The following is a 57,671-nucleotide window of genomic DNA, read 5'->3' on the forward strand; positions in this document are numbered from 1 at the left end:
GAAACCTGGGCGCTGATCGTGTGGCTCAACTACGCGGCCTGGCTGCACATGCGCCTGATGAAGGGCCTGCGCGGCGCGGTTGCCGCTTGGTGGGCGCTCACCGGCCTGAGCGTGACGACATTCGCATTCCTCGGCGTCAACATGTTCCTGTCGGGGCTGCACAGCTACGGGCAACTCTGAAGCATGCTGGGCGTTTCCTACCGTGTTCTACCCATGCACTTCGGCGAGCATTACCCCTACCCGCCGCGGGCGTGCCGGACCAGAATGTCCGAACGAGCATCGCCGCATTCCGGATGCGACGCAGGAGGAGCTGCCATGAGACGCGTCTATTTTCTGTTGCCGACGGCGCAATGCGCGCGGTCGATCGTCGGCGAGCTGCTGTCGCTGCGAATCGAGTGGCGACATATCCATTGCCTCGCGAATCACGATGTCTGGCGCGACGACTTGCCGGAAGCCACGCTGGTGCAACGCAGCGACCTGCTGCCGTCGCTCGCGCGCGGCACCGCGGTCGGCTCCGCGACCGGCATGCTGATGGGGCTGATCCTGATGCTGGTCCAGCCCGCGGGTTTGCCGATCGGCGGCGGCATCGTCGTGGCGATCACGCTGTTCGGCGCGGCCTTCGGCGCATGGGTGGCGACGATGATCGGCATCGACATGCCGAGCACGCGCCTGAAGCGTTTCGAGGAGGGCATCGAGCATGGCGAGCTGCTGATGATGATCGACGTGCCGACCGACCGCGTTCGCGAGATCGAAGACGCGATCAGGCTTCACCATAGGGATGCGCATCTGCAGGGAGAGGATCCGACTGTCCCGGCATTTCCATGAGTGGCGGGGCGGGCCGAATGCCGGCCGCTACGGCGCTACCCGTTGCCGGACGCCATCGCTTCATGGCGCCCGGCAACGCGCCGTGCGCGCGATGCCGGCAGCATTGCCGCGCGCAGGCTGCCGCGGGTCGCGCGTGTTTCGCGTTTTTCCGCGTTTTTCAATTCGCGGCGAGCAGCCGCTTGTAGCGCGCGAGCACGCGCGGCACGTACTCGCGCGTCTGCGGCATCGCCGGGATGCGATACCCGGCCCGAATCACCGCATTCTCTCCGGCGTTGTACGCAGCGAGCGTGAGCTCGACGTTTTCCTTGAACAGGTTGAGCAGGAAGCGCAGATACCGTGCGCCGGTCAGCACGTTGGCGCGCGGATCGAACATGTCGCCGCCCGAGAAGCGCCGGGCCGTTTCCGGCATCAGTTGCATGAGCCCGAGCGCGCCCTTGTCCGATACCGCCTTCGGGTTGTATCCCGATTCGACGTCGATCACGGCGCGAAGGAGTTCGGGCGGAACGTTGAACGACCGGCTCGCTTCGGCGATCACGTCCTCGAACGACGACGCGACGACGTGTTTCGGCGCGACACGCTTCGTCGTGGAAGCGGCCGGCCTGGCGGCTGGCCTCGCGGCCGCGACGATCACTTTCAGATTGACCGTGGTGGGCACGTTGGTCAGGACGATGACCCCGTTCTTCGCCACCATGCCGAATATCTGCGCGTGAGCGGCGCACGACCATGCCGAGCCGATTCCCGCGCATGCGGCGACGACGATGGTCTTTCGTAATCCGGACGAAGGTTGGCAGTGCATCTTTCAGGTCTCCTGCATCTGCATTTTCGCGGTCGGTTGATCGCATCGACAATGGGGCATCCTCCTACAATTCGATGCCGGCGGAGACGCTGCCGCGGTGGCGGTGCAAAACTGTTACACAAGGAATCACCGGTAGGATCCGGTAATCCGGCGAAGTTGACGATCCTTACGCGGAACAGTTGTTTTCTGCTCGATGCAACCGTGGTTGCAGAAGAAATCATTTCTCGCGCGGCGAAAGCGATCGGATAGTCCCGCCATCCGTAGTCTTACTGATGCGACGCACCACCCCGAAACGATTCACGCCTGAAACATTCCCGTCGTCGCACGACGTTTCCGCAGATGCATGCCCGGCGCGGGCGCTCGCGCGCGGCGCGGTGGCGCGATCCTTGCTCGGACGAGGAGCGTGGCCAATCGCTCGCGAGGCGGGCCACCAGACCGGACCGAGGAAATCATCAGAAAGGGCGTCCGGCACCGTGCAACCGAGGCATCGATGTCCAACGGGGGTGCAAGCGCGGGAACACTTGGGGGAAGTCGTGAATACTAAATATCGCGTGATAATTGCAGAAGATCACGATCTGCTGAGAAACGGGCTCCGGTCGATGCTTTGCGCACAAGGCGATTACGAAGTCGTCGGCGAAGCGCGGGACGGCAAGGAGGCATGCCATCAGGCAATGACGCTCGCGCCGGACCTGATCCTGATGGATCTGTCGATGCGCGGGATGAACGGCATCGATGCGAGCGCGACGATCAAGCGTCGAACGCCGTCCGTCCGGATCGTCGCGCTCACGGTGCACCAGAGCGAAGAGTATGTGCGCGAGGCGCTGCGCGCGGGTGTCGACGGCTACGTGCTCAAGGACGTTTCGTTCGACGAATTGCTGCTCGCGATGCGCATGGTCATGCAGGGGAAGAAGCACCTGAGTGCCGACGTGTACGGCTACATGGTCGACTCGTTCGTCAGCGGTCGCGAAATGCCCGCGCCGAAAAAGGCGTGGGACATCCTGACCGCACGCGAACGCAGCGTGCTGAAACTGATCGCGGAAGGACGCACCAACCGGCAGGTCGGTCAGTACCTGAACCTGAGCCCGAAGACGATCGAGAAGTACCGGGCGAGCATGATGCACAAGCTCCATCTCGCGAATCTGACGGAGCTGGTGCTCGTCGCGATGAACATGGGTCTGTTGACGACACTCGCGGCGAAATGCGCGGAGCCGAACGTGGACGAGGTGTCGACGCACGCAGTCGCCGACGGCGTGCAGGCGGCAGGCGCCGTCGCGCGGCTGGACGACTATCCGGCGGGCGGCGTGAAGGGCTGAGCGCGGCTGCGCGTCAGAGCGGCCAGGTTGCCGAGACGCGCGTGCCCGTCGCGGCGGACGACTGGATCGCAAACGTGCCGCCGTGCGCCTCGATGCGGTGCTGCATGCCGATCAGGCCGAGCCCGGCCGTGCGCGCGTCGTCCGTCGAAAGCGGGCGACGTTCGTAGCCGACGCCGTCGTCGTCGATCGTCAGCATCAGGCGGCCGGCATCGTGTTGCAGGCTGAGCACGATCTCGGTGGCCTGTGCATGCTTGACGATGTTGTGGAGTGCCTCCTGCGCGACTCTGAACGCGTCGGCCTTCAGATGATCCGGTATGTCGTCGTCGTCGACGTCGCAATTGAACTCCACCGACAGCGGGTCCGCGTCGCGCTCGATGCGCCGGCACAGCGAAGCGAGCGCGGCCGGCAGTCCGAGCTTGTCGAGTATCGGCGGCCTCAGTTCGCCGCAGATCTGGCGGACTTCGCCGATCGTCTCGCGAATGCGCAGCACGGCGTCGTCGAGCAGCGTCGTCGCGTCGGCGATCTCGCCGCGGCGAATGCGCATGAGCGCGTCCTCGTTCATCAGCTTGATGAGCGTCAGCGCCTGGCCGAGCCCGTCGTGCAATTCCGCGGCAAGCCGATGCCGTTCCTTCTGCTGGCCCATCAGGAGATAGGTGTTGCAGGCATGCACGCCCGCATCGTTCGCCGCGGCGCCGCGCCGTTCGGGCTCGGGCGTCGACGGTTCCTCGAACAGCGTCAGCGACAGGTGCGTGTCGGGAAGTGACTGCTGATGTACGACGAATCGCGCGGGATGGCCGCTTCGCCCGCTGAGCATTGCAGTGAACGAATGCTGCTGAAGGGCGGCGCTCGTGGACAGCTCGCCCGCCAGCTCGGCGTGGGCGTCGTCGGGCGCCAGGTCGGACAGATGCCGGCCGACGAGTTCGGCGGCCGTGTAGCCGAACACCGCCGCGGCACTGCGATTGACCGATACGAAGGTGCCGTCGTCGGCGAGAATGGCGAGCGCCGCTCCACGCGCATCGGTGACGACAGCACTGCGGCGATCATCGGGACGCACCGCGCTGCGCAGCTTGCGCATCGCATCGATCAGATCGAGCAGCCTGATCCGTGGTCCTTCCGGCTGGCGTTCAGTCATGGTATCTCCCGAAGCGCAGTTTTCAGGAAACCGTAAGGTTTCGATCATTCTAGGACGTGACCGACTCGGCCCGCAACATGGGGATTTCGCGCGTAAGTCTTGGGGAAATACCTTCCGTATGCAACGGGAAATCCCGCCAAGCGGGCATGTCCTACCGGCCTTTGGGGGGCGTCATCCCATGACGCTCGCGACCGGATTCATGACACTTCAGTGGCGGGGCACGGAATTGTCCGCTGCCTGGGCGCGTCTCAGGGAGGCTGGTATGAACAGGATCGGAAGATCGACGATGGGCGCACTCGTGGTCGCGGGCGTTGCGCTTGCCGCGACGCCCGCGTGGTGTGCGCCCGATGGCAGCGCGATCGAGAACGCCGGCGGTGCGGCCGCGGAAAACGCTGCCGCGAGCACGAGCGTCACGGAGAATGGTGCGCCGGATGCCGTCGAGAGCATGACGGGAATGACCATGCAGAACGGTGGCGAAGATCCAGCCGGAAACACCGCCGACAGCGCGGCGACGCACGCCGCGGAGCACGCGATGGAGCCCGCCACCGAACCCGCGATGCAGCCCGCCGCAGGGCATGCGATGGAGCCGGCCAACGAGCCCGCGATGCAGCCCGCCGCGGAGCAGGCGACGGAGCCCGCTACCGAGCCCATGACGCAGCCCGCCGCGGCGCCCGCCAACGATAGCCCCGCCGCGCCCGCACCCGCCGCAAAACCGGCGGACAAGGCCGCCTCGCAGATGACCGACGGCGCGACCGGAGCCGCCGGCATGCACATGCATCATCACGCCGTGATGCCCGGCACCGTGCACACGATGGTCCAGTATGCCGAGCCGTCGGTCCAGCTCGTGCGCGACGACGGCCGGACCGTCTCGCTGGCCAAGGAACTGGACGACGGCCGGCCGGTGATCCTGACATTCATCTACACCAGTTGCACGACCATCTGCCCGATGATCAGCCAGACGCTCGAGCAGCTGCAGGGCGAACTCGGCGCCGACCGCGACAAGGTGCACATCATGTCGATCTCGATCGATCCGGAGGCGGACACGCCCGAGCGGCTCAGGACCTACGCGGCACGCTTCGAAGCCGGCCCCGAATGGCAGCACTACACCGGTACCGTCGATGCGAGCGTCGCCGCGCAACGCGCGTTCAACGTGTATCGCGGCGACAAGATGAACCACACGCCGGTGACGTTCGTGCGGGCCGCGCCGGGCCAGCCGTGGCTGCGTATCGACGGCTTCGCGACGCCGACCGAGCTGCTCGCGGCCTATCGCGACGTCGTCGCGTCCAACCAGGTATCGCGTCTCTGAAAGGAGCGTCGAAATTGGACAACAAGCACCGTGTGCTGATCGTCGAGGATCAGCATCTGTTGCGGGTCGGCCTGAGTCACCTGGTATCCGAGCTGGCCGACTACTGCATCGTCGGCGCGGCGAGCGGCGGGGTCGAGGCCTGCCGTCTCGCCGAGAAGACGCGGCCCGACCTGATCCTGATGGATCTGTCCATGCCGGGCGGCAGCGGCTTCGAAGCGATCGCGACGATCAAGCGCGACGTGCCGCATGCGCGGATCATCGTCCTCACGGTTCATCGCAGCGAAGACAACGTCAGGGAAGCGTTTGCCGCCGGCGCGGACGGCTACGTGGTCAAGGATTCGCCGTTCGCCGACCTGGTGCGCGAGATGCGCTTCGTGATGCAGGGCAAGTGCGTCGTCAGCCTCGACGCCTATCGCGCCCGCGCCGGCCTGCGCGGGCTGCACGACGCGAACGCGCACCGGGCGCGATTGTGGAATGCGCTGACGAATCGCGAGCGCACGGTGTTGCGCCTCGTCGTCGAGGGGCACACGAGCCGGCAGGTCGGCGAGTGCCTGAAGGTCAGTCCGAAAACGGTGGACAAGCACCGCGCCAATCTCATGCGCAAGCTCGGCGTCGTGAACCTGACCGGCCTCGTTCACTTCGCGATCGACGTCGGCGTGCTCGCGCTGAACGACGACGACCGTGTGTAAATCCCCTCCATTCGGGCAGGGCCCAACAGGGGGGGATTTACCCATGGGGATGGACGGCACTCCCTACTTCTGACCCGTACCGGCGTGAACAAGAATGCAATCAACGGCATCGGCGGCGCCGGTGCCGCGGGTCGATACAGGGAGGCAGCCGTGAGCCACGAATCGTTCTCGATCCCGGCCGACGGGCCGGGCCGGCGGCAGCGTGACGAGCGACGCGTGTGCCGCGCGTGTGCGAGTCGCGGCTTCACGCTGCTCGAGCTGCTCGTCGTGATGGTCATCATCGGATTGCTGGCAGGGCTCGTGGCGCCACGGTATTTCGAACAGGTCGGCAAGTCCAACGTCAAGATCGCGCGTGCGCAGATCGTGTCGCTCGGCCAGGCGCTGGATCAATACCGGCTCGACGTCGGTACCTATCCGACGACCGAGGAGGGGCTCGATGCGCTCGTGAACAAGCCGCAAAGCGCATCGCGGTGGAGCGGTCCCTATCTGCAGAAGGCCGTCCCGGTGGATCCGTGGGACCGGCCCTATCAGTATCGTTCACCGGGCGAACACGGCGACTACGACCTGTTCTCGCTCGGCAAGGACGGGCGCGGCGGCGGTACCGGCGAGAACGTGACGATCTCGTCGTGGTAGGGGCGCATGGCCGCGGTCGCGGCGCGCGTCGTGAGCAGCTCGCAAGGAGGCTCGACGTGAAATTCGTGCTGCATGTATTCGATACGAGCGGCTCGGTGCAGACGCTTCGCATCGACAGCGATTCGCCGGCGAACGCGGCCTCGCTCGCGCGTGCGCGCGGCCTTCGCGTCGTATCGGTCAGCACGGACGCCGGGCGGCAGCGGCGCGGCGCGAACCGGCTCGGCATGCCGCGTGCGCGGTTCGACGTCGACATGTTCGCGCGCGAGCTGGCGGCGCTGCTCGATGCGGGTGTCGGTCTCGTCGACGCGTTGCGCACGCTCGGTGGCAACGCGCGGCGCGAGGCGTCCGCGCAGGTGTGCCGCGACCTGCTGCGGCAGCTCGAGGAAGGGCAGTCGCTGTCGGCCGCGCTCGAGCATGCGAGCCCGATCTTTCCGCCGGTGCTGGTGGCCTGCGTGAAGGCGAGCGAGCAGACCGGCGGCCTGGCCGACAGCCTGACGCGCTATTCGCACAACAGCGCGACGCTGCGCGAGTTGCGCGCGCGGGTCGTGTCGGCGGCGATCTACCCGACGGTGCTGCTGTTCGTCGGTGCGGCCGTCGTGCTGTTCCTGCTCGGCTTCGTGGTGCCGCGCTTCGCGACGCTGCTCGAACACAGCGGACGCGAGCTGCCGCTGATGTCGCGGCTGCTGATGGCGTGGGGCGGCATGGTGCACGCGCACGGCACCGAGCTGGCCGGCGGCCTCGCGGTGCTGGCGGTGGCCGCCGGTGTCGCGCTGCGGCGGCCGGCGCTGCGCATCTGGCTCGCGGATCGGCTGCTGGCGCTGCCCGGCATCGGGCAACACTTCCGCGTGTTTCGCCAGTCGCAGTTCTATCGCACGACGGCGATGCTGGTCGACGGCGGCATTCCCGCCATTCGCGCGTTCGATCTCGCACGCGGCCTCGTCGGCCGCGCGGACCAGGCCGCGCTGGCGCGCGCGCTGCAGCAGGTCCGCAACGGCGCGAAGATGTCCGACGCGTTCCAGCAGGCCGGTCTCGCGAATGCGATCGGCTACCGGCTGCTGACGGTGGCCGAGAAGACCGGCGGGCTCGGGCCCGTCCTCGACCGGATCGCCGCGTTTCAGGAAGCGCAGGTGTCGCGCACGATCGACCTGATTTCGCGGCTGATCGAACCCATGATGATGATCGTGATCGGCGTGGTGATCGGCGGCATCGTCGTGTTGATGTACATGCCGATCTTCGAGATCGCGTCGAGCATTCAGTAGCCGCCCCGGAGACGCGCGTGGACACCCTCACATCCTCCCCCGACAACCCGCCCGACGCGGACGCCGAACTGCGCGACCTGCTGCGCACGCTCGGCGAGCGGCACGGTTCGGGCCTGCGCGCGCTCGAGGCCTTGACGGCGCAGACGGCGCTGGGCGCGGACGAGATGCGCGAGCGGCTCGCGTCGCAATTCCGGATGAAGCCGATCGGCATGCGCGAACTGAACCGCCTGGAGCCGGATTTCGAGCTGGTGCCGTTCGTCGAGGCAACCGCGCGGCTTTGCGTGTGCCTGCGCGATCCCGACTGCGGCGCGCTGCTGTTCGCGATCGCCGATCCGCTCGATGCCCGCACGCGCGGCTGGATCGAGCACCGGATGCGTGCGCACCCGGCGCTGCCGTACGGATGGGCGCTCGCGAGCGCGGGCGACCTGGGCGCCTATCTCGCCGTGCGGGAGAAGGACATCCGCGCGATGGATTCGCTCGCGTTCGACGATCCGATCCAGAGTGCGCCCGATCCGGCGTCGCTCGCGTTGACGCTGCAGGGCATCAGCAGCGACGACAGCCCGGTGGTGCGTCTGCTCAATTCGACGATCTACGACGCGCTCAAGATGCTGGCGAGCGACATCCACCTCGAATGCCGGGCGAACGGCTTGATGATCAAGTGCCGGGTCGATGGCGTGCTGACGGTGGTGGGGCGCGTCGAGGGCCGCGACGTCGCGGACCAGGTGCTGTCGCGCGTGAAGGTGATCTCCGAGCTCGATATCGCGGAGCGCCGCATTCCGCAGGACGGGCGCTTCAAGGCGATGTACGCTGGACGCGAGATCGATTTTCGCGTATCGATCATGCCGAACCAGTTCGGCGAGGACGCGGTGTTGCGGATTCTCGACCGCTACCAGCTGTCCCAGGCGTCGGGCGGCCTGACGCTCGAGGCGCTGGGGTTCCAGCCCGCCGACACGCGCTTCATGCGGTCGGTCGCGTCGATGCCGTACGGGATGCTGCTCGTCACGGGCCCGACCGGCAGCGGCAAGACCACGACGCTTTATGCAATCCTCACCGAAATCAACAACGGGCTCGAGAAGATCGTGACGATCGAGGATCCGGTCGAATACCAGCTCGGCGAGATCCTGCAGATACCGGTCAACGAGGCGAAGGGCCTGACGTTCGCGCGCGGCTTGCGGTCGATCCTGCGGCACGATCCGGACAAGATCATGGTCGGCGAAATCCGCGATCCCGAAACCGCGCAGATCGCCGTGCAGGCCGCGCTGACCGGTCACCAGGTGTTCACCACCGTGCATGCGAACAACGTGTTCGACGTGATCGGCCGTTTCACGAACATGGAGGTCGATCCGTACAGCTTCGTATCGGCGCTGAACGGCGTGATCGCGCAGCGGCTGCTGCGCCAGTGCTGTCCGGACTGCCTGGACGAGGACACGGTCGACGCGGACGTGCTCGCCCGCTCGGGCATCGACCCGGACACGGCCGGCAGCTACCTGTTTCGCCGCGGCACCGGGTGCGCGATGTGCCGCGGCAGCGGCTATCGCGGCCGGCGAGCGATCGCGGAAGCGCTGCGCATGAACGACGAATTGCGGCAACTGCTGTCGGAGCGCGCGCCGCTCGGGCACATCAAGGCGGCGGCGCTGCGCTACGGCATGACGACGTTGCGCGCATCGGCGATCGACCTGGTGAGGCGCGGCGAAACGACGCTCGAGGAGATCAATCGTGTCACCATGGTCGAATGATCGGCTCGCGATCGGCGTCGGCACGCGCGAGATCGTCGTCGGCGTCCGCCCGCGCGCACTGTGGCGGCCGGGCCGGCGCGGGTTCGCCGCCGATCCGCTCAGCGTCGTCATCCCCGACGAACGGTTCGGAAGCGAGACGGGGGTGCTCGACGCGCTGGCTGCCGCGCTGGCCGCGACGGCCACGACAGCCGGCAGCGACGGCAACGCGAAGCGGTCGCCCGCGCGCGGCGCGCACATCGTGCTCGACGATTTCTGGTGTTGCCATGCGATCCTGCGCGGCGACTTCCGCGCGCTGCACGCGCGCGAGCTCGAGGACATCGCGCTCGCGCATTTCTCCGACACCTACGGGGTCGCCGCCGAGTCGCTGGTCACGCGCTTCGACGTGCGGCGCGGTGGCCGTGTGCTCTTTGCCAGCGCGCTGCCGCGCACGCTGTACGACGGCATTCTCGGGACGGGCGCAGCCGGCGACGTCCGCATCCGCTGCCTGCGCGCGGGGCTTCCGGAGACGCTCGATCGGGTCGCGGTGAAGCCGGACGGCGACGCGATGCTGCTCGTCGTCGGCGAGGCGTTGCTGCAGGCGGTCATGATCGAGCGCGGCGAGTGGACCGCGTACGACGCGCAGCGCCTCTTTCCGGGCGAGTCCGGCGATGCGTCGAGGCTCGCCGAACTCGCCGAGCAGCTGTTCGAACGCTCGGCGACGCGCACGGGCCTGACGCGCGACGACTGCAAGGTCTATCTGTGCGGCGTCGACACGGATGCCGCGCCGTTCGAGGCGCGTTTTGCCGCGGCCGTGCTGCCGGGCCGCGCGGCGCTCGACGGTTCACCTGCGCGCCGGTTGCTGGAGTACGCATCATGAGCCGCACGCTCGACATCGATTTTTGCCGGCGCCGCGCCCGTATCGGCGTAAGCGGCGCGATCCTGCTCGGCGTCGCCGCGCTGCTGTGGGGCGCGTGCGCCGTCCGGCTCTGGCACGCGTATGCGGAGAACGATCGCATCCGGGATGCGCTGGCGGTCGTCCAGCATCGCACGTTCGCGCAGCAACACGTCGTGAAGCCGCCGCCGAGCGCGGCCGCGCGGCTCGCGGAAAAGCAGAGCCAGGCCGTGCTGCGCGAACTGACCGTGCCGTGGCAGACGCTCTTCTCGATCGTCGAAGACTATCCGGGCCATGACGTCGCACTGATCGGCATCGACCAGAACCCGGCACAGGGCCAGATTCGCATCACGGCCGAAGCGAAGGACCCGGACGCGATGATCGCGTACCTGAAGTACTTGCAGACGAGCGACGTGCTGCGCGAGGCGACGCTCAACGGCCACCTCGTCGAGGAGAACGTGGCGGGAAAGCCGGTGCGTTTCCAGATCACGGCCGTCTGGAGGAAATCATGAAAGCCGATCGTTTCGCGGACCGCCTGCTCACGCTTCGGTTCGCGTGGCGCCGTGCATTCGGCCTGCCGGGGCTCGCCGGGATCCTGATGCTCGGTGCCGCGGGCATCACGTATGCGGCGCTCGCCGGCGTGGAGGCCGACACGCGCGCGATGCAGGCGCCGGCGGGCGTCGTGCGCGCCGCACGCGGCCATCGTCCGGCCGACGTGCGCGGCACGGCGGCGGACGCGACGACGCTCGACACGTTGCCGGCGCTCTTTCCGCGCTTTTCGCAAAGCGCGGACGACATCGCGTCGATCTTCGAGCAGGCGCGCGACAGCCATCTGGCGCTCGGCTCCGCCGAGTACCAGATGACGACCGAGTCGGGGGCGCGCTTCACGCGCTACCAGGTGCTGCTGCCCGTGAAGGATCAGTACGGCGCGATCCGGCATTTTCTCGCGTCGGTGCTGAACCACGTGCCGAACGCGGCGCTGCAGGAAATCCACGTCGAGCGTCCGGCGGTGGGCAGCAGCATTCTCGACGCGCGGGTTCGTTTCGAACTCGTCTATCGGAGCGCCCAGCCATGATCTCTGCCGTCATGAAACCCGCGTCGCGCAATCGACTCGTGCTCGTGCTGGGCTGCCTCGTCGTCGCCGGTACCGGATATCGCGTGCTGGTGGCGGCGATGCAGCAGCCGGCTCCGGCCGCTGCAAGCGGCATCGTCCATCGCGACGGTGCGCGCGTGGCGCCGGCGCCGGCACGCGCACGCGCAGGCCTTGCGGCGGCTTCGCATGCCGCGGCGCCTGCGCCCGCGTCGTTGCCCGCGGCGCATGACGTACCCGCGCCGCATGACGCGGCGGCGGCCGCGCGGGAACAGCTCGCCGCATTGCGTGCGCCCGTGTCCGTCGAAGCTGCGCATGATCCCTTCACGGCGTCGTCATGGCTGCCGCCGCCGCCCGTCGAGCCGCCGCCGCCCGAAACGCGTCCGGCGCCGCCGACCGCGCCGCCGGTGCCGTTCATCTATCTCGGCCAGCAGGATGCCAAGTCGGCGAAGCCGCAAGTGTTTCTCGGCAACGGAGACCAGTTGCTGATCGTTTCGCCGGGCGATGTGATCGACAGCCAGTATCGCGTCGAGTCGGTGTCCGAGTCGAACGTGGTGCTCACCTATCTGCCGCTGAACCAGATCCAGATGGTGCCCATTTCAGTGGAAGGAAAGTAAATGGAAACCGTACTGACACGGGATGTGCGCCGCAACGGGGACGGCGGCCCGTCGACACGCCTTTGCGCCGTCACCCCGGCCGGTGCGCGACCCGCACCGGCGCCCCGCTGCGCGACGCAACGCGCGCTGGCGATCGCCGTGGCGCTGCTCGCATGCGGTGGTTGCGCGCATGTGCCGAACCTTCAGGACGATCCGACCAACGCGCAGGTGAAGATCGACGCCTTGCACGAGCGCAACGACGCGGTCGGCCAGCTGCTCGACAACGCGGACGCGTTTCGTCAGCAGAACGAATTCGACGACGCGGCGCGCTCCGTCTACATGGCGAAGCAGCTCGATCCGACCAGCGAGCGCGCGCGCCGGATCGGCGCGATGATCGACCAGGACCGCAAGCATCTCGCGATCCTGCAGGAAGCGGACCGCATGATGAAGCGCGGTTCGTACGCGCAGGCCGCCGAACGCGTGCATCGCGTGCTGGTCGAGGATCCGGCCAATGCGATGGCGATGCGGATGCAGGCGGAACTCGACGAAAAGCGCCGCCAGCAACACGCGGACCGCGACGACAAGCTCGCGGCGTCGTCGATCATGCGCACGCCGGTATCGCTGCAGTTCCGCGACGCGAACGTGCGGATGGTGTTCGAGGCCTTGTCGCGCACGTCCGGGCTGAACGTCATTTTCGATCGCGACGTGCGCGCCGACCTGAAGACGACGATCTTCGTGCAGAACGCGTCGCTGCAGGACACGGTCGACATGATCCTGTTGCAGAACCAGCTCGACAAGAAGCAGATGAATGCGAACACGCTGTTCATCTACCCGGCGACGCCGGCCAAGGAGCTCGAATACCAGGAGCTCAAGGTGCGCACGTTCCAGCTGTCGAACGTCGATGCGAAGCAGATCCAGTCGCTGCTGAAGAGCCTGCTGAAGGTGAAGGAGGCCGTGATCGACGAGCGCGCGAACTCGGTGACGATCCGCGGCACGCCGGACACGATCAAGGTCGCCGAGGAAATGATCACCGCCCAGGACTTGCCGGAGCCGGAGGTGATGCTCGAGGTCGAGGTGCTGGAGGTATCGCACGACCGGATATCGCAACTCGGCATCAACTGGCCCAACTCGTTTACGGTGTCGACGCCGAGCTCGGCCGATACCTGGGGCGTGCTGCATCATCTGCCGATCAATGCGCTGAACGTGAGCGGCCTGTCGGCCACCGCGGACTTCAAGCTGACCGATACCGACGCGAACCTGCTCGCGAGCCCGCGCATCCGTGCGCGCAACAAGGAGAAGGCGCGCATCATGATCGGCGACAAGGTGCCGGTGATTTCGAGCTCGAGCACGCCGAGCACCAGCGGCCCGTCATTTACGCAGATGATCCAGTACCTCGACGTGGGCATCAAGCTCGAGGTCGAGCCGCAGGTTTATCGCGACGGCGACGTCGGCATCAAGCTGAATCTCGAAGTCAGCAACATCACCAACACGATCTCGAGCGGCAACTCGCAGGGGCTGAGCTCGCTCGCGTATCAGATCGGCACGCGCAGCGCGTCGACCAGCCTGCGGCTTCGGGACGGCGAAACGCAGATCATGGGCGGCCTGATTTCGGACGAGGACCGCCGCAACGCGAACAAGGTGCCGGGTCTCGGCCAGTTGCCGGTGCTCGGTCGCCTGTTCTCGGATCACGGCGGCGATCACAAGAAGACCGAGATCGTGCTGCAGATCACGCCGCATATCGTCCGGCCGCAGGTTGCGGCGGATGCGGACACGCAGGAAGTGTGGTCGGGCACCGACGTCAACGTGCATGCCGACCAGCTGCGACTCGACCCGGTGGCGCTGAATGCGGAGGCGCCCGCGGCGACGGACGCGAAGGCGCCGGCGGCGCCAGAGGCGAAGGCACCCGCGGCGCCGGAGGCGAAGGTCGTTCCGGGCAGCGTGGGCGGCGGGACGTCGGGCGGCGCGGCGCCGTCGCCGCTGGAGGCCGCGGCGAACCGTGCGCAGCCATCGCCGCAGAGCGGCGCGTTCGGGCAGCTGCCGGCCGCACCGCGCACGACGCCGCCGCCCGACCCGTACGGCGGGCGGTTCGCGCGGCCACAGCCGGCGTTGCCCGCGCCGGCCGCCGGGACCGCCGCGGCGGAGCAGCCGGCTGGCGGCGCGGCGCAGGCGGCCGCGCCGGCGGGCAATGAAGTGGCGCCCGCGCCGGGCACCACCGTGACGCCGGTTGCGTCGCCGGCACCGGCCGAGCAGGCGGCCGCGGCGGCCAATGCGCCGGCCGCCGCGCCGGCGTCGCCCGCTCCGACGCTGCAGATGCCGGCGGGCGATATCCCGAACGAAAACCCGCTTCGCCCGATCGGGAAGTGAGCCGTGAACGCCCGCCGCGCAGCGCCTCGCATTGGCCGAGTCGGCCGGCGCGGCTTCACGTTGATCGAGATGGTCATCACCCTCGCGCTCGTGTCGATCCTCGCGCTCGCGATCATGCCGTTCTCCGAACTGATCGTGCAGCGTCAGAAGGAGCAGGAACTGAGTGCCGCGTTGCGCGAGATTCGCACGGCGCTCGATGCGTACAAGGATGCGAGCGATGCGGGGCAGATCGAAAAGGAGGCGGAAGCGTCCGGCTATCCGCCGTCGCTGGCCGTGCTCGTGACGGGCGTGAAGAACGTCCGCGACCCGAAGGGCGGCATGATGACGTTCCTGCGCCGCGTGCCGCGCGATCCGTTCTTCGCCGGCGATCCCGATACGCCGGCCGAGGACACCTGGGATGTGCGCGCGTACGGCACGCCGCCGGACCCGTCGGCCGACGCGGCTCCTGCCGCCATGGAGCCCGGCAAGGACGTGTTCGACGTGACCTCGAAATCCGCTCGTGTCGGCATCAACGGCATTCCGTACAAACAATGGTGACGGTTCATCATGAAACCCGCTCGCATGCGCAGGATCCGCGGCTTTACGCTGATCGAAATCGTGGTCGTGATGGCCATCATCGGGCTGCTTCTGACCTTGGCCGTGCCGCGCTACATGCACAGCATCGAGCGCGGGAAGGAACAGGTGCGGCGGCAGAACCTCGCGGTGATGCGCAATGCGATCGACCAGTATTACGGTGACAACGGGCAATACCCCGACACGCTCGACGAGCTGGTCGCGAAGCACTACTTGCGGGCGGTTCCGGTCGATCCGGTGAACGGCGACGACAAATGGGCGACGATCGCATCGCCGGACGAGACCAAGCCGGGCGTCTACGACGTGGGGCCCGCGAGCGGTGTGCAAGGCGCGCCGCCGGGCGTGGCGGCAACGGCGGCAACGGCGGGCGTGGCCGGGGCGGTGAAATGAGCCGGTCCGGCCGGGCCGCGCGCGCGCGTGCGATGCATGCCCGCCTGCGCGGCGGGCGGCAGCGCGGGCTCGTGCTGCTCGCGCTGCTGATCGCGCTGATGCTGATGTCGATCGCGCTGGCCGGCGCGCTGGACGTCTGGTCGCTGCAGCGGCGCCGCGAACAGGAGCGGCAACTGCTGTTCGTCGGCGACCAGTACCGCAGGGCCATCGTCGCGTACTACCGTGTCGGGCGCGTATATCCGCAAACGGTCGACGACCTGCTGGACGATACGCGCTTTGCCACGCCCATGCATCATCTGCGCCGCGCATATCCGGATCCGGTCAGCGGCAAGAACGACTGGTCGTTCCTGTGGCGGGCCGACCGGTTCTACGGCGTATCCAGCAGCTCGGATGGCGCGCCGATCAAGCGTGCCGGATTTCCGGATCGATACAGGGACTTCGAGGGCCTCGAAACCTATCGGCAATGGAAGTTTCTTTACCTCGCACCGGGTATGGCCGCATCGGCTGACGAAGCGTCGCCGGCGGCGCCGGCGCGGCCGGCCAGTGCGCCGAGCCTGTCCGGTTTTCCGGGCGGCTCGCTGCCCGGACAGGTGCCGACGGGCCTGCGTTGACGCGGATTCGGCACCACGCGATACAGGCCGCACGCAAAAAAGCGCGACGCCCGCAACGGGCATCGCGCGTAAAACGGCGTGGAGCGCCGACGAATGAAACGTGATGAAGAAAGAGGCGCCCGGCCAGGGGCGCCCGGCCAGGGACGCCCGGTTAGGTGGCTCAGGCCTTCGCGAGCTTGATGCTGGTCGGCTCGGCGGTCAGGTAGCCGACGCTGGCACCGAAGCGGTCCTTGTAGTTCGCGCGCACGAGCGGGTCGAGCGTCGCCTTGACCTTGTCGTGCAGCGGCGTCTCCCAGTCGCCCACGTGCTGGAAGTTGCTCATCACGTAGGTCCAGCCGTTGATCTCGTCGACCGCGTGCAGGCCCGTCGATTCGGCGCCGGCCGGGCACGACAGCACGCGCGCGAGCGATTTCGTGTCGACGTTGTACGCCCACAGGAAGTTGTTCACGTGCATGCCCGAGTCTTCGCCGATGAACAGCGTGCGCAGCTTTTCGGAGAACTTCAGGTTGTCGGGGTTCGCGATCTTGTCCGGGTTCGCGAGGTTGCCGAGCGCATCGGCCGCGGCGAGGTCCTCGCCGACGAGCGCGGCCGGCGCGCTCATGTCGACCGGCACCCACTCGCTGTCGATCGCGTTGCCCGACTTGTCGCGCTGGCCGGCCTTCAGGTTCAGCGCATAGACGGCGCCCGCGGCGATCTTCTTGTCCACCGCGACGTCGCGCGACACCGCATTGCCGCTGACCATCGACGTCTCGATCCGCGACATCGCCGTGTAGACGATCTTGTCCTTCGCGTTGACCGTCGTGCCTTCGAGCTTCGTGAACGCCATGCTGCCGCCGATCAGCGCCGCGTAGCGGTGCGTCTCGAGGAACGCGGCCGCCTTTTCCATCCCGGGCTTCACGCGCATCCAGTTGAACTTGCCGCCGAAGTGGATCTTCGTGTAGCTCGCGTCGTTCGGGTCGGTCGTCGTCAGGTCCATGATGTCCGACGCCTTCAGCGTGTTCGCGAGCGTCTCGATCTCGCTGCTCGTCGCGTGTCCGATTTTGATCCACGTGAGCGTCGCGCTGCCCGCGCCGGCGGACGACGTCTGCGTCCACTTCGCGACGTACAGCGTGCCGGCCGACAGGTCGGCCGCCTTGTCGGCGACGAACATGAACAGGCCGCCGTTGGTGGCGTCGTCACCCATCATCACGGTGCGCTGGTCCGGCATCACCTGGATCAGCTCGTGCGAGATGCGGCCGAGGCAGTAGTGCTTCTTCACGGTGCCGGTGCCGTCCGGATTCACCGTGATCTCGGGCAGGTGGCCGTAGTGGTAGGGGTTCGCCTTCGTCTCGTCGCCGAACGTGTTCCGGCTGAATGCCTTGAACTGCGCGTCGGTCGCGGCCTTCGTCGCGTCCGGCTCGTATTCCTCGCTCGACAGGTGCGTGCCCCACGGCGACAGGCTCGCGCCGCACGTGATCCACAGGCCGTGCGCCTTCGACGTGTCGACGTTGTGATACTTGACGACCTTCAGCGCGCCGTTGGACGGATCCTGGTCGAGCGTGATCACCGCGATCGGCGACGGCAGCTGGCCGTACTGTGACGCGCTTGCCTGGTCGCGCGTCGTGTATTCGAACTGCACGACCGCGAAGACCGTGTTGCCCTTCACGCCGGCGACGCTGGCGTTCTTCAGCGTCAGCAGCGAGCTGCCGTCCGGGCAGTCCGAGTAGAACTGGCGCTCCTTGCCCGCCACCGAGCGGTCGATGATCGGCTGGTTGTTGATGTCGTAATAGCCGCCTGCGAGCGTCGTGCCGCCCTTGCCGTCCGGCACCATGTCGCCCGTCACGAAGAACGGCCGGTACGCGAGCTTGAAGTTGCGCGACGAGCCGTCCGAGAACGACACCGACAGCGTCGAGCCGACCGTCGTCGTGGCCATCGCGGCCGCGTTGTCGAGCGTGGGCGCGGCCATCGCCGAGAACGCCGCTGACGTGTACGCGGCGGCCGGCGTCGCCGCCACCGGGTTGTCGTCGCCGCCGCAGCCGGTCAGCAGGGCCGGCAGCGCGAGGCCGGAGAGGGGCAGCATGGGCGCGCCGGCGAGGATCTTCAGGGCCTGACGACGGGAAGCATTGGGCAACGCGGGCATGTGGAGTCCAGTTTCAGATATTGGAAGAATGGCCTTCCGCGAAGCAGGCGATCAGCAAGCAAGGCGAAGGCAAGTTGAAAACTGGACAGAAGTGTAGGGACGCTAGATGAAAGTTTTTTGAATAGAAAACGTAATGATGTGTCGGGCATCCGTCAGGCGGGCTGCCGGACGCCGGTCGCAAGCCTTTGCGCTCAGTCGCGCTCGGGCGTCGCCGAGATGCGGTGGATCGACAGGTCGGCACCGTCGAATTCGGCTTCGCGATCGAGGCGCAGCCCGACGGTCGCCTTCAGCGCGCCGTACACGAGCGTGCCGCCCGCGGTGGCGATCGCAATGCCGCCGAGCGTGCCGATCAGCTGCGACACGAACGACACGCCGCCGAGGCCGCCGAGCGCGGGTTGCCCGAACACGCCGGCCGCAATGCCGCCGAGCGCGCCGCACATGCCGTGCAGCGGCCACACGCCGAGCACGTCGTCGATGCGCCACTTGTTCTGCACGCAGGTGAACATCGCGACGAACAGTGCGCCGGCCGCGGCACCCGTGACGAGCGCACCGATCGGGTGCATCACGTCGGAGCCCGCGCAGACGGCGACGAGGCCCGCAAGCGGGCCGTTGTACGTGAAGCCCGGATCGTTGCGGCCGGCCATCCACGCGGCGAGCGTGCCGCCGATCATCGCCATCAGCGAGTTCACGGCGACGAGGCCGCTGATCTTGTCGAGCGTCTGCGCGCTCATCACGTTGAAGCCGAACCAGCCGACCGCGAGCACCCACGCGCCGAGCGCGAGGAACGGGATGTTCGACGGCGGATGCGCGGCGATCCGGCCGTCCTTCGCATAGCGGCCGTGGCGGGCGCCGAGCAGCAGCACGGCCGGCAGCGCGACCCAGCCGCCGAATGCGTGCACGACGACCGAGCCCGCGAAATCGTGGAACGGCGCGCCGAATGCATGCGTGAGCGAGGCTTGCACGCCGAAGCGCTCGTTCCATGCAATCCCTTCGAAGAACGGATAGATGAAGCCGACGATGATCAGCGTCGCGACGAGCTGCGGATTGAATTTCGCGCGCTCCGCGATGCCGCCGGACACGATCGCGGGGATCGCCGCCGCGAACGTGAGCAGGAAGAAGAAGCGCACGAGCGCGTAGCCGTTGTGCTGCGACAGCGTGCCGATGTCGTCGAAGAACTCGACGCCGTACGCGATCGTATAGCCGATGAAGAAGTACGCGAGCGTCGACACCGAGAAGTCGACCAGGATCTTCACGAGCGCGTTGACCTGGTTCTTCTTGCGGACCGTGCCGAGCTCGAGAAATGCGAAGCCCGCGTGCATCGCGAGCACCATGACGGCGCCGATCAACAGGAACAGTGTATCGACGCCGGATTTCAGACCATCCATGCCGTGGCTTCCTTGCGCAAAAAACGGGCGAGGAATGCAAGTATCGAGCCAACTTGGTGAACGGTTGCGTGCAATTGGTGCGAAGCGCCGTTTGGTGCGGCATTCCGGTGATGCCTGCACGATGACGGGGCAGGCCGCGTGCGGCGCGAATGCCGTGACGGATGCACGTGTGTGGTGCGGTACGTGCGCAACTGGTGCGTGTGATGCGCGCCGCGGTGCGGCGTGGTGCGCCGCGATGCACCGGTCTGGCGCGTCAGCGGCGCGCGAACAGCGCGCGCGGGCGTCGCAGCCGCCACGCGCTCGCGGACCAGTAGGCGGCGACTGCCGAGAGCCCGAGCGCCGCGAACGAAAGCGCGGCGAGGCCCGCGTACGACTGGTCGTCGCCGGCGGGGCCGAGGATGCCTTGCAGCACGATCAGCGCCGCCGTCCAGAAGCCGATCACCGCCTGCACGAGCAGCCGGGCGCAGGCGACGCGGCGCGGGCGCCCGGCGTCACGCAGGCGTGCCGCGGAGGGTGAGCGAAGGCACAGGAACAGGGTGGCGGCGAGCACGGCGGCCAGCGTGATGAACCAGTCGATGAGGAAAGCCATGAAGAAAGCGGAAAGCGGGTGGAGCGGATGGAAGCGTGCTCACTTTAGTGCTGGCGCGCGTGCGATTGAATCAGACAAGTCCGAAATTGAAAGGCATTTTTAATCGGGAGTCGGCATTGGCCCTGTTCCACAGGCGGTATCATCGACACCGGTCCAACCCTGCAGGCCGTGCGGCGCACGGCCGGAGATTGCTGATGAAGATGAAGACTTCGCGGGCGCGTCGCATGCCCGGGTCCGTGCTGGCGGCCGCGGCCGTCGGCGCGGTATTGTTGCTCGCAGGCTGCGAGAAGTCCGGCACGCCGGCCACGCAACCCGATACGGCCGCGAGCGCGGCCGCCGATGCCGCAAACAACGCGGCCAAGGCGCTCGACCAGGTGGCGAGCACCGTCAACCAGCAGATCAACGCCGCGAAGGCCGGCATCGCGAGCGCGGCATCGGCCGTGCCGCCGCTGTCCGCGAGCGGCCTCGCGTCCGCTGCGCAGGCGCAGATCGATGCGGCCGCTTCCGCGGTCGTCGCGCACGCGGCATCGGAAGCCGGCGCGAAGATCGCGGAGGCCGGCAAGAAGCTTCAGCAGTGGAGTCAGCAGAACGCGTCGGGTGCGAAGCCGGCCAGCGGCGAGTAGCGGGCCTTGCGCAATTCGCGAAATGTAATTATAGTGGTTACACATTGTCGCCGGCTGCCGTTCGGGCCGGCGTCGCCGAGTGAGTGAGGAATGAATACCAGCAGCCGGTTCGCGTTTGCCGTTCACGTGCTCGCCTTGCTGTCGATGCAGGAAGGCGCGCCGCTGTCGTCCGACATCATCGCGGGCAGCGTGAACACGAATCCGGCGCTGATTCGCCGTCTGTTGTCGATGCTGGCGGCCGCGGGGCTGACCACGTCGCAGCTCGGCGCGGGCGGCGGGGCGCTGCTGGCGCGCGAGCCGGGCGAGATCACGCTGCTCGACGTGTATCGCGCGGTCGACGACGCGCAGCTGTTCGCGCTGCACCGCGAGGCGCCGAATCCCGCGTGTCTCGTCGGGCGGCACATCCAGGGCGTGCTGATCGACTATATCGGCGACGCGCAGCGCGCGATGGAAGCATCGCTTGCCACGCGCACGCTCGCGGACGTCACGGCCGACGTGCTCGCATCGGAGCAGCGCGGCCGGCCGGCGGGGAACGCGAGCGGCTGAGCGCAGGCAGCGGATGAGGCAGGGCAGGAGGCCGGATGGCGCGCATTGCGTGGCGCCCGGCACGACGGAGTGCGGCTCCGTTTTTTTTCGGTCTTATATGTAATTGCTGTAGTTACTTATTTATTTCTGGAGAATCGACATGACGCAACGTTCCTTGAACATCGCACTGTTTGGCGCCACCGGGATGATCGGCTCGCGCATTGCCGCCGAAGCCGCGCGCCGCGGCCATCGCGTGACCGCGCTGTCGCGCCATCCGGCGGCGGCGGCCGACGGCATCACCGCGAAGGCGGCCGACCTGTTCGATGCGGCCAGCATCGCGGCCGCGCTGCCGGGCCACGACGTCGTCGCCAGCGCGTACAGCCCGAAACAGGACGATCCCGCCAAGGTCGTCGCCGCGGCGAAGGCGCTGGTGGAAAGCACACGCCAGGCGGGCCTGAAGCGGCTCGTGGTGGTGGGTGGCGCCGGGTCGCTCGAGGTCGCGCCGGGTAAGCAGCTGGTCGACACCGATGGTTTCCCGGACGCGTACAAGGCGGTCGCGCTCGCGCACCGCGATGCGCTCGACTATCTGAAGACGGTCGGCGACCTCGACTGGACGTTCTTCGCGCCGGCCGCGCTGATCGCACCGGGCGAGCGCACGGGCACGTTCCGCACGGGCGTCGGCAAGCTGATCGTGGACGCGCAGGGCAACAGCAAGATCTCGGCGGAAGACTACGCGGTCGCGTTCGTCGATGCGCTCGAGCAAGACAGCTTCGTGCGCGAGATCGCGACCGTCGCGTATTGAGCGGCATCGTGGCGAGGCGGCACGCAAGTGCCGCATTCGCCGTGAGCGGCGCGCGGCGGGCAGCGCAGCCGCAGTGACCACGGGCGATTCCATCTCGACGGGTGGAATCGCCCGTTTTCGTATGGGCGCCGATGATTCATGGACCGACGTGCACGCGATCCGTGCGCGACGCGGATCCTTCCCCGCCTGATTGGTATTTATCCCGGTCGACGCCGCGCAGCGGTTTCCATATTGTTCCCCGTCATGCAGGATGCATAGAAAAAATTTCTATCTACGAGGGACTGGGTAAATGGATGCCATCGATCGCAAGCTGCTGGAGCTGTTGCAGGCAGATGCCACATTGCCGATCGCGGAACTCGCGCAGCGCGTGAACCTGTCGCAGACACCCTGCTGGAAGCGCGTGCAGCGGCTCAAGGAAACCGGCGCGATCCGCGCGCAGGTCGCGCTGTGCGATCCGCGCAAGCTCGGGGTCGGCACGACCGTGTTCGTCGCGATCCGCACGAACCAGCACACCGAGGAGTGGGCGCAGCGTTTCACGCAGGTCGTGTGCGACATGCCGGAAGTCGTCGAGGTCTACCGGATGAGCGGCGAGACCGACTATCTGCTGCGGGTGGTGGTGGCCGGCATCGACGATTTCGATCGCGTGTACAAGCAACTGATCCGCGCGGTGCCGCTGTTCGACGTGAGCTCGTCGTTCGCGATGGAGCAGATCAAGTATTCGACCGCGCTGCCGGTGCGCGATCTGGCCGAGCCGGCGTAGCGCGCGGGACGGCAATGCGTCGTGGCGCATCGCGTCGGTGCGGGTGGGTTGTGGGTTCCCGCCGCCGTGGCCCGACGTCGTCGTAATGGCCCGCTCAGCGGCCGCGCGACATGGCGCGTGCGCGTTCGTCCGCCAGCGCGTCGCGGCGCACGAACTCCGCGACGAACGGGCTGGCCGGATGGTGATGCAGCGCGTACGGCGTGTCCCATTGCGCGAGCCTGCCGTCCTTCATCACGCCGATCCGGTCGGCGATCGCGAACGCTTCAGCCTGGTTGTGCGTGACGAGGATCGCGGTGTGACCCGTGCGCTTGAGGATGTCGCGCAGCTCGAATGCGAGCCGCTCGCGCGTATCGACGTCGAGATTCGAGAACGGCTCGTCGAGCAGCAGCAGCTCCGGCGACGGCGCGAGCGCGCGGGCGAGGGCGACGCGCTGCTGCTGGCCGCCCGACAGTTCGTGCGGATACGCGCTGCCTGACGCGGCGAGGCCGACGAGTTCGAGCAGGTCCGCGACGCGGGCGCGCCGCTCGGCCTTCGGCATGCGCCGCAGGCCGAACGCGACGTTGTTGGCCGCGCTCAGGTGCGGGAACAGCGCATAGTCCTGGAACATCATGCCGATGCGCCGCCGCTCGGGCGGCACGTCGAGCGACGGCGCCGAGACGGTCGTGCCGTCCAGCACGATGCGTCCCATGCGCACGGGCTCGAAGCCCGCGATCGCGCGCAGCACGGTGGTCTTGCCGCAGCCCGATGCGCCGAGCAGGCAGCCGATGTCGCCGCGCGGCAGCGCGAGGCTGAGCCCGTCGACCACCGTGCGGCGGCCGTGCGGCGTATCGTAGGCGACGCAGAGGTCGTCGAGTTCGAGCAGGTTCACGGTGTCAGGCTCCGATCTTGTGACGGGTGCGCGCGAGCAGGATCACGGGCACGAGCCCGGCCAGCACGATCGCGAGCGCGGCGACCGCGCCTTCCTCGTAGGTGCCGCGCGCGGCTTCCGCATACAGCCAGGTCGCGAGCGTGTCGAAATTCAGCGGACGCAGCAGCAGCGTCGCCGGCAGCTCCTTCATCGCGTCGACGAACACGAGCAGCGCGCTCGTCGTGAGCGCGGGCCGCAGCAGCGGCAGGTGCACGCGGCGCAGCGTGCCGCCGGCCGTCTCGCCGAGCGAGCGCGCGGCCTGTTCGAGCGATGGCGGAATGCGCGCGAGGCCGGCTTCGATGCTGCCGGCCGAGATCGCGAGAAAGCGCACGGTGTACGCGATCACGAGCGCGGCCGCGGACCCCATCAGCAGCAGCCCGTCGCGGCCGAGCGCGGCACCCAGCAGCCGGTCGGCGGCCGCGAACGGGATCAGCAGGCCGATCGCGAGCACGGTGCCCGGCACCGCGTAGCCGAGGCTCGCGATTCGCGCGCACACGCGGGCCGGGCCCGCGCGCGCGCTGTCGCGCTGCGCGCGCGCCGCCCACGCGACGACCAGCCCGCATGCGAGCGTCGCGATCGTTGCGGCGGCGGCGATCGTCAGCGTATTCGCAAGCCCGGTCAGCAACTGCGCGGATACGCCGCCGACGAGATGCAGCCGCTTGCCGGTCTCGACCGCGAGGTACGCGGCCGGCGCGCCGAAGCCGAGCAGCACCGGCAGCCAGCCGAGCGCGGCGGTGCTCCACGCGGCCGCGCCCGTCAGCTTGCGTGGCGCGAGCGGGCGCATGCGGCGGCCGTGCGCGTAGCGCTGGCGGCGGCGCCCGTGGCGTTCGAGCACGATCATGCCGACCACGATCGCGAGCATCGCGAGCGCGATCTGCGCGGCGCCCGCGAGATCGGAGCGCGTGATCCACGTGGTGTAGACCGATACGGTCAGCGTCTGCACGCCGAGGAATTCCGATGCGCCGATGTCGTTCAGCGTTTCGAGCAGCGCGAGGCTCACGCCGACCGCGATCGCGGGCCGCGCGAGCGGGACGACGACGCGCCAGAACGTCGCGATGCGTCCGGCGCCGAGTGTGCGCGCGGCTTCGAGCAGGCTCGCGGACTGCGTGACGAACATCGCGCGCGTGCTCAGGTACACATACGGATACAGCACGAAGCCGAGCACGAAGATCGCGCCGGGCAGCGAACGCAGGTCGGGCAGGCGGAACTGGCGCGGGCTGTCGAAGCCGAGCAGCCAGCGGATCGCGCCCTGCACGGGGCCGATCGGGTGGAGCAGGTCGAGATACGCGAACGCGACGATGTAGGTGGGCACCGCGAGCGGCAGCAGCAGCGCCCAGGTCAGCATCCGGCGGCCCGGAAAATCGTACGCGGTGACGAGCCACGCGCAGCCGGTGCCGACGACCGTGACAATCGCGCCGACGCCCGCGAGCAGCAGCAGCGTATTGACGAGCGCCTGCGGCAGCACGAATTCGGCGAGGTGCTGCCAGTGCGCGAGATCGGCGCCGAGCGCGGCGGCGACCAGCACCGCGAGCGGCGCGGCGACCACCGCGGCGATCGCGACGGCCGCGCCCAGCCAGAGGCTGCCCGCGCGCGAACCGAGCGGCCGGCGGCGCGCGCGGACGAACGCTGCATCAGTTGTCAAAGCCGACCTTGTCGACGAGCTGGCTGGCCGCCTTGCGGTGCTTCGCGATGTCGGCCAGCGGCAGCGGGTCGACCTTCAGCGTGCCGAAGCTCGCGATCACCGGATCGAGCTTCACGTTCGCGCGCACCGGGTATTCGTAGTTCGCCTGCGCATACAGCGCCTGCGCTTCCGGCGACACGAGGTACTCGAGCAGCTTCACCGCGTTGGCCTTGTGCGGCGCGTGCTTCGCGACCGTCGCGCCGCTGATGTTGACGTGCGTGCCGCCGCTCTTCGCGTTCGCGAACGTCGGCCGCACGACCTTGATCGCGTCGCCCCACTTGCGCGCGTCGCTGCCGGCTTCCGCGTTCTTCATGTGACCGACGTAGTACGCGTTCGCGAGGCCGACGTCGCAGATGCCGCCGAGAATGTCGCGCGCGACGTCGCGGTCGCCGCCCGTCGCCTTGCGCGCGAGGTTCGCCTTCACGCCGCGCAGCCACTTTTCGGTCGCGGCTTCGCCGTCGTGCGCGATCATCGCCGCGACGAGTGCCGTGTTGTACGGATGCTGCCCGGAGCGGATGCAGACCTTGCCCTTCCATTTCGGATCGGCGAGATCCTCGTAGCGGAACGCGTCGACCTTCAGGTCCTTCTCCACGTACAGCACGCGATCGCGCAGCGACAGCGCGTACCAGTCGCCCTGCGCGCCGCGCAGGTTCGCGGGGATCGCGTCGTCGAGCACCTTCGAGCGTACCGGCTGCGCGAGCCCGCCGTCGACGAGATCGAGCAGGTTGCCGATGTCGACCGTCATCAGCACGTCCGCCGGCGACTGCGCGCCTTCCGCCTTCACGCGCTCGAGCAGGCCGTCCTTCACGAACACCGTATTGACCTTGACGCCGCTCTGTTTCGTGAACGCGTCGATCAGCGGCTGGATCAGCTTCGGTTCGCGGGTGGTGTACAGGCTCACTTCCTCGGCCGCGTGGGCCAGCGGCGCGAATGTGGCGGCGGCAAGGGCGAGGGCGCCGGCGAGCGGCAGCAGGCATGTGCGCGGATTCGACATGGAGACTCCGATGAGGCAGGCGGACGAGGAAGCGTTCCGGGGCGAGCCTGCCGCCCGAGCGACCCGAAACATTACAAAGCGAAAGATTTCGGATTCTAGATCGAAATGGGAATGATTATCAAATGAAAGGTGATGGAAAGTGCTGCGGAAGGAACGGGGAGGGGCACGGCGACGGGGCGTCGCGGCACGGGCGCAAGCGCGTAGAATGCCCGCTTCAACGAATTCGACGGAGCCGCACCGACCATGAACGATCAGCGCAAGAAGAACCCTGTCCGCAACGTGAGCATCCTGATCGTCGTGGTCGTGCTGTTCGTGATCGGGACGATCTTGTACAACGCGATCTCGCAGAAGCGTGCGTACGACGAGGCCCATCCGGCCGAGGCCGCGAGCGCCGCGTCGCACTGACGCTGCGACGGATGTGCATGATCGCTGCGCGGCCCGGACGGGCGGCCAGCGATGTGTGGGTGGGAAGAGGGAAGCGGCGGCGGGCGACGCGCGAAGCGCCGCGTTACGCCGGGAGAGACGCGGGCGCCGAAGCCGGCGCGCCGCATGCAAGGATCAGGCGTGCGTCATCGTGACGCAGGCGCAAACTTCGGGCGGATCCGAGCGTAGAACACGGCCGCGAGCAGCGCGAGCCATGCCGCGCCGACGTAGAGCGCGACACGCGTATCCTCGAACCAGCCGAGCATCACGATCACGAAGCCCATGAACGCGATCGTCAGCGCGGGCGCGACGGGCCACAGCGGCACCTTGAACTTCAGCGCCGCGACTTCCGCGCTCGACAGGCGACGGCGCATCGCGACCTGCGACAGCAGGATCATCAGCCACACCCACACGGTCGCGAACGTCGCGATCGCCGCGACCACCAGGAACACGTCCTTCGGCATCAGGTAGTTGAGCAGCACGCCGACCAGCAGCGCGCCGGCCATCACGAGCACCGTGACCCACGGCACGCCGTGCCGCGACGTCGTCATCAGCACGCGCGGCGCCTGGCCCTGCCGCGCCATCCCGAACATCATCCGGCCCGCGCCGAAGATGTCGCTGTTGATCGCCGAGATCGCCGCGCTGATCACCACGAGGTTGAGGATCGTCGCGGCCGACTTCACGCCGAGCGCCGAGAAGATCTGCACGAACGGGCTGCCGTCGCTGCCGACGCCGGTCCACGGGCTGATCGACATCAGCACGACCATCGTCAGCACGTAGAACAGCAGGATGCGCGCGGGCACCGCGTTGATCGCGCGCGGAATCACGCGCTCCGGGTCCTTCGCCTCGCCGGCGCTCATCCCGATCACCTCGATGCCGCCGTACGCGAAGATCACGACCGACAGCGACGCGATCAACCCGCCGATCCCGTTCGGGAAGAAGCCGCCGTGGTTCCACAGGTTCGCGAACGTCGGCGCGTCGGCCGAATGGCCGAAATGCATGCCGCTCAGCAGGATCGCGACGCCGCCGCCGATCATCGCGACGATTGCGCCGACCTTGATGATCGACAGCCAGAATTCGAGCTCGCCGAACACCTTCACGTGGCACAGGTTCAGCCCGCAGATGACCGCGACGACGCCGAGCACCCAGATCCATTGCGGGACGTCCGGAAACCAGAAGCCCATGTAGATGCCGAACGCGGTGATGTCGGCGATCGCGACGATCACCATTTCGAGCGTGTAGGTCCAGCCGGTGACGAAGCCCGCGAACGGCCCGAGGTTTTCCGTCGCGTAGTGGCCGAACGAGCCCGCGACGGGCTCGCGCACGGCCATCTCGCCGAGCGCGCGCATCACCATGTAGACGGCCGCGCCGCCCAGGATATAGGCCAGGATCACCGCCGGGCCCGCGAGCTGGATCGCGGACGCCGAGCCGTAGAACAGGCCGGTGCCGATCGCCGAGCCCAGCGCGAGAAAGCGGATGTGCCGCGCGCTCAGGTGGCGCTGCAAGTTTTTCATCGAGTCTCCGATATCGTTTTATGCGACGGACCGGGCGAGCGGGGCCGGTCCCGATTGCTCAAGTTGTATATACAACTTAAATGTGAACGAATGATAACAAGCCGGGCCATGTGACCGGAATCAGGTATTCCCTGACTGGCGCAACCGGCGGAATCGGGCGTGGGGCCATCGCGCGGCGGGCGCGCAGGCCGTCTGGGGCGGGCAGGGCGGGCGGAGCATGCGTCGGAAGGGGATTGCGGGAGCGGGGCGCGCCGCCGGCCGGCCTGCATGCGCGGGCGGCCGGCGGCGGGACAACTTCATGCCGTCATGCGGGCAGGCGGATGACGCTTGCGTCCTTGCGGATCAGCAGCGACGACGCGAGCATCTGCTTGCACTGGTGCGCGAGCACCTTCAGGTCGTGCGTGAGCTCGGCGCCCACCGCGTCGGATTTTTCCGCGGACACGACCATCGCGTCGAGGTCACGCGTGATCTGCTTCGTCGCGTCGAGCTGGTCGGCCGGCGGCGGCTCGCCGGCTTCCGCCTTCTCGAGATTCTCGAGCACGGCGGACAGGCCGCGGCGCAGCGCATCGTCGTGGACGAGGTGCGCGTCGGCCGCGCATGCGCTCCGGATCAGCGGTGCGGCGGCGGTGATCTGCGCGCCGAGCACGTGCGTCTGCACGAGCAGGTCGTTCAGTTCGGGCACGAAGCGCTGGTGCGCCTTCGGCTCGATCATCATCCGCTGGAACGCCTGGCCGAGGTTCGCGAACGCGATGTGCACGTCCTTGCGCGCAAGGCGGTAGCGGTAGTCGTCGTCGAGGGTGGCGGCCGGTGTCTCGATCGCCGCGGCGACGACCGGCACGACCGCCGCGCCGTCGGCGGCCGGCACCGGCGGCGGCGATGCACCGCGCCCGGCGCGCCAGACGGCCTCGAAATACTTGCGGGTCGACGTCAGCATGTCGGTGACGAGCTTGCCCATCAGCCGGTATTCCCAGTACGGGAACAGGCGGCTCGCGGCGATCGCGATCATGCAGCCGACCACCGTGTCGATCGCGCGCTCGCCGATGATCCGCATGCTGCCCGGCGCGAGCAGGTGGAACATCAGCAGTACATAAGACGACGTGAATACGACGCTCGCCGCGTAGTTGAACAGCAGCAGGCTGTAGCTCATCACCATCGACCCGAACATGATCGCGATCAGCAGGTGCGGCTCCTTGACCGTGTAGATCAGCGCGATGCTCGCCGCGCAGCCGATCAGCGTGCCGACGATACGCTGGGCGTTGCGCTGCTTGGTGAGCGAGTAGCCGGGCTTCAGGATGATGATGGTCGTCATCACGATCCAGTACGCGTTCGTGAGCGGCAGCAGCCGGCCGAGCCAGAAGCCGACCGCGACCGCGATCGTCACGCGCAGCGCGTGGCGGAAGCTCGGCGAGCGCATGTTCAGGTTCGAGAAGATCAGCAGCGGCGACATCCGGCGCCGCTGCAGGAAGCGCGTGAGCGCCTTGTCGATCTTCAGTTCGGTCTGCTGCGGGTCGGCATGGCCCGACAGGTTGCGGCGCATCCGGTCGATCAGGCGCGTCGCGCTCCAGATGCGCCGGAACGTCGCGAGCACGGCCGCGTAAGCTTCCGCGTTGGTGGCCGGAAAGCTCTTCTTGCGCATCAGCTCGATCTCGTACTCGATCGCGCGCAGTTCGGCCTTCACGCTGATGCGCGAATGCGGCGCGCGGTTCTCGAGCACCGCGAGACCGATCTCCTCGAGATCGGCGGCCGCCTTGCAGATCAGGTCGCGATAGAAAATGATCAGGTCGGAGCCGCCGAACGTGTTGCGTATGAGCGGATAGTCGGTGTGTGCGCCAACGAACAGTTCGTGCAGGTCGACGCTGTTGATGAACAGGTTGTACATCGTCGCGCGGCCGGGATCGAGCTTGCCGCGGCGCAGCTTCGGCAGGTTGCGCAACACGATGTCGCGCGCGGTTTCCTGCGTTTCGACCGCGGTGATCTGCTTCGCGACGAGATTGCGGTAGCACTCGTCGAGATCGGCGTCGAGATCGTAGAACCGCGCGCGCGCGAGCAGGTAGTCGGCGCACGCGAACAGGCTTTCGGCGAGCGCCTGCTGCTCGATCCGGCGCGCCTGCCATTGCGACACGAGCGTCGCCCAGTACGTGTACCAGAGGCCGCCCGCGAGAATCCAGCCGGCATTGATGAACGCCTGCAGCGGCGTGAACTTCTCCTCGAGCGTCATCACCATCATGAACAGCGTCGCGAAGCTGATCTGCGGCCAGCGGTTGCCGTAGACGACGATCAGCGACAGCACGAACGTGAGCGGCACGATCGTCAGCCACAGCGCAAAGATGTTCGGCGTGGCGAGGCCGGTCGCGAGCGCGGCCAGGAAGCCGATCACGCTGCACGCGAGCATTTCGTTGTGCTTGTACTTCAGCGGGCCCGGCATGTCGACGACGCACGCGCCGAGCGCGCCGGTCGAGATCGTGAAGCCGAGCTCCCGGTTGTGAAACACGATCAGGCACAGCACGGCCGGCAGCGATACGCCGACCGCGATCCGCAGGCCGCCGAAAAAGTACTGGCTGTAGAAAAACTTTCTGATTTCGACCGAATAGCGCATCGATGGGCTGAATGACAGACGAAGACGCCCGGGGCGGCGTATTGACTGGCGACGAGTCTATCGTATTTCGCGGTCCGCAAAACCTGGCCGTTCGGACGAGGTTCATCGCGACGGCCCTTTTGCTATCCTTGGTGCTCCTGTGCGCCCGGCCCGTCCGGTGCGAGGCTCCGACACCCGCTTCATGCTCCATCTCTTCTATTCGAACCGTCACGAGACGCTGGCCGACGCGCTGCTCGACGACCTGGCCGCGTTCCCGGCCCGCAACGGCCCGTGGGCGCCGCAGCAGGTCATCGTGCCGAGCGCGGCGCTGCGCCGCCGTCTGGAACTCGACATCGCCGCGCGCCACGGCGTGTGCGCGAACGTCGAGTTCACGTATCTCGCGCAATGGCTGTGGGCACAGATCGGCCGCGTGCTGACGGTGCCGGCACGCTCGCCGTTCGCACCCGATCGCCTCGTGTGGCGCTGCTACCGGCTGTTCGCGCAGGGCGCGGGCGGCGCGCCGTGGCTCGCGTCGCCGCGGCTGGCCGCGTATCTGTCCGCGTCCGACGATGCAATGCGCTACGAGCTCGCGCAGCGCGTCGCGGCCGTGCTCGATCATTACCTGACTTACCGGCCCGAATGGCTGGCCGCATGGCAGGCCGGCGAATCGGTGCTCGCGGGCGACGCCGCGCCGCGCGGGATCAGCGACGCCGCACGCGACGACGAGCGCTGGCAAGCCGCATTGTGGCGCGCGCTGCTCGCGGAGCTGAGCGACAGCGGCACGCCGCCCGCGCATCGCTTCCTGGTGGAGGCGCGCAACCTCGATCCCGAAACCGTCCCGCGTGCCGACTGGCCGGAATCGGTCAGCGTGTTCGCGCTGCCGACGATGCCGCCGCTGCACGTCGCGCTGCTGCGCGAGCTGTCGCGCTGGATCGACGTGCGCGTCTATGCGCTCAACCCGTGCCGCGAATTCTGGTTCGACATCGTCACCGCCGCGCATGCCGAGGCGCTCGACGCGGCCGGCCGGCTCGACTACCAGGAAGTCGGCCATCCGCTGCTCGCCGAGTGGGGCCGGCAGACGCAGGCGCAGCTACACATGTTGCACGAACTGACTGAAAGCGCCGCGTCGGGCGATGCGTCGCGTTTCGTCGGGAATCCCGCGCCGACCTGGCTTGCGCGCGTACAGAACGCGATCCTCGACCTGCAGCCGGAGGCCGCGCTCGGCGAAGCGCCGGTCGAGCGCGGGATCGAGGTGCACGTGTGCCACAGCCTCGCGCGCCAGCTCGAGGTGCTGCACGACCGCCTGCTCGCGTGGTTCGATGCGGACGCGACGCTGCAGCCGTCCGACGTGCTGGTGGCGGTCGCGGATCTCGCGGCGGCCGGGCCGCTGATCGATGCCGTGTTCGGCACGGCGGGCGCCGGCGGCGCGCGCGTGCCTTACCGGATCACCGGCCTGCCGCCATCGCAGGCGAACCCGGTCGCGCGCGTGCTGCTCGAATGGCTCGCGTTGCCGGAACGGCAGGTCGGCGCGCCGGAGCTGGTCGAATGGCTGCGCGTCGACGCGGTGGCGGCCCGTTACGGCATCGACGCGGCCGCGCTCGAGACGGTGCAGACCTGGCTCGCGGCCGCCGGCGCGCGGCGCGGGCTGTCGCCGACGGCGAGCGACGATGCGGCGGTGCCGGCGCCGCGCCATACGTTTTCCGATGCGCTCGCGCGGCTGTTCCTCGGCTATGCGATGCCCGAAGGCGCGGCACCGGTCGGCGCGTGGCTGCCGATCGAGGCGGCAACCGGCAGCGAGGCCGAACTGCTCGGCCGGCTCGCGCGCTTCACGGACGATCTCGACGGCTTCTCGCGACGGCTTGCCGACGCACACACGCCGCGCGCATGGAGCGAACTGTTCGCCGACACGCTCGCACGGTTCTTCGACTCCGGCGCCGCGTATGCCGATGCGCTCTCGGGCGTGCGCGACGCGCTCGACGCGATGCTCGCCGCGATGACGGAAGGTGCGCCCGACGAGGCGTTGCCCGCGGCCGTCGTGCGCGCGGGGCTGGCCGCCGCGCTCGACGATCCGGCGCGCGGCGGGGTGCCGTGGGGCGGCGTCACGTTCTCGTCGCTGACGAGCTTGCGCGGGCTGCCGTACCGCGTCGTGTGCCTGCTCGGGATGGACGACGGCGTGCTGCCGAGCCTCGCCCGCGCGGACGAGTTCGACCTGATGGCCGTGTTGCCGAAGCTCGGCGACCGGCAGCGCCGCGACGACGAGCGCAACCTGTTCCTCGACCTGCTGCTCGCCGCGCGCGACCGGCTGCTGATTGCCTATACGGGGCGCAGCATTCGCGACAACGCGCCGTTGCCGCCCGCGGCGCTCGTCGACGAACTGCTCGACCATCTCGCGCTCGTCACGGCCGGCGACGACGCCGCGCCGGACGCGGTCGATGCCGCGCGGCGCGCGTTCATCGTCGAACATCCGCTGCAACCGTTCGCGGCCGAGTATTTCCGGCCCGGCAGCGAACTGGCTTCGTACGACGCCGAGCGCGCGACACTCGCGTCGCTGCTGGCAGCCGAAGCCGCGCGCGACGCGACGCGCGAGCAGCCGTTTTTCGCGCAGCCGCTGCCGGCCGAGCCGGTCGAGCCCGTCGCGTTCAGCGAATTCGAACGTTTCTGGCGGCATCCGGCCCGCGCGCTGCTGCGTGCGCGGCTCGGCATCGTGCTGTCCGACGCGCAGGCCGAACTGCTCGACACGGAGCCGTTCGCACTCGACTTCGCGGGCAGCGACGCGCTCGCCGAGCGCGTGCTGCCGCTGTTGATCGAATCGGACGAAGGGGGCGTGCACGATCATGCGCTGCGCATCGCGGACGCCAGCCCGGAACTGCCGGGCGGCGCGACGGGCGCGGTGTGGCGCGACCAGGCGCTCGGCTCGATGACGCAGCTTGCGTCGAACGTGCGGCGTGCGCTGGCCGACGGCATGGAACGGCGGCCGTTCGCGCTCGCGATCGCGCCCGCATGGCCCGACACCGACCAGGCGCTGTTCGGCGCCGACGACGCGATGCTGTCGCGCGATGCGGTGAGTGCACCGCTCGAGCTGCACGGCACGCTGAACCGGCTGACGCCGGCCGGCCAGATCATCTATCGCTATGCACGGCCGAGCGCGCGCGACTACCTGTCCGCGTGGCTCGCGCATCTCGTCTATTGCGCGGTGGATCCCGGCGGTCCGCGCCGCACGCTGTGGTTCGGCAGCGGCGGCGCCTTCGAGCTCACGCCGGTCGCGGCGCCGCTCGAGCGCCTCGCGCCGCTGGCCGCGCTGTTTCGCGCGGGGCGGCGCATGCCGCTGCGCTTCTTCCCGCGCAGCGCATGGGCGTGCGTGTCCGACGGCGAGGCGAAGGCCGCGAGCGTATGGATCAACGAGCGGGTGGTGAGCGAAGCCGACGATCCGGCCATCGCGATCGCATGGCGCGGCGCGCATCCATCGCTCGACGAGCCGTTCGGCACGCTCGCGCGGCTCGTGTTCGAGCCGATGCTGGAACACCTGAAGGAGGTCGCATGAGCGCCGCATCCCAGCCGCAGGCGGCGCTCGAGCTCGACGTGTTCGCGTGCCCGCTCGACGGCGTCAACCAGATCGAGGCGTCGGCCGGTACCGGCAAGACCTGGAACATTTGCGCGCTTTACGTGCGCCTGTTGCTGGAGAAGGATCTCGGCGCGGACGAAATCCTCGTCGTGACCTTCACGAAGGCGGCGACGGCCGAATTGCACGAACGGATCCGCGGCCGGCTGGCGCAGCTCGCCCATGTGCTCGATACCGGTGACGACGGCGGCGACCCGTTCGTCGCGCGCCTGCTCGAGACGACGCTCGGCGCAGCCGGCGCGCTCGACCCCGAGACTGCCGCGAAGCGGATCCGGCGTGCGCTGCGCGCATTCGACCAGGCGGCGATCCACACGATCCACGCGTTCTGCCAGCGTGCGCTGCAGGAAGCGCCGTTCGCGGCCGCGATGCCGTTCGCGTTCGACATGCAGGCCGACGACGCGGCGCTGCGCTTCGAGCTTGCGGCCGACTTCTGGCGCACGCGCGTCGAACCGCTGGCCGCACGCTGGCCGGGCTTCGCGACGTGGCTCGTCGATTCGGGCGCGGGCCCGGCCGCGCTCGACGCGCAGCTCGCGCGCCGGCTGAAGAAGCCGCTCGCCGCGCTGCGCTGGGACGGCGTCGACGAACCGGACGAATCGGCTGAGGCCGCTGCCGCCGAGTGCTTTGCGGAAGCCGCGCGGATGTGGGCCGCCGAGCGCGACGCGATCGACGTGTTGCTGCGCACCGCGCAGCCCGCGCTCAACCAGCGTTCGCACAAGCCCGACGCGCTCGCCGATGCGCTCGCAGCATGGTCCGCGCATTTCGCGCAGGGCAATGCCGCGGCCGCGCTGCCGAAGGCGGCGCTCAAGCTCACGCGCACCGCGCTCGTGAAGGCGACGAAAAAGGGCGGCGCAACGCCCGAGCATGCGTTCTTCGACGTCGCCGATGCGCTCGAAGCGGCGGTGGCCGCGGCCGAGGCCGCGCAGCGCGCGCGCTGGCTCGCGCTGATCGCCGACTGGCTCGACACCGCGCCGGGCGCGCTGGCCGAACGCAAGCGCACGCGCCGCGTCGTGTCGTTCGACGACCTGCTCGCGAACCTGTATCACGCGTTGCATGCGCATCCGTGGCTCGCCGAGACGCTGCGCGCGCGCTATCCGGCCGCGCTGATCGACGAATTCCAGGATACCGACCCGCTGCAGTTCGCGATCTTCGACCGGATCTTCGCGCCGGGCGGCCCACTCTTTCTCGTCGGCGATCCGAAGCAGGCCATCTACAGCTTCCGTGCGGCGGATCTGCACACGTATCTCGCCGCGCGAGCCAGCGCGAGCGCGTGCTACACGCTCGCGGTCAACCAGCGCTCGACGCCGGCGATCGTCGATGCGTGCAACCGCTTCTTCATGTCGAACCCGCGCGCGTTCGTGCTCGACGGGCTCGACTATTACGCGGTGCGAGCCGGCACGCGCGTGCGTGCACCGTTCGTCGACGGCACCGATCCAGGCCCGGCCGGCGATTTCCGGATCTGGGCGCTGCCGGGCGGCGACGGCACGCTGCTCAAGCGCGACGCACAGGCACAGGCCGCGCAGGCGTGCGCGGCCGAGATTGCCCGGCTGATGCGCGGCGCGCGCGAAGGGCACGTGCGGCTCGGGCGTACGCCGCTGTCGCCGGGCGACGTCGCGGTGCTGGTGCAGACGCACCGGCAGGGCAGCCTCGTGAAGCGCATGCTCGCGACGTGGGGCATCGGCAGCGTCGAGCTCGCGCAGGCGTCGGTGTTTTCGACCGGCGACGCGGAGCAGCTCGAGCGCGTGCTGGCGGCGATCGATGCGCCGGGCGACCTGCGGCGCCTGCGCGCGGCGCTGGCGGCCGACTGGTTCGGCCTCGATGCGGGTGCGCTGTGGCGAATGGAGCAGGGCGACGGCGACGCGTCGCGCGAAGCTGGCGACAGTGCGGACGCGATGAGCTGGGTCGAGCGCTTCTCGCGCTATCGGCTGCTGTGGCGCGAACGCGGCTTCGCGGTGATGTGGCGCACGTTCACGCGCGAGTTGCGGATCGCCGAGCGGCTGATGGCCGGCGCGGACGGCGAACGCCGCGTGACCGACATCAACCATCTGGCCGAGCTGACGCAGGCGCGCGCGTCCGCGCAGCCGGGCATCGCGCCGACGCTGCGCTGGCTCGCCGCGCAACGGCTCGACGGCGGCGGCGAGGAAGCCCAGTTGCGTCTCGAATCCGATCGCAACCTCGTGCAGATCGTGACCGTGCACAAGTCGAAGGGCCTCGAATACGCGGTCGTGTTCTGTCCGTTCCTGAACGACGGCGGGCTGCGCGAGCCGCCCGCGTCGGCGCTGCCCGACGCCCGCGAGTATCACGACGACGCGGGCGACGCCGTGCTGCATTACGGGTGCGACGACGAAGCCGCCGAGCATGCCGCACGCCAGGCGCTGCGCGAACAGGCGGCCGAACGCGCGCGGCTCGTCTACGTGGCGCTCACGCGCGCGGTCTATCGGTGCTATCTCGTCGCCGGGCCTTATCTGTCGTCGCGCTCGACCCGCGAGGCGAGGCGCAGCGTGCTGAACTGGCTCGTGGCCGGCGCCGGCCAGTCGTTCGACGCGTGGCTCGACGAGCCGCCCGACGAAGCGGCGCTCGACGCGGCGTGGCAAGCACTCGCGAGCGGGCCCGTGAGCGTTGCACCGTTGCCGGTGCCGGCGCGTCGCGAGCGGCTCGCGGCCGGGCACGATGCATCGCAGACGCTCGCGGCACGTCATGCGACGCGCGTGTTGCGCGACGCGTGGCGGATGGCGAGCTTCAGTTCGCTGACCGCGTCGATGGCACGCGAGGAAGCAGGCGTCGCGCTCGTGCCGGACGACGAGCTGCGGCCCGATCACGATGCGCTTGCCGCCGTGGCGCCGGACGGCGCGTTCGTCGTGGCCGACACGGCTGCGGTCGAGCCGCCGGACGATGACATCCTCGTGTTTCCGCGCGGTGCGGCAGCGGGCGAATGCCTGCACCGCCTGTTCGAACTCAGCCGGTTCACCGAGCCCGATTCGTGGCACCGGGCGGCGCTCGGCGCGCTGCACGACCGGCCGGTCGAGGCCGAGCCCGAACTCGCGACGCGCCTGCCGGCGATGATGGCGCGGCTCGTCGGCGACGTCGTGCGCACGGAGCTCGTGCCGGGCATGCGGCTTGCGGATCTCGATCCCGCCAGGCGGCTCGACGAAATGGGTTTTCTGTTCCCGGCGCCGTCGCTCGAGCTGGGCGCGCTGCGCCGGTTGCTGGTCGCGCACGGCTATCCGGACGTTGCGCTGGACGCGGGCATGCTCGCCGGTTTCATCAAGGGTTTCATCGACATGATCGTCGAACACGACGGCCGCTTCTGGATCGTCGACTGGAAGTCGAACCACCTCGGCAATACGCCGGATGCCTATGGTCCGCGCGCGCTCGACGTCGCGATGGCCGATCACGCGTATCACCTGCAGGCACTGCTCTATACGGTCGCGCTGCATCGCTATCTGCGCGGGCGGCTGCCCGACTACGACTACGACACGCACATGGCGGGCTACCTGTACCTGTTCGTGCGCGGCGTGCGGCCCGGCTGGCGCAGCGGCGGCGAACCGGCCGGCGTGCATGCGCGGCGGCCCGCGCGCGAACTCGTCGATGCGCTCGACCGGATGATGGAAGGGGGCCGCGCATGAACGTCACCGACGATACGCTCGAATTCACCGGTGGCCTCGTCGCGCGCCTGCCCGAGCCCGCGGATTTCGGCATCGCGCTCGCGGAAGGGTTCGCGCGGCGCATCGGCGACCTGTCGCGCCGCGCGGGTGCGCCGGCCGCGGCCGCGCGCTGGGCGGCACGCGCCGCGTTCGCGACGAGCCGGGCGACCGCGGGCGGTCACGTGTGCGTGTCGCTCGGCGCGCTCGCGCAGCGCTACGAGGAACCGGTCGACGACGTGCGCGCCGCGCTTGCCGCGAGCGGCGTGGTGGCGTTCGGCACGCTCGCGCGCGGCGACGAGCGGCCGCTGATCGTCGACCGGCTCGACCATCTGTATCTGTCGCGCTATTTCGACTACGAACGTCGGCTCGCCGATGCGCTCGTCGCGCAGGCCGGCATCGCCGCGCCGGGCGACGCGCTGTCGCCGGACCGGTTGCGCGACAGTCTCGCGCGTTACTTCGGGCCCGCGACGGGCGACGTGGACTGGCAGCGCGTCGCGGCGATCGTTGCGCTGACGGGACGCGTGACGATCGTCAGCGGCGGCCCCGGCACCGGCAAGACGACGACCGTCGTCGGCGTGCTGGCGTGCCTGCTCGACGCGCATCCGGGCTTGCGCATCGCGCTGGCGGCACCGACCGGCAAGGCCGCGCAGCGGATGCAGGAAGCGCTGCACGGGCGGGCGGGCGACCTGCCGCCGGAACTTGCCGCGCGCCTGCCGGACACGTCCTACACGCTGCACCGCCTGCTGGGTGGCGGCGGCGCGGCGGGCTTCCGCCATCATCGCGACAATCCGTTGCCGTACGACCTGATCGTGGTCGACGAGGCGTCGATGATCGACGTCGCGCTCGCCGCGCATCTGCTCGATGCGCTCGCGCCCGGCGCACGGCTCGTGTTGCTCGGCGACAAGGACCAGCTTGCCGCGGTCGAAGCAGGCGCCGTGTTCGCCGAACTCAGCGCCCGGCCGACGTTTACCGCCACGGCGCGCACGCGCATCGCGGACGCGCTCGGGGTCGACGAGGCGGCGTTCGTCGCGGCGTTGCCGGTGCCGGACGGCGAGGCGGCGGGGGCGGCCGGGGCGGTTGCCGCGCCAATTCCAGCGCCGGCATCCGTTCCGTTACCGGCTGCTCCCGCGCGCAAGGCGTCGGCGCGGCGGAACGTGGATACGCGCCAGGCGTCGCTGTTCGACGACGAGCCGCAGGCTGAAGCGGTTTCGCCGGCCGATGCCGCGCCACCCGCGGCTTCGTTGCCGCCTGCGGCGCTTGCGCCGACCGACACCGATCGCACCTCGGCCGCCGTCGATCCTGCATGGATCGAGGCCGGCGAGCTCGCGTGGCTCGACGCGGTCGAGCTCACGCCGTTCGATCCGGCCGCTGCGGGCGATTCGGCATGGGCGTCGACCGTTGCAACGCGCGCCGCGGACGGCGTTGCCGCCGCGTCCCCCGCACCCGCACCGCTCGCGGACTGCGTCGTGTGGCTCGAACGCAATTACCGCTTCGGTCTCGATTCGGCGATCGGCCGCCTGTCGCTCGCGATCCGTCGCGGCGACGTGCAGGGCGCGCTCGACGCGTTGCCGACGGACGAGGCCGCGGCCGCGTCGTTTCATGACGATGCGGGCGACACGCTTGCGGCGTCGACCGTCGAGCGGCTCGCGCGCCGGTTCGGCGCCTACCGCGATGCCTTGCGCGCCGCGTTGTCCGCGCCGGTGCCCGACCCGTTGCCGTTGTTCGATGCGCTCAACCGCTTCCGGATCCTGTGCGCGACGCGCACGGGCTCGCGCGGCGCCGAGCACGTCAATGCGCTGGTGGCCACGCATGTGCGGCATGCCGCACGCGTGCCGCTCGCGGTCGGCGCACACTGGTTCACCGGGCGGCCGATCATGGTGACGCGCAACGACTATGCGCTCGGGCTGTTCAACGGTGACATCGGCATCGCGCTGCCGGACGCGCACGGCGTGCTGCGCGTGTGGTTCCGCCGCGCGGACGGCTCCGCGCGCGCCGTGTCGCCTGCAGCGCTGCCGCCGCACGAAACGGCGTTCGCGCTGACCGTCCACAAATCGCAAGGCTCCGAATTCGACGAGGCCGCGCTCGTGCTGCCGGCGTCGTTCAGCCGCGTGCTCACGCGCGAACTCGTCTATACGGCCGTCACGCGCGCGCGTACGCGCGTGCAGGTGATCGGCCCGCGGCGTGTGCTGGCGCAGGCGGTCGCGACGCGCACGCAACGCGATTCGGGCCTCGCGGCCCGCGTCGACGAGGCACTCGCGCGGCGCCGCAAGGAGACGACGCGATGATGATCCGCTATACGCTCGATCCGGCCGAAGTCGAATGGACCGCCGTGCGCGCGCAGGGCGCGGGCGGCCAGAACGTCAACAAGGTATCGAGCGCGATTCACCTGCGCTTCGACATCCGCGCGTCGTCGCTGCCGCCCGTCATCAAGGAGCGGCTGCTCGCGCTGTCCGACCAGCGCATCACGCGCGACGGCATCGTCGTGATCAAGTCGCAGGAATACCGCACCCAGGAGAAAAACCGCGAGGCAGCGCTCGCGCGGCTCGATGCATTGATCGGCAGCGTCGCGCTCACGCCGCGCGCGCGTGTGGCGACACGGCCGACGCGTGCATCGAAGGAGCGGCGGCTCGAACACAAGTCGCGCCGCAGCGTGGTGAAATCCGGAAGAGGGAAGGTGATCGACTGACGGAAGATCGGCCCGGCCGGCATGGCGAGCGCCGCCGCGCCCGTCAGCGCATCACGGTGCCCGCGCTGTCGAGCACGAAGTCGACGCAGAACACGACGAGGCGGCTTTGCGCGCGAATCGCGACGGCCGCCGTGTAGCAGTCGCGGCCTTCGGTCAGCGAGAAGTGCGGGCCCATCAGCGCGACGCGCCCCGGCGCCGCGATCGCTCGCTGGAAGTACGGGCGCCGCGACCAGTTGCTGTGCGTCTCCGGGAACAGCGGTGCGAGCCGCGTGCCGCTCGCCTGGCCATCCTCGGGGCGCGCGCCGATCGACGGCAGGAACTGTTCGCCGATCTCGTCCGTGACGAACACGCGGCGCGCGGCCGGCACCGCGAATACGCGCTGCGCGGCGTCCTGCAGGTTGCCGCTCGCGGAAAAGGCAGCCGCGCCGGTGAGCACGAGCCGCTCGATCGCATCGAAACCCGGTTGCTCGGCGATCGCCGGCGTATGCCGGTGCGCGATGAAGCGTTGCCACGCGGCGTCGAGCATCGCGGGCGCCGCGGCGCTCGCGTGCGCGATCGACGCATCGGGCTGGCCGAACTGGAAGCCCTGGACGAAATCGATATCGGCTTCCATCAGCGTCTGCAGCGCGTCGTCGCTTTCGACACCCTCCGCGAGCACCATCGCGCCGGCCTGGTGGAGCATCGATACCAGGTGATGCATGATGCGGCGATCGTCGGCCGACGCGTTCGCGCGCTCGACGAGCGAGCGATCGAGCTTGACGATATCGGGTCGCGCGCGCCACACGCGGTCGAAATTCGAGAATCCGGTGCCGAAATCGTCGATCGCGATCAGGAAGTCGCGATGCTGGATCATGTCGATCGTGCGGGCGAGCGCGGCTTCGTCGCGCGACGGCTGCTCGACGACTTCCAGCACGATGCGGTTCGGCGGCAGCGCGAAATGACGGCACAGCGCCTCGACGAATTCGCGCTGCACGAGGCCCGAATCGAGCACGCGTGGCGTCACGTTCAGGAACAGCCAGCCGTCGCCGATGCCCTGCGCGACGAAGTTGGCCGTATGCAGGCAGCGGGCGAGCCGGTCGAGCAGCAGCGCGTCGGCAGCAGCGCGCGTCTTGTCGAACAGCGCGACAGGCGAAGCCAGCGTACCGTTCTCGTCCACGACGCGCAGCAGCGCTTCATAGCCGACCACGCGCTTGTGCGTGATCGACAGCACGGGTTGGAACACGCTGCGCAGCGTCGTGTCGCGATACGTGGCGATCCAGCCGCTGGGCGTCGGTGTCAGGCGTTCGAGCAGGGAATCGAGCGAGAGGTCGCGGGCGGGCTTCATGTCAACGATGCCCTGGGGCGATCGGGGGGCGGTATCGTGCGCGCCACGCAGAAGCCGTCGCACGCGCAGGTGGACGCGAAAGAACGTGGTGCATCGTGACCGCCTTCTGCGGATGAGTGCTACGAGTGTAACGGGAATGGCGCGGCGCGCGTATCAGGGTAACTCCAGACGCAAACGCTACACCGTCGCGTGGACCGGGCTGTCAGCCCGCAAGCGCGACACGCAAGGGCCGCCGGTCGTGCACGCGGCGACAGCGCCGCGTGTGCCGCGTGCATTGCGTGCGAAGAAGGCCGGCGGATCAGGAAAACGGAAAAACGGACAAGCCATGCGGCTGCATCGGCATCAGATGCAAAACGACCTGCGCCGTCGCGCTCCGGTCCATGCGCGGCGCTCGACGAACGGTGGCCGGCGCGTCGCGGGAAACCTGCAACCGGCAGGGTGCGGGCCCTGCGCGTCGCTCAGGTCGCTTCGCCGCCGCGCGGGCCCAATCCGGGAATCCGCTTGATCACGCCGGTCGCAAGCGCGGTGCCGACGAGCACGATCGCGCAGCCTTCGATCATCACGACCGACACATGTTCGCCGAGGAACAGCGCGCCCCACAGCAGGCCGAACACCGGGATCACGAACGTCACCGTAATCGCGCGCGCCGGGCCGACATGCGCAATCAGGTAGAAGAAGATGAAATACGCGATGCCCGTGCAGGCGATGCCGAGCGCGAGCACGGCGCCCCACGCATGCGCGCTGACGGCAGCCGCGGGCCAGGTCGCGATCGCGAACGGCAGCAGCAGCACGGTCGAGCCGATCATGCTGCCGGTCGCGTTGACGAGCGGATCGACGCCGCTGAGCGTGCGCTTCGTGTAGTTGGCCGCGATGCCGTACAGCAGCGTCGCGCCGAGCGCGGCGGCGGCAGCCAGCGCGGTGGCGCTGGCGCCGGTGCTGCCGTTTGCGTTGGCGACCTGGTCCCACACGAGCGTGAGCACGCCGGCAAAGCCGATCACGAGGCCGAGTGCGCGCGGCAGCGACAGCTTGTCCTTCAGCCAGAGGTAGGCGACGAGCGCGCCCCACAGCGGCGTCGTCGCGTTGATCACCGACGTCACGCCGGCCGACAGCGTCAGTTCGGCGAACGCGAACAGGCAGAACGGGATGCCCGAGTTCAGCGCGCCGACGACGAACAACGGCCATGCGCGACGGCGCAGCTGCGCGCCGAGCTCGGCGGGCTTGAAGCGCGTCAGCGCGAAGCCGGTGAGAAACAGCGCGCCGATACCCACGCGCAGCGCCATCAGCGGCGCGACACCGAAGTCGGCGACGCCGACCCGGATGAACAGGAACGACGCGCCCCACAGGGCGGCGAGGACGGTCAGCAGAAAGGCGTTCTTGGGCGACATCGAGCGTGGCGGGCGAGGGGACGGGATGCAAAGGATCTTACACCGCGTTACCGCGCCGTCGTTTCACGATCGGATGAAACGGCAAGAAACGGCCAGAAACGGGAATGTCGCCGGTCGCCGGCCCGGGGCGACCGGCCGCGCGAGACCGGCTGCGGATGGAGCGGCGCGCTCAGTGATGGTGGTGCCAGCCGCCGCGTCCGCCGAAGCCGAAATTGAGCGACAGCGCGGGTCCCCAATAACCGCCCCATGCCGGCGCATACGCGGGCGCCGGGTAATAGTAGGCGGGGCCCGGATCGACGTACACGGGCGCCGGCTGTACCGGTGCGGCCGCGTAATAGCCGCCGGGATAATAGCCGTACGGGTAGTAGCAGCCGGCGAGCGTCGTGCACGCGAGCGCCGCGGCGGCGAGTGCGACGAGGGTCCTGTTCATGATGTCTCTCCGGCGGAGCCGGCAATCGGCAGATGCTTAAGCTTAGGCCGCGCGGCGATGACAAGATGCGCAAAACGGTAACGGATCATTTCCGGGCCGCTGCGTCGTGTTGCGGCGCCGCATACGAAAAACGGCGCTTCCGCCGCGCGGAAACGCCGTCAGGCCGGAGCTTGCCGCGCGTCGCGCGGCAGCCGGGTAAGCCGGCCGGCTTATTTGCCGACCTGGTTGCCGATGATGCCGCCGGCGGCTGCGCCGCCCAGCGTCGACAATGCGTTGCCGCCGATCGCCGCGCCCGCGACGCCGCCGACACCCGCACCGATTGCCGTATCGCGCTGGCGCCGCGTCATCGAATCGCAGGCCGACAGGCTGGCCACCGTCGTGACGAGCAGCGCGCATACCCCAAAACGCCGAATCGAAGCATTCATGATCGTTGTCCTTGCGGTAGTGAACGGAAGGTCGCATGGCCGGATTGCGGCCGCGCATGAAACCAATCTACCTGCCGTCCCACCGGGCTGCTGTAAGGACTTGTTAAGACTCCGACGGTTTCGTAATCAATTGTTTCCCTTGCGCCGGCAGGCACGACGCATGCGCGCGCACGCAAAAAAGCCCGCTCGAAAGCGGGCCTGGTGCAGTGCGCCACGATGCGGTCCGTGCGGACCGCCGCGTTCGCTGGCCGGCTTACTGACGGTGATAGATCTCGGCGCCGGTCTTCACGAACTCGACCGCCTTGACTTCCATCCCCTTCTTCAGCGCTTCGCTTTCCGACACGCCCTGTTGCGCCGCGAACTCGCGCACGTCCTGCGTGATCTTCATCGAGCAGAAGTGCGGGCCGCACATCGAGCAGAAGTGCGCGACCTTCGCGGAATCCTTCGGCAGCGTCTCGTCGTGGAATTCGCGCGCCTTGTCCGGGTCGAGGCCGATGTTGAACTGGTCTTCCCAGCGGAACTCGAAGCGCGCCTTCGACAGCGCGTTGTCGCGGACCTGCGCGCCGGGGTGACCCTTGGCGAGGTCGGCCGCGTGCGCGGCGAGCTTGTACGTGATGATCCCTTCCTTCACGTCGTCCTTGTTCGGCAGCCCGAGGTGCTCCTTCGGCGTCACGTAGCACAGCATCGCGGTGCCGAACCAGCCGATCATCGCGGCGCCGATGCCCGACGTGATGTGGTCGTAGCCCGGTGCGATGTCGGTGGTCAGCGGCCCGAGCGTGTAGAACGGCGCTTCCTTGCACCAGTCGAGCTGGAGATCCATGTTCTCCTTGATCAGCTGCATCGGCACGTGGCCGGGGCCTTCGATCATCACCTGCACGTCGTGCTTCCACGCGATCTGCGTGAGTTCGCCGAGCGTCTTCAGCTCGCCGAGCTGCGCTTCGTCGTTCGCGTCGTAGATCGAGCCGGGACGCAGGCCGTCGCCGAGCGAGAAGCTCACGTCGTACGCCTTCATGATCTCGCAGATCTCTTCGAAGTGTTCGTACAGGAAGCTTTCCTTGTGATGCGCGAGGCACCACTTCGCCATGATCGAGCCGCCGCGCGACACGATGCCCGTCATCCGGTTCGCGGTGAGCGGCACGTACTGCAGGCGCACGCCCGCGTGGATCGTGAAATAGTCGACGCCTTGCTCGGCCTGCTCGATCAGCGTGTCGCGGAAGATTTCCCAGGTCAGGTCCTCGGCCTTGCCGTTGACCTTCTCGAGCGCCTGGTAGATCGGCACCGTGCCGATCGGCACCGGGCTGTTGCGGATGATCCACTCGCGCGTTTCATGGATGTGCTTGCCGGTCGACAGGTCCATCACCGTGTCGCCGCCCCAGCGGATCGCCCACGTCATCTTGTCGACTTCCTCGCCGATCGACGACGTGACGGCCGAGTTGCCGATGTTCGCGTTGATCTTCACGAGGAAGTTGCGGCCGATGATCATCGGCTCGGATTCCGGGTGGTTGATGTTCGCGGGGATGATCGCGCGGCCGCGCGCGACTTCGTCGCGCACGAACTCGGGGGTGATCTCGGCCAGCGCGTTCGCGCCGAAGGCCGCGGCGCCGAACGCCTGGCCCGGGTGCTGGCGGCCCATCATCGCGGCGAGCTTCGCGCCGTTCGGGCCGCTCGACTTCAGGCTCTCGATGTATTCGGCGCGGCGCTGGTTCTCGCGAATCGCGATGTATTCCATTTCCGGCGTGATGATGCCTTGCCGCGCGTAGTGCATCTGCGTGACGTTCTTGCCGGCCTGCGCGCGGCGCGGGTTGCGGTGCAGGCCCGGGAAACGCAGGTCGGCGGTAGCCGGGTCGGCCGCGCGCTCGAGGCCGTACTGGCTCGACAGGCCGTCGAGCACTTCGGTGTCGCCGCGTGCCTCGATCCAGCGCTGGCGCAGCGCGGGCAGGCCCGCGCGGATGTCGATCTTCGCGTCCGGATCGGTGTAGGGGCCCGACGTGTCGTACACGTAGATCGGCGGATTCTTTTCGCCGCCGAAGCCGGTCGGCGTGTCGGCCTGCGTGATTTCACGCATCGGCACGCGGATGTCGGGCTGCGAGCCGGTTACATACACCTTTCGCGAATTGGGCAGCGGGGCAACGGCCGCGGCGTCGACGTGGGCGTCGGCAGACAGAAACTTCGGATTGGCGTTCATGCAATCTCCTGTGTGAGCGCCGGACAGGCGCTTCGGCGCTTGCCCGGAGCCCTTGACGAATGTGGGGCTCGAGCTAAGCAGGAGACGAGGCTTGGTGAGGCGGCGGATTTCGTCAGAAGGATGGCGGTGAAATCCGTACGCTTCCCTGCGCTGGCATTATCCAGATCAGGTTCAAAGGGTATTTCTCACCCGCAATGCCGGTTGTTTGACCGAACGCATTGCAGGACCCCCGCGTTAGCAGCGCACACGATACACTGGCTTGGCGGCGGTTTCAACCGGGACGGGATCGGCCGTCCCGGTGCGGCCGCAGCATGGCGGGCGGTGTGATGGCCCGTCGAAATGACGGCGCGCTTCGCCGCCGCGCGGCCCCACGGCTCGGCCGGCCGCGGCGAAGCGGTGCAACATGGCGCGCCTTCGCGCGACCTCACAAAAAAAATTTCGCAGCGGCTGTCATTTCCCGCGACGTCGTCCGTCTATTCGGCTCCTTAAACCCATGTTTTGGAGAGATGTCATGAAAAACGTACTGATCGCCACCTGTGTCGCTGCTTTCGCCACGCTTGCAACGGGCGCGTATGCGCAGAACGACGCGATGTCGCAAAACGGCTCGTCGATGTCGAAGGACGCGATGGGGCACGACGCGATGGCGAAGGACGGCGCGATGAAGAAGGACGCCATGAAGAAGCATGCGATGAAGAAGGACGCGATGAAGAAAGACGCGATGTCGCACGACGAGATGGGCAAGGCGAAGTCGGACGACAAGATGGCGCCGTCGAACTGACGGAGCCGGGCAGGGCGTGCGGCCGGCGCATGTGCTCGACGACGGCCGCCCGCGTCTCGTTTTGTCTCGACTCGACTCGTCTCGTCGACCCGTTCCGGGAGTCTTCATCATGCAAACCGTTCCCGCCACCGGGCGCGCGGTCGTCACGCCGCCCGCCCGCAAGATTCATCCCCTGTGGGTGCGCGTGAGCCACTGGCTCAACGCGCTCGCGGCGATCCTGATGGCGCTGTCCGGCTGGCGCATCTACGATGCGTCGCCGATCTATCCGCCGTTCGTGTTTCCGCACGGCATCACGCTCGGCGGCTGGCTCGGCGGCGCGCTGCAATGGCATTTCGCGGCGATGTGGCTGCTGGTCGGCAACGGGCTGTTCTACCTGACGATGTCGATCGCGACCGGGCGCCTCGCGCGCAAGATGCTGCCCGTCACGCCGGCGTCCGTGTGGCGCGACGTGCGCGCCGCGCTGCGCGGCCGGCTCGCGCACGACGATCTGAGCGTCTACAACGCGGTGCAGCGTGCCGCGTACCTGGTCGCGATCGTCGATCTGATCGTGCTGGTGCTGTCCGGGCTGACGATCTGGAAGTCGGTGCAGTTTCCGCTGCTGCGCGAACTGTTCGGCGGTTACGACAACGCGCGCGTCGTGCATTTCTGGGCGATGTCGCTGCTCGTCGCGTTCTTCGTCGTGCACGTCGCGATGGCGCTGCTGGTGCCGCGCTCGCTGCTCGCGATGCTGCGCGGGCGCTGACCCGTCAACTCCGGGTGAAGGAAATCATCATGTCGGATTCCGAATACAGGCGCGCTGATTCGCGCTGGACGCTCGACCGCAAGTCGCTCGAACTCGACGTGCGCCGCGAGCTGGAGATGCCGTCGCGGCGGCTGTTCAATCGCCGCATCCTGACGCTCGGCGGCCTGACGATGCTGACCGGCTGCACGCTGAAGGACGACGCGTCGGTCAACACGTTCCTCGAGAAGGTGTCGCGCATGAACGACCGCGTGCAGGCGTGGCTCTTCAGCGGCGAGCGGCTCGCGCCGACCTACACCGAGGCTGACATCACGCGGCCGTTCCCGTTCAACGCGTATTACGGCATCGACGACGTGCCGCACGTCGACGCATCGACGTACCGGCTCGTGCTGTCGGGCCGCGTGACGGGCAAGCGCGTGTGGACGCTCGACGAGCTGTATGCGCTGCCGCACGCGGAGCAGATCACGCGGCACATCTGCGTGGAAGGGTGGAGCGCGATCGGCCGCTGGGGCGGCACGCCGTTCGGCGCGTTTCTGGCGCGTGCCGGCGCCGATACGCACGCGAAATACGTCGGCTTCAAATGCGCGGACGACTACTACGAAAGCATCGACATGCCGACCGCGCTGCATCCGCAGACGCTGCTCGCATTCGACTACGACGGCCATCGCCTGCCGCCGGAATTCGGTTTCCCGATGAAGCTGCGGATGCCGACCAAGCTCGGCTACAAGAATCCGAAACACATCATGGAAATCTTCGTGACCGATACCTTCCCGGGCGGCTACTGGGTCGATCAGGGGTACAACTGGTTCGGCGGATCGTGATGCGGCGGCGCGCGAACGCGTGCTGCCTGCGTCGCGGCGTGTCACACGGATTCGCGCACCTGCAGGTCGACGCGCAGGCCGACCGCCGCCGCCATGTTCACGAGCGCGTCGAGCCCGAACAGGTTGATCTTGCCGCGCAGCAGATCGGACACGCGCGGCTGCGTGACGCCCAGCCGTTGCGCGGCCTGCGCCTGGCTGAGCTCGAGCTGCGCGATGCGCTGCTTGAGCGCGATCATCAGCTCGGAGCGCAGCTTCATGTTCTCGGCTTCGGCCGGCCGGCCTTCGAGTGCGTCCCAGACGCTCGCATGACGTTCGTTGCTCATCGTTTCCTCTCCATCATCAGCGCCCGGTAGCGTCGGGCCGCCAGGTCGATATCGGTCTTGCAGGTGCGTGCCGACTGCTTGCGGAAGCAATGCAGCACGTAGATCGCGTCGGCGAAGGTCGCGACGTAGACGATCCGGAACGCACCGCTCGCATCGCGCAGGCGAATTTCCCGCACGCCCGGGCCGACGGTGCGCATCGGCTTCCAGTCGTCGGGCGCGAGGCCACGCTGAACCTGGTCGATCTGGTGGCCGGCTTCGCGGCGCGCGAGAAGCGGAAAGCCGCGCAGGTCGTCGAGTGCGGTGCCGACGAACACGACGGGCTTCGGCGCAAGAATGGTGGAATTATACAAAATTTTGTATGGGTGGTGTGCGGGTCGAAAGGGCGAATGTCGGCGGCCGGATGCGCCTGCCGACCGTCGCCGATCATCACCATAAGCGCGAAGCGACCGCTGAAGCGCATGACTGGCCATCAGGCCGATGGAGCGATCGCTGCTGCAGGACGGGATGCCGGGCGGCCCGCGCGACGCCCGCGCCGCGCGTATCCGGCCCCCGCTCCGGTTGGTCCGGATGCCGAAAAATGTCGCGCCGAAACGTCAGTCGATAAGCTTTCAGACTGGTCTGATGATGCTTTCGAATCCTTGATGCCATAATGCCGAGCGTGCGCAGCCGAAGCGGCTCGCGCCCGCTTTTCGACCCTCTGCCGCCGCTTGCCGGTTCTTATTCGTCGCCGTTCGCACTGCCATGTCGTTCCGCACGTCCGTCTCCGCCTTCCCGGTCCAGTCAGGGCCGTTTGCCGGTCTCTCCGGCGTCTTTCAGCGGAGCACGCGACACGTCGTGCGGGCGGGCTGAACGATGACCCCGCTCGACCGCCTCCTCGATTTCCTCGCCCGCCTGCCGATCCGGATCCGCCTGCCGCAAAGCCGCGGCGGCCGCGTCGCGCTCGCCCTCGTCTTCATCTATTTCGTCTGGGGTTCGACCTACAGCGGCCTGCATTTCGCGCTGCAGTCGTTCCCGCCGCTGCTGCTGTCGGGGCTGCGCAACCTGCTCGGCGGGATCGGCCTGTTCATCTTCGCGCTGCGGCGCAAGCCCGAATGGCCGACGCTGCTCGAAATCCGCAACTCGGCGATCGTCGGCACGATGCTGGTCGCGCTGTCGTCGGGCACGATCGCGCTCGGGATGCGCACGGTCAGCAGCGGCTCGGCCGCGGTGATGGTCGCGACGGTGCCGCTGTTCGCGACCGTGATCGCGGCGGTCGCCGGGCGCGCGGTGACGAAGGGCGAGTGGGCGGCCGTCGCGCTCGGGATGGTCGGCATCGTCGTGCTGAATTCGGGCGGCGCGGCCGCCGCGAACTCGGCGCTCGGCACGATCTGCGTGCTGGCCGGCGCGCTGTTCTGGGCGGGCGGCGCGCATCTCGCGACGCGGCTCAAGCTGCCGTCCGACCTGTTCCTGTCGACGTCGCTGCAGATCGGCCTGGGCGGGTTGATGTCCACGATCGGGGCGTGGCTGATGGGCGAGCGCATCGAGCAGGTCGCGGTCGCGCCGGTGTTCGCGTTCGTGTACCTGATGGTGTTCTGCACGATGGCCGCGTACGTCGCGTACGGCTACCTGATTCGCCACACGAGCCCGATCATCGCGAGCAGCTGCATGTACGTGAACCCGATCGTCGCGGTCGCGCTCGGCGCGCTGATGCTCGGCGAGCCCGTGACGACGGCAACCGTGGTCGCCACCGTCGCGATCCTCGGCAGCGTCGGGCTGTCGTTCCTGTTCGATCCCGCGCGCCGGCCCGCGGTGCGCGCGGCGGCCGATGCCGCGCCGGGCGTGGTGACCGTGGCGACCGCGGCAACCGTCGCCGCCGAACCGACGGCGGATGCGGCGTCAGTACCGGCTCAGGCGGCGATGCCGGAGCCGGCACCGATCCTCGCGCCTTCCGCGGTACCGCTTGCGGTGCCCGCACCGGCCGCCGTCGTGGACCCGGCCGCGGTCATGGATCCCGCGCAGGCATTCACGCCGCCGCCGGCCGTCAATCCGGCCGCGTCGCGGGCCGACGCATGACGCCGGCGCGCAGGGCGGCGTTCAGTCGCGACGTGCGCCGCGATGGTGGGACCAGCCGGCGAGTGCGGTAAACAGCAGGCCGGCCGCGCACATGCCGATCCAGCCAAAGGCGTGCCACGCCGCGACGCCGGCCGACGAGCCGAGCGCGCCGCCGATGAAGTAGCACACCATGTACACGGTGTTCACGCGGCTGCGCGCCTCGGGCTTCAGCGCGTAGATGCGCGACTGGTTCGAGATCTGCGCGGCCTGCACGCCGACATCCAGCACGATCACGCCGATCACGAGCCCGACGAGGCTCGTTCCCGACAGCGCAAAAATCACGAACGACGCCGCGAGCAGCGCGATCGCGAGCGAGATGATCGCGCGCGGGCCGCGCGTGTCCGCGAAACGGCCCGCGTACGGTGCAGCCAGCGCACCGGCCGCGCCGACGATGCCGAACAGCCCTGCGGCCTGCGGGCCGAGGTGGAACGGCGCACCGGCGAGCAGTAGCGTGAGCACCGGCCAGAACGCGCTGAACGCGGCGAACAGCGCGGCGCCCGTCAGCGACGCCTCGCGCAGCCCGCGCAGTTCGACCGCCAGGTGCCACATCGAGCCGAGCAGCTTGCCGTACGGAAGCGTCGACGTCGGCGAGCTGCGCGGCAGCCGCAGCACGATCACCGCGGCCAGCGCGACGAGCGCCGCGACCGACGCGCCGAACACCGCCCGCCAGCCGAAATATTCGGCGACGAAGCCGGCCGCCGTGCGCGCCAGCAGGATGCCGAGCAGCAGGCCGCTCATCACGGTGCCGACCGCATGCCCGCGCTCGGCCGGCGGCGCGATCTCGGCCGCGAACGGCACGGCCTGCTGCGCGATCGTCGCGAGCACGCCGATCGCAAGGCTCGCCACGGCCAGCACCGCCAGCGACGGCGCGGCCGCGGCCACGATCAGCGCGATCGACAGGCCCGCGATCTGCATCAGGATCAGCCCGCGGCGATCGAAGCGGTCGCCGAGCGGCGCGAGCAGGAACATCCCGGCCGCATAGCCGAGCTGCGTCGCGGTCGGCACCGCGCCGATCCATGACGCGCCGTCCGGGAAGGCCGAGCGGAAGCTGTCGAGCAGCGGCTGGTTGTAGTAGATGTTCGCGACCGACACGCCAGCGATCGTCGCGAGCAGCAACAGCAGGCTGCGCGAGTAGTGGGGCGAGGCGGCGTCGGTCGGACGGTCGGTGGAGGCGGCGGACATGGCGGCAACGGAACGGAGTTGGGCGGCGTGGCGCGCGGCGCGGCGTCGGTGGCGCAGGCGGCCGGGCGCCGAGCGAGCGTGCCGATCATACCGGAGCACCGGGAATCGTGCCGGCGGTGCTGCGGCCCAGCGGCCCAGCGGCTCAGCGGCTCAGCGGCCCAACGGCCCAACGGCCCAACGGCTCAGCGGCTCAGCGGCTCAGCGGGCCCAGCGGGCCCAGCGGCCAGAAGCCCAGAAGCCCAGAAGCCCAGAAGCGCAGAAGCGCAGAAGCGCAGAAGCGCAGAAGCGCAGAAGCGCAGAAGCGCAGAAGCGCAGAAGCGCAGTCGGCTGCGCGGCTGGCGCGATCGCAGCATGGCGGGCCGCGCTCAGCCGCAATCAACCGCAATCAACCGCAATCATTCGACGCGGCCCCGACCGGCCGCAGCCGCTCGTCATGCATCCGCGATTGCGTACGGTTCAGTCGACCAGTTCCCCGCTCGGCTCATAGAACGGATACGGCCCGTCGCCTTCGTCCACGTACACGTGATGGGACGTCATCCCCATGTCCGGCGTATGGACGTGCACCGCGAACGCGGGCGGCTCGAGCCGGAACGCGGACGGCGCGTCCGCTCGCAAATCGAACGCGACCTGGTGCGCGGGCGCCGGCACGGCCGATGCGAGCGTGCCGCCGAAGCGCGTGAACATCGTCCGGTGCACGTGGCCGCACAGCACGCGCTCGACGTTCGGATAGCGCCGCAGCAGCGCGTCGAGTTTCGTGGCGGCGGCGGGCGCGAGGCGCAGCGCGTCCATATGTCCGATCCCGGACACGAACGGCGGGTGATGCAGCGCGACGATCACCGGCCGGTCGCGCGCAGCGTCGAGTTGCGCGGTGAGCCACGCGAGCCGCGCATCGCACAGGTCGCCATGGCTCGTGCCGGGCACCTGCGAATCGAGTGCGAGCACGCGCACGGCGCCGACGTCGAGCGCGTACTGCACGAACTCGCCGTCCTGCAATTCGGGACGATCGGCGAACGCGCGGCGCAACCCCGCACGATCGTCGTGATTGCCGACCATCAGGTAATACGGAATCTCGAGCGGCGCGAGCAGGTCGCGCAGGTGGCGGTATTCGTCGTCGTGGCCGAAGTCGGTCAGGTCACCGGTGACGAGCACCGCGTCGGGGCGCGGCACCAGCGCGTTCAGCTTCGCGATGCAGCGCGCGAGCGCGGCGGCCGTGTCGACGCGTCGGTACGCGAGCTGGCCCGGGCGCTTGATGTGGAGATCGCTGATTTGAGCAAGCAGCATCGTCGTTCCTCGGAATGTGTGGTTATCGTGGGGCGGTGTTACGCGGCGAGCGCGATCAGGCCTTCCGGCGCGATCGTGAGGCCGACCGCCGTGCCGCGCGCGAGCTCGATGCGGCCCGGCACGTCGATCACGAGCGCGTCGGGTGCCGCATGCTCGATCGTGAGCCGCGTGCGTTCGCCGAGAAACGCGCACGCGCCGATCGCGCCGCGCAGCGGCGCATGCGCGGGATCGGCGAGCTGCGCATCCTCCGGACGGAAGAACCACTCGTCGGCGGCATGCGGCGTGACGATCGCGCCCCCCGTCGTCACGAGCGCGCCGTCCTGCCATTGTCCTGCAAGCCGGTTCAGCGTGCCGATGAACTGCGCGACCGTGCGGTTCGCCGGGCGGTAGTAGATGTCGCGCGGCGTGCCGATCTGCTCGATGCGGCCCGCGCCCATCACGACGATCCGGTCGCCGAGTTCCATCGCCTCGGCCTGGTCGTGCGTGACGTAGACGGTCGTCACGCCGAGCTCGCGCAACAGCGCATTCATCTCGCGGCGCAGCACGTCGCGCAGCTTCGCGTCGAGCGCGGTCAGCGGCTCGTCGAGCAGCAGCACGCGCGGGCGCACCGCGAGCGCACGCGCCAGCGCGACCCGCTGGCGCTGGCCGCCGGACAGCTGATCGACCGGTTTGTCCGCATGCGCGTCGAGCCGCATCATCGCGAGCAGCTCGTCGACGCGTTCGCGCAGCGCGCGCGGCTCGGTCTTGCGGATCTTCAGTCCGTAGCCGACGTTGCCGCGCACCGTGAGGTTCGGGAACAGCGCGTAGTTCTGGAACACCATGCCGACCTGGCGGCGCTCGATCGGCAGCGCGGTCACGTCGTCGCCGCCGAACCGGATCGTGCCGCCGGCATCCGGCGTGTCGAGGCCCGCGATCAGGCGCAGCGTCGTCGTCTTGCCGCAGCCCGACGGGCCGAGCAGCACGAGCGTCTCGCCCGCGCCGATCGACAGGTCGAGCGGTTCGAGCACGCGCGTGCCGCGGAACGTCTTCGCGCAGCGGGTCAGGGTGATGGGGGTGGAATCGAGTTTCATGGGAAGGGTAAGGTCAGCGCAGGGTCAGCGCGGGCGACGCGTCAGCGCGCGCGTGCCGGACGGATCGACGCCGAGCCACTGCATCGCGACGAGGAGCGGCAGCGTCATCAGCAGGAACACGATCGTGTACGCGCTGCCGACTTCGAGGCGCAGCGACGCATAGGTATCGGCGAGCCCGACGGGCAGCGTCTTCGTGTCGGGCGTATGCAGCATCCAGGTCAGGTTGAATTCGCCGATCGACAGCGTGAGCACCGCGAGCGCGCCCGCGACGATGCCGGGGCGCAGGTTCGGCAGCACGATCGTGACGAAGCGCGTGACGAACGACGCACCGAGGCTCGCCGCGCCTTCCTCGAGCGTGCGCAGGTCGGCGCCGGCGGCGACCGCCGCGACCGCGCGCACCATGAACGGCAGCGTGAACACGACGTGGCCGACGACGATGAACCACAGGCTCATCCGGAACGCGGTGAAGCCGCCGTACACGACCAGCAGCGCGAGCGCCGACGCGAGGCCCGGCAGCGCGACCGGCAGCACGAGCGCTTCCTCGATCACGCGGGCGACGCGGCTCTTGCTGCGCGCGAGCGCATAGCCGGCCGGCACGCCGACGGCGAGCACGATCGCGAGCGTCGCGAACGCGACGCCGAGCGACAGCGCGACCGAGCCCTGGTACTGCTGCCACACCTGTTCGAGCCAGCGCAGCGTGAGGCCGCTCGACAGCCCGCGGAAATAGTTGACGGTGAGGCCCGCGAGTACCGACATCACGACGGGCACGATCAGGAACGCGCACAGCAGCAGCGTGACGCCCCATTGCAGCGCCGCGATCGCGCGCGCGCCCGACACGCGCGGCGCGCGTCTGGCGGTGCCGTTCGCGTGCGACGGAGCGGGCGCCGGCGACGGCGCGGACGAACCGGAAAGCGATTGCATGAAGGAATCCTCAGGCCGCGGCGGCGGCGGTGTGGCCGGTGAACCGGCGCGCGAGCGCGAGCACGGCCCACGTGACGATGCCGAGCACGATCGACAGGCCGGCGGCCGTCGCGATGTTCGCGTTCAGCGTGAACTCGGTGTAGATCGTCATCGGCAGCACGTTCAGGTCGGTGGCGAGCGTGAAGGCGGTGCCGAACGCGCCCATCGCGGTCGCGAAGCAGATCGCGCCGGCCGCGACCAGGCCCGGCGCGAGCGCCGGCAGCACGATGTCGACGAAGATGCGCCACGGCGACGCGCCGAGCGAGCGCGCGGCTTCCTCGAGCGACGCGTCGAGCTTCGACGCGGCCGCGATCACGGTGACGATCACGCGCGGGATCGAGAAGTACAGGTAGCCGACGAACAGCCCGGCAACCGAATACGCGAACACCCACTTGTCGCCGGTCAGCTTCGCGGACAGCATCCCGATCAGCCCCTGCCGGCCGGCGAGCATGATCACCATGAAGCCGACCACGACGCCCGGGAACGCGAGCGGAAAGGTGAGCAGCGCGAGCAGCACGCGCTTGCCGGCGAATTCGCGGCGCGCGAGCAGCAGGCCCGAGGTCGTCGACAGCGCCAGCGTCGCGAGCGTGACGCCGGCCGACAACGCTATCGTTTCGCCGAGGCTCGTCATGTAACGCGCGTTGCCGAGCAGCGCCGCGTATTGCGTGAAGAACGCGCCGTCGGCGGACACCCGCACGAGCGCCGCCATCGGCAGCAGCCAGAACGCGGCGAACACCGCGAGCGCCGGCGCGACGAGGGCGACGCGCCAGCGCAGCGGGAAAGTCAGGTCGAGCATGGCGTGGGTCCGGCGCTTACTGCATCACTTGCAGGTATTGCTGGCCGAACGCTTGCTGGCCGGCCGCCATCTTGCCGAAGTCGACCGATTTCGCCCGGGCGTATTCGCTCGCCGGCAGGAACTTCGCGGCGACGTCGGCGCCGAGCGTCTGCGCGCGCACCGGACGCAGGTACGCATTGGCCCACAGCTTCTGGCCTTCGTCGGACAGCACGAAGTCGAGCACCTTCCTGCCGTTCGCGTCGTGCGGCGCACCCTTCACGAGGCTCATCACGTACGGCACCGCGATCGTGCCTTCCTTCGGAATCACGAACTCGACGTTCGCGTGATCCTTGTACTTCGCGCGATACGCGTCGAAGTCGTAGTCGAGCAGGATCGGAATCTCGCCGGACAGCACGCGCGCATACGCGGTCTGCTTCGGCACGATCGGCGCGTTCGCCTTCAGCTTGCGGAACCAGTCGAGCCCCGGCTTGAAGTCGTCGAGGCTGCCGCCGAGCGCCTGGTTGACGGCCACGGCGCCTGCATAGCCGACGAACGCGCTCGACGGATCGAGGTAGCCGACCATGCCCTTGTATTCGGGCTTCAGCAGGTCGGCCCACGAGCGCGGGACCGGCTTGCCGTCGAGCGCGTCCTTGTTCACGAAGAAGCCGAGCGTGCCCGAGTGGATCGCGAACCAGTAGCCCTGCGGGTCCTTCAGGTTCGCGGGGATGTCGTTCCAGTGCGCGGGCTTGTACGGCGCGATCACGCCCTTGTCCTTCGCCTGGAACGCCGACGACACGCCGAGATAGACGACGTCGGCGACCGGGCTCTTCTGCTCGGCGATCAGCTGCGCGATCGCCTGGCCCGAGTTCTTGTTG

Annotated in this window: 52 protein-coding genes and 1 riboswitch (1 of these 53 running past the window's edge); of the genes, 29 read left to right on the top strand and 23 right to left on the bottom strand. The window is 68.8% G+C overall.

All coding sequences use genetic code 11. The annotated features are described in order from the left end of the window. Positions 1-180 (top strand): cytochrome c biogenesis protein CcsA (gene ccsA / locus DIE04_RS16690; protein ID WP_185500368.1); only part of this gene is annotated, 180 nt, incomplete at its 5' end. Positions 181-315: 135 nt separating this feature from the next. Then, entirely contained in the window at positions 316-825 is a 510-nt protein-coding gene (locus DIE04_RS16695) for a DUF1269 domain-containing protein (RefSeq protein ID WP_124487624.1), read from the top strand. A 157-nt stretch (positions 826-982) separates the two neighbouring features. Here DIE04_RS16695 and DIE04_RS16700 read toward each other — a convergent pair whose 3' ends face one another. Continuing rightward, positions 983-1,621, bottom strand: a complete 639-nt coding sequence (locus DIE04_RS16700; protein WP_124487504.1) for a lytic transglycosylase domain-containing protein — start codon at positions 1,619-1,621, stop codon at positions 983-985. A gap of 533 nt (positions 1,622-2,154) precedes the next feature. Between DIE04_RS16700 and DIE04_RS16705 the strand changes: the two genes are divergently transcribed. Then, positions 2,155-2,934 carry a response regulator transcription factor gene (locus DIE04_RS16705; protein WP_044849151.1) on the top strand — a complete coding sequence of 260 codons (780 nt, stop codon included), beginning with the start codon at positions 2,155-2,157 and terminating at the stop codon, positions 2,932-2,934. A gap of 13 nt (positions 2,935-2,947) precedes the next feature. On the opposite strand, the gene DIE04_RS16710 is transcribed toward DIE04_RS16705, so the two are convergent. Next, complete coding sequence (locus DIE04_RS16710) at positions 2,948-4,066, bottom strand: ATP-binding protein (RefSeq protein WP_124487505.1); 1,119 nt, start codon at positions 4,064-4,066, stop codon at positions 2,948-2,950. Between the two features lie 649 nt (positions 4,067-4,715). On the opposite strand from DIE04_RS16710, the gene DIE04_RS16715 reads away from it, so the two are divergent. The 13 genes from DIE04_RS16715 (at position 4,716) to DIE04_RS16775 (ending at position 16,184) form a co-directional block, all read left to right on the top strand. Beyond that, positions 4,716-5,372: an SCO family protein gene (locus tag DIE04_RS16715; protein WP_409333455.1), complete on the top strand. Its 657-nt coding sequence runs from the start codon at positions 4,716-4,718 to the stop codon at positions 5,370-5,372. Positions 5,373-5,386: 14 nt separating this feature from the next. Beyond that, positions 5,387-6,061 (top strand): response regulator transcription factor, encoded by a 675-nt coding sequence (locus DIE04_RS16720; protein ID WP_124487506.1) that lies wholly within the window; start codon positions 5,387-5,389, stop codon positions 6,059-6,061. A 216-nt stretch (positions 6,062-6,277) separates the two neighbouring features. Continuing rightward, on the top strand, positions 6,278-6,694 hold the full coding sequence (gene gspG / locus DIE04_RS16725; RefSeq protein WP_257776050.1) for a type II secretion system major pseudopilin GspG: 417 nt from the start codon (positions 6,278-6,280) through the stop codon (positions 6,692-6,694). 56 nt (positions 6,695-6,750) lie between these two features. After that, positions 6,751-7,953 (top strand): type II secretion system F family protein, encoded by a 1,203-nt coding sequence (locus DIE04_RS16730; RefSeq protein WP_124487507.1) that lies wholly within the window; start codon positions 6,751-6,753, stop codon positions 7,951-7,953. A 17-nt stretch (positions 7,954-7,970) separates the two neighbouring features. Next, positions 7,971-9,689 (top strand): GspE/PulE family protein, encoded by a 1,719-nt coding sequence (locus DIE04_RS16735; RefSeq protein WP_124487508.1) that lies wholly within the window; start codon positions 7,971-7,973, stop codon positions 9,687-9,689. Next, positions 9,670-10,545: a hypothetical protein gene (locus DIE04_RS16740; protein ID WP_124487509.1), complete on the top strand. Its 876-nt coding sequence runs from the start codon at positions 9,670-9,672 to the stop codon at positions 10,543-10,545. Before DIE04_RS16735 ends, DIE04_RS16740 begins: the two co-directional genes overlap by 20 nt. Then, a complete protein-coding gene (locus tag DIE04_RS16745) occupies positions 10,542-11,072 on the top strand; it encodes a hypothetical protein (protein ID WP_124487510.1) in 531 nt (176 codons plus the stop codon). Before DIE04_RS16740 ends, DIE04_RS16745 begins: the two co-directional genes overlap by 4 nt. After that, positions 11,069-11,635, top strand: a complete 567-nt coding sequence (locus tag DIE04_RS16750) for a hypothetical protein (protein WP_124487511.1) — start codon at positions 11,069-11,071, stop codon at positions 11,633-11,635. The genes DIE04_RS16745 and DIE04_RS16750 overlap by 4 nt, the downstream gene beginning before the upstream one ends. Then, a complete protein-coding gene (locus DIE04_RS16755; protein WP_124487512.1) occupies positions 11,632-12,267 on the top strand; it encodes a hypothetical protein in 636 nt (211 codons plus the stop codon). Before DIE04_RS16750 ends, DIE04_RS16755 begins: the two co-directional genes overlap by 4 nt. Further along, a complete protein-coding gene (locus tag DIE04_RS16760; RefSeq protein WP_124487513.1) occupies positions 12,268-14,610 on the top strand; it encodes a type IV pilus secretin PilQ in 2,343 nt (780 codons plus the stop codon). A 3-nt stretch (positions 14,611-14,613) separates the two neighbouring features. Then, positions 14,614-15,147, top strand: a complete 534-nt coding sequence (locus DIE04_RS16765) for a type II secretion system protein (RefSeq protein WP_124487514.1) — start codon at positions 14,614-14,616, stop codon at positions 15,145-15,147. A 9-nt stretch (positions 15,148-15,156) separates the two neighbouring features. Then, on the top strand, positions 15,157-15,573 hold the full coding sequence (locus DIE04_RS16770; protein WP_124487515.1) for a type IV pilin protein: 417 nt from the start codon (positions 15,157-15,159) through the stop codon (positions 15,571-15,573). Then, entirely contained in the window at positions 15,570-16,184 is a 615-nt protein-coding gene (locus DIE04_RS16775) for a type II secretion system protein (protein WP_082088716.1), read from the top strand. The genes DIE04_RS16770 and DIE04_RS16775 overlap by 4 nt, the downstream gene beginning before the upstream one ends. Before the next feature lie 160 nt (positions 16,185-16,344). Here DIE04_RS16775 and DIE04_RS16780 read toward each other — a convergent pair whose 3' ends face one another. The 3 genes from DIE04_RS16780 to DIE04_RS16790 form a co-directional block, all read right to left on the bottom strand. Next, positions 16,345-18,303 carry a PhoX family phosphatase gene (locus DIE04_RS16780; protein ID WP_124487516.1) on the bottom strand — a complete coding sequence of 653 codons (1,959 nt, stop codon included), beginning with the start codon at positions 18,301-18,303 and terminating at the stop codon, positions 16,345-16,347. A gap of 191 nt (positions 18,304-18,494) precedes the next feature. After that, the gene (locus DIE04_RS16785) at positions 18,495-19,688 is read right to left on the bottom strand and encodes an ammonium transporter (protein ID WP_124487517.1); all 1,194 of its coding nucleotides are present in this window, start codon (positions 19,686-19,688) and stop codon (positions 18,495-18,497) included. Positions 19,689-19,941: 253 nt separating this feature from the next. Then, complete coding sequence (locus DIE04_RS16790; protein WP_124487518.1) at positions 19,942-20,277, bottom strand: hypothetical protein; 336 nt, start codon at positions 20,275-20,277, stop codon at positions 19,942-19,944. 194 nt (positions 20,278-20,471) lie between these two features. Here DIE04_RS16790 and DIE04_RS16795 point away from each other — a divergent pair, with 194 nt between their 5' ends. The 4 genes from DIE04_RS16795 (at position 20,472) to DIE04_RS16810 (ending at position 22,987) form a co-directional block, all read left to right on the top strand. Beyond that, positions 20,472-20,900 carry a hypothetical protein gene (locus tag DIE04_RS16795; protein ID WP_124487519.1) on the top strand — a complete coding sequence of 143 codons (429 nt, stop codon included), beginning with the start codon at positions 20,472-20,474 and terminating at the stop codon, positions 20,898-20,900. Between the two features lie 90 nt (positions 20,901-20,990). After that, positions 20,991-21,446, top strand: coding sequence for an Rrf2 family transcriptional regulator (locus DIE04_RS16800; protein WP_124487520.1), 456 nt, complete (start codon positions 20,991-20,993; stop codon positions 21,444-21,446). Positions 21,447-21,585: 139 nt separating this feature from the next. Beyond that, complete coding sequence (locus tag DIE04_RS16805; RefSeq protein ID WP_124487521.1) at positions 21,586-22,227, top strand: NAD(P)-dependent oxidoreductase; 642 nt, start codon at positions 21,586-21,588, stop codon at positions 22,225-22,227. Between the two features lie 289 nt (positions 22,228-22,516). Continuing rightward, positions 22,517-22,987, top strand: coding sequence for an Lrp/AsnC family transcriptional regulator (locus DIE04_RS16810; protein ID WP_044848024.1), 471 nt, complete (start codon positions 22,517-22,519; stop codon positions 22,985-22,987). A 94-nt stretch (positions 22,988-23,081) separates the two neighbouring features. Here DIE04_RS16810 and DIE04_RS16815 read toward each other — a convergent pair whose 3' ends face one another. Genes DIE04_RS16815 through DIE04_RS16825 form a run of 3 tightly spaced genes read right to left on the bottom strand, consistent with a single transcriptional unit; the run spans position 23,082 to position 26,569 of the window. After that, positions 23,082-23,855: an ABC transporter ATP-binding protein gene (locus DIE04_RS16815; RefSeq protein ID WP_124487522.1), complete on the bottom strand. Its 774-nt coding sequence runs from the start codon at positions 23,853-23,855 to the stop codon at positions 23,082-23,084. A gap of 4 nt (positions 23,856-23,859) precedes the next feature. Continuing rightward, the gene (locus DIE04_RS16820) at positions 23,860-25,536 is read right to left on the bottom strand and encodes an iron ABC transporter permease (protein WP_124487523.1); all 1,677 of its coding nucleotides are present in this window, start codon (positions 25,534-25,536) and stop codon (positions 23,860-23,862) included. Beyond that, a complete protein-coding gene (locus tag DIE04_RS16825) occupies positions 25,526-26,569 on the bottom strand; it encodes a Fe(3+) ABC transporter substrate-binding protein (protein WP_124487524.1) in 1,044 nt (347 codons plus the stop codon). Before DIE04_RS16825 ends, DIE04_RS16820 begins: the two co-directional genes overlap by 11 nt. Before the next feature lie 243 nt (positions 26,570-26,812). Here DIE04_RS16825 and DIE04_RS16830 point away from each other — a divergent pair, with 243 nt between their 5' ends. After that, positions 26,813-26,974, top strand: a complete 162-nt coding sequence (locus DIE04_RS16830; RefSeq protein WP_124487525.1) for a hypothetical protein — start codon at positions 26,813-26,815, stop codon at positions 26,972-26,974. Between the two features lie 164 nt (positions 26,975-27,138). Here the strand turns inward: DIE04_RS16830 and DIE04_RS16835 are convergent, their stop codons facing one another. Both DIE04_RS16835 and DIE04_RS16840 read right to left on the bottom strand, forming a co-directional pair. Continuing rightward, the gene (locus DIE04_RS16835) at positions 27,139-28,506 is read right to left on the bottom strand and encodes an amino acid permease (protein WP_124487526.1); all 1,368 of its coding nucleotides are present in this window, start codon (positions 28,504-28,506) and stop codon (positions 27,139-27,141) included. Positions 28,507-28,810: 304 nt separating this feature from the next. Continuing rightward, positions 28,811-31,102: an FUSC family membrane protein gene (locus DIE04_RS16840; RefSeq protein WP_124487527.1), complete on the bottom strand. Its 2,292-nt coding sequence runs from the start codon at positions 31,100-31,102 to the stop codon at positions 28,811-28,813. 181 nt (positions 31,103-31,283) lie between these two features. Between DIE04_RS16840 and recC the strand changes: the two genes are divergently transcribed. Genes recC through arfB form a run of 4 tightly spaced genes read left to right on the top strand, consistent with a single transcriptional unit; the run spans position 31,284 to position 41,027 of the window. After that, positions 31,284-34,622, top strand: coding sequence for an exodeoxyribonuclease V subunit gamma (recC, locus tag DIE04_RS16845; protein ID WP_124487528.1), 3,339 nt, complete (start codon positions 31,284-31,286; stop codon positions 34,620-34,622). Further along, positions 34,619-38,323, top strand: coding sequence for an exodeoxyribonuclease V subunit beta (recB, locus tag DIE04_RS16850; protein ID WP_124487529.1), 3,705 nt, complete (start codon positions 34,619-34,621; stop codon positions 38,321-38,323). The genes recC and recB overlap by 4 nt, the downstream gene beginning before the upstream one ends. Then, entirely contained in the window at positions 38,320-40,626 is a 2,307-nt protein-coding gene (locus DIE04_RS16855; RefSeq protein WP_124487530.1) for an AAA family ATPase, read from the top strand. The genes recB and DIE04_RS16855 overlap by 4 nt, the downstream gene beginning before the upstream one ends. Then, a complete protein-coding gene (gene arfB, locus DIE04_RS16860) occupies positions 40,623-41,027 on the top strand; it encodes an alternative ribosome rescue aminoacyl-tRNA hydrolase ArfB (RefSeq protein WP_124487531.1) in 405 nt (134 codons plus the stop codon). The genes DIE04_RS16855 and arfB overlap by 4 nt, the downstream gene beginning before the upstream one ends. A 43-nt stretch (positions 41,028-41,070) precedes the next feature. Here arfB and DIE04_RS16865 read toward each other — a convergent pair whose 3' ends face one another. The 5 genes from DIE04_RS16865 to thiC all read right to left on the bottom strand — a co-directional run bounded on the left by DIE04_RS16865 (position 41,071) and on the right by thiC (position 46,776). Next, positions 41,071-42,351 carry an EAL domain-containing protein gene (locus DIE04_RS16865; protein ID WP_124487532.1) on the bottom strand — a complete coding sequence of 427 codons (1,281 nt, stop codon included), beginning with the start codon at positions 42,349-42,351 and terminating at the stop codon, positions 41,071-41,073. A 458-nt stretch (positions 42,352-42,809) separates the two neighbouring features. Further along, positions 42,810-43,736, bottom strand: coding sequence for a DMT family transporter (locus tag DIE04_RS16875; protein WP_124487533.1), 927 nt, complete (start codon positions 43,734-43,736; stop codon positions 42,810-42,812). Between the two features lie 169 nt (positions 43,737-43,905). Beyond that, positions 43,906-44,166, bottom strand: a complete 261-nt coding sequence (locus DIE04_RS16880) for a hypothetical protein (RefSeq protein WP_044848012.1) — start codon at positions 44,164-44,166, stop codon at positions 43,906-43,908. A gap of 209 nt (positions 44,167-44,375) precedes the next feature. Continuing rightward, positions 44,376-44,591 (bottom strand): glycine zipper 2TM domain-containing protein, encoded by a 216-nt coding sequence (locus DIE04_RS16885; RefSeq protein ID WP_044848011.1) that lies wholly within the window; start codon positions 44,589-44,591, stop codon positions 44,376-44,378. Between the two features lie 253 nt (positions 44,592-44,844). Continuing rightward, on the bottom strand, positions 44,845-46,776 hold the full coding sequence (thiC, locus tag DIE04_RS16890; protein ID WP_044848010.1) for a phosphomethylpyrimidine synthase ThiC: 1,932 nt from the start codon (positions 46,774-46,776) through the stop codon (positions 44,845-44,847). Between the two features lie 124 nt (positions 46,777-46,900). After that, positions 46,901-47,017, bottom strand: a riboswitch (TPP riboswitch). Positions 47,018-47,287: 270 nt separating this feature from the next. Here thiC and DIE04_RS16895 point away from each other — a divergent pair. From DIE04_RS16895 to DIE04_RS16905, 3 genes are all read left to right on the top strand, one after another. Next, entirely contained in the window at positions 47,288-47,554 is a 267-nt protein-coding gene (locus tag DIE04_RS16895; protein WP_044848009.1) for a pentapeptide MXKDX repeat protein, read from the top strand. A gap of 109 nt (positions 47,555-47,663) precedes the next feature. Then, complete coding sequence (locus tag DIE04_RS16900; RefSeq protein ID WP_124487534.1) at positions 47,664-48,296, top strand: cytochrome b/b6 domain-containing protein; 633 nt, start codon at positions 47,664-47,666, stop codon at positions 48,294-48,296. A gap of 29 nt (positions 48,297-48,325) precedes the next feature. Next, complete coding sequence (locus tag DIE04_RS16905) at positions 48,326-49,114, top strand: molybdopterin-dependent oxidoreductase (RefSeq protein ID WP_124487535.1); 789 nt, start codon at positions 48,326-48,328, stop codon at positions 49,112-49,114. A 41-nt stretch (positions 49,115-49,155) separates the two neighbouring features. Here DIE04_RS16905 and DIE04_RS16910 read toward each other — a convergent pair whose 3' ends face one another. Beyond that, the gene (locus tag DIE04_RS16910) at positions 49,156-49,437 is read right to left on the bottom strand and encodes a helix-turn-helix domain-containing protein (protein ID WP_124487536.1); all 282 of its coding nucleotides are present in this window, start codon (positions 49,435-49,437) and stop codon (positions 49,156-49,158) included. Further along, positions 49,434-49,787: a type II toxin-antitoxin system RelE/ParE family toxin gene (locus DIE04_RS16915; protein ID WP_124487537.1), complete on the bottom strand. Its 354-nt coding sequence runs from the start codon at positions 49,785-49,787 to the stop codon at positions 49,434-49,436. The genes DIE04_RS16910 and DIE04_RS16915 overlap by 4 nt, the downstream gene beginning before the upstream one ends. A 502-nt stretch (positions 49,788-50,289) precedes the next feature. On the opposite strand from DIE04_RS16915, the gene DIE04_RS16925 reads away from it, so the two are divergent. Continuing rightward, positions 50,290-51,489, top strand: coding sequence for an EamA family transporter (locus DIE04_RS16925; protein ID WP_124487538.1), 1,200 nt, complete (start codon positions 50,290-50,292; stop codon positions 51,487-51,489). A 21-nt stretch (positions 51,490-51,510) separates the two neighbouring features. On the opposite strand, the gene DIE04_RS16930 is transcribed toward DIE04_RS16925, so the two are convergent. The 6 genes from DIE04_RS16930 to DIE04_RS16960 all read right to left on the bottom strand — a co-directional run. Beyond that, complete coding sequence (locus DIE04_RS16930) at positions 51,511-52,710, bottom strand: MFS transporter (protein WP_044848004.1); 1,200 nt, start codon at positions 52,708-52,710, stop codon at positions 51,511-51,513. Between the two features lie 456 nt (positions 52,711-53,166). Next, positions 53,167-53,991: a phosphodiesterase gene (locus DIE04_RS16940; RefSeq protein ID WP_124487539.1), complete on the bottom strand. Its 825-nt coding sequence runs from the start codon at positions 53,989-53,991 to the stop codon at positions 53,167-53,169. Positions 53,992-54,029: 38 nt separating this feature from the next. Continuing rightward, a complete protein-coding gene (locus tag DIE04_RS16945; protein ID WP_124487540.1) occupies positions 54,030-55,061 on the bottom strand; it encodes an ABC transporter ATP-binding protein in 1,032 nt (343 codons plus the stop codon). Positions 55,062-55,085: 24 nt separating this feature from the next. Beyond that, complete coding sequence (locus DIE04_RS16950; protein WP_124487541.1) at positions 55,086-55,982, bottom strand: ABC transporter permease; 897 nt, start codon at positions 55,980-55,982, stop codon at positions 55,086-55,088. 10 nt (positions 55,983-55,992) lie between these two features. After that, positions 55,993-56,817: an ABC transporter permease gene (locus DIE04_RS16955; protein ID WP_124487542.1), complete on the bottom strand. Its 825-nt coding sequence runs from the start codon at positions 56,815-56,817 to the stop codon at positions 55,993-55,995. Between the two features lie 16 nt (positions 56,818-56,833). Further along, positions 56,834-57,671, bottom strand: the 3' portion of a protein-coding gene (locus DIE04_RS16960; protein WP_124487543.1) for an ABC transporter substrate-binding protein. Its footprint extends 191 nt past the window's final position; 838 of the gene's 1,029 nt are visible here — the last part of the coding sequence; the start codon falls outside the window, past its right edge — the gene reads right to left on this strand; the stop codon is at positions 56,834-56,836.

It is taken from the genome of Burkholderia sp. Bp8994, from assembly GCF_003853805.1.
Taxonomy (GTDB): domain Bacteria; phylum Pseudomonadota; class Gammaproteobacteria; order Burkholderiales; family Burkholderiaceae; genus Burkholderia.

Coding starts and splice junctions, on each gene's coding strand:
- DIE04_RS16695 (WP_124487624.1), top strand. CDS start 316: ATGAGACGCGTCTATTTTCTGTTGCCGACGGCGCAATGCGCGCGGTCG.
- DIE04_RS16700 (WP_124487504.1), bottom strand. CDS start 1,621: ATGCACTGCCAACCTTCGTCCGGATTACGAAAGACCATCGTCGTCGCC.
- DIE04_RS16710 (WP_124487505.1), bottom strand. CDS start 4,066: ATGACTGAACGCCAGCCGGAAGGACCACGGATCAGGCTGCTCGATCTG.
- DIE04_RS16715 (WP_409333455.1), top strand. CDS start 4,716: ATGACGCAGCCCGCCGCGGCGCCCGCCAACGATAGCCCCGCCGCGCCC.
- DIE04_RS16745 (WP_124487510.1), top strand. CDS start 10,542: ATGAGCCGCACGCTCGACATCGATTTTTGCCGGCGCCGCGCCCGTATC.
- DIE04_RS16750 (WP_124487511.1), top strand. CDS start 11,069: ATGAAAGCCGATCGTTTCGCGGACCGCCTGCTCACGCTTCGGTTCGCG.
- DIE04_RS16755 (WP_124487512.1), top strand. CDS start 11,632: ATGATCTCTGCCGTCATGAAACCCGCGTCGCGCAATCGACTCGTGCTC.
- DIE04_RS16760 (WP_124487513.1), top strand. CDS start 12,268: ATGGAAACCGTACTGACACGGGATGTGCGCCGCAACGGGGACGGCGGC.
- DIE04_RS16770 (WP_124487515.1), top strand. CDS start 15,157: ATGAAACCCGCTCGCATGCGCAGGATCCGCGGCTTTACGCTGATCGAA.
- DIE04_RS16775 (WP_082088716.1), top strand. CDS start 15,570: ATGAGCCGGTCCGGCCGGGCCGCGCGCGCGCGTGCGATGCATGCCCGC.
- DIE04_RS16780 (WP_124487516.1), bottom strand. CDS start 18,303: ATGCCCGCGTTGCCCAATGCTTCCCGTCGTCAGGCCCTGAAGATCCTC.
- DIE04_RS16785 (WP_124487517.1), bottom strand. CDS start 19,688: ATGGATGGTCTGAAATCCGGCGTCGATACACTGTTCCTGTTGATCGGC.
- DIE04_RS16790 (WP_124487518.1), bottom strand. CDS start 20,277: ATGGCTTTCCTCATCGACTGGTTCATCACGCTGGCCGCCGTGCTCGCC.
- DIE04_RS16795 (WP_124487519.1), top strand. CDS start 20,472: ATGAAGATGAAGACTTCGCGGGCGCGTCGCATGCCCGGGTCCGTGCTG.
- DIE04_RS16800 (WP_124487520.1), top strand. CDS start 20,991: ATGAATACCAGCAGCCGGTTCGCGTTTGCCGTTCACGTGCTCGCCTTG.
- DIE04_RS16805 (WP_124487521.1), top strand. CDS start 21,586: ATGACGCAACGTTCCTTGAACATCGCACTGTTTGGCGCCACCGGGATG.
- DIE04_RS16810 (WP_044848024.1), top strand. CDS start 22,517: ATGGATGCCATCGATCGCAAGCTGCTGGAGCTGTTGCAGGCAGATGCC.
- DIE04_RS16825 (WP_124487524.1), bottom strand. CDS start 26,569: ATGTCGAATCCGCGCACATGCCTGCTGCCGCTCGCCGGCGCCCTCGCC.
- DIE04_RS16830 (WP_124487525.1), top strand. CDS start 26,813: ATGAACGATCAGCGCAAGAAGAACCCTGTCCGCAACGTGAGCATCCTG.
- DIE04_RS16835 (WP_124487526.1), bottom strand. CDS start 28,506: ATGAAAAACTTGCAGCGCCACCTGAGCGCGCGGCACATCCGCTTTCTC.
- DIE04_RS16840 (WP_124487527.1), bottom strand. CDS start 31,102: ATGCGCTATTCGGTCGAAATCAGAAAGTTTTTCTACAGCCAGTACTTT.
- recC (WP_124487528.1), top strand. CDS start 31,284: ATGCTCCATCTCTTCTATTCGAACCGTCACGAGACGCTGGCCGACGCG.
- recB (WP_124487529.1), top strand. CDS start 34,619: ATGAGCGCCGCATCCCAGCCGCAGGCGGCGCTCGAGCTCGACGTGTTC.
- DIE04_RS16855 (WP_124487530.1), top strand. CDS start 38,320: ATGAACGTCACCGACGATACGCTCGAATTCACCGGTGGCCTCGTCGCG.
- arfB (WP_124487531.1), top strand. CDS start 40,623: ATGATGATCCGCTATACGCTCGATCCGGCCGAAGTCGAATGGACCGCC.
- DIE04_RS16865 (WP_124487532.1), bottom strand. CDS start 42,351: ATGAAGCCCGCCCGCGACCTCTCGCTCGATTCCCTGCTCGAACGCCTG.
- DIE04_RS16875 (WP_124487533.1), bottom strand. CDS start 43,736: ATGTCGCCCAAGAACGCCTTTCTGCTGACCGTCCTCGCCGCCCTGTGG.
- DIE04_RS16880 (WP_044848012.1), bottom strand. CDS start 44,166: ATGAACAGGACCCTCGTCGCACTCGCCGCCGCGGCGCTCGCGTGCACG.
- DIE04_RS16885 (WP_044848011.1), bottom strand. CDS start 44,591: ATGAATGCTTCGATTCGGCGTTTTGGGGTATGCGCGCTGCTCGTCACG.
- thiC (WP_044848010.1), bottom strand. CDS start 46,776: ATGAACGCCAATCCGAAGTTTCTGTCTGCCGACGCCCACGTCGACGCC.
- DIE04_RS16895 (WP_044848009.1), top strand. CDS start 47,288: ATGAAAAACGTACTGATCGCCACCTGTGTCGCTGCTTTCGCCACGCTT.
- DIE04_RS16900 (WP_124487534.1), top strand. CDS start 47,664: ATGCAAACCGTTCCCGCCACCGGGCGCGCGGTCGTCACGCCGCCCGCC.
- DIE04_RS16905 (WP_124487535.1), top strand. CDS start 48,326: ATGTCGGATTCCGAATACAGGCGCGCTGATTCGCGCTGGACGCTCGAC.
- DIE04_RS16910 (WP_124487536.1), bottom strand. CDS start 49,437: ATGAGCAACGAACGTCATGCGAGCGTCTGGGACGCACTCGAAGGCCGG.
- DIE04_RS16925 (WP_124487538.1), top strand. CDS start 50,290: ATGACCCCGCTCGACCGCCTCCTCGATTTCCTCGCCCGCCTGCCGATC.
- DIE04_RS16930 (WP_044848004.1), bottom strand. CDS start 52,710: ATGTCCGCCGCCTCCACCGACCGTCCGACCGACGCCGCCTCGCCCCAC.
- DIE04_RS16940 (WP_124487539.1), bottom strand. CDS start 53,991: ATGCTGCTTGCTCAAATCAGCGATCTCCACATCAAGCGCCCGGGCCAG.
- DIE04_RS16945 (WP_124487540.1), bottom strand. CDS start 55,061: ATGAAACTCGATTCCACCCCCATCACCCTGACCCGCTGCGCGAAGACG.
- DIE04_RS16950 (WP_124487541.1), bottom strand. CDS start 55,982: ATGCAATCGCTTTCCGGTTCGTCCGCGCCGTCGCCGGCGCCCGCTCCG.
- DIE04_RS16955 (WP_124487542.1), bottom strand. CDS start 56,817: ATGCTCGACCTGACTTTCCCGCTGCGCTGGCGCGTCGCCCTCGTCGCG.